The organism is Streptomyces caatingaensis, from assembly GCF_001187435.1.
GTDB classification, from domain to species: domain Bacteria; phylum Actinomycetota; class Actinomycetes; order Streptomycetales; family Streptomycetaceae; genus Streptomyces; species Streptomyces caatingaensis.
The window spans coordinates 115344-170914 of record NZ_LFXA01000011.1 but is presented as its reverse complement, the minus strand read 5'-3'; the positions used below and the strand labels follow the sequence as shown (position 1 = coordinate 170914).

53 protein-coding genes and 1 pseudogene (2 of these 54 cut by a window edge) are annotated in these 55571 nt (G+C 73.4%); 14 read left to right on the top strand and 40 right to left on the bottom strand.

The genetic code is table 11. The features are described from left to right. Positions 1 to 235: the 5' end (the start) of a purple acid phosphatase family protein gene (locus AC230_RS18215; RefSeq protein ID WP_049717339.1), read on the bottom strand. Its footprint begins 1346 nt before the window's first position; only the first 235 of its 1581 coding nucleotides appear in the window; its start codon is at positions 233 to 235; its stop codon lies beyond the left edge, outside the window. A 130-nt stretch (positions 236 to 365) separates the two neighbouring features. On the opposite strand from AC230_RS18215, the gene AC230_RS18210 reads away from it, so the two are divergent. Both AC230_RS18210 and AC230_RS18205 read left to right on the top strand, forming a co-directional pair. Continuing rightward, complete coding sequence (locus AC230_RS18210) at positions 366 to 1418, top strand: 3-isopropylmalate dehydrogenase (protein WP_049717338.1); 1053 nt, start codon at positions 366 to 368, stop codon at positions 1416 to 1418. Positions 1419 to 1632: 214 nt separating this feature from the next. Continuing rightward, on the top strand, positions 1633 to 2718 hold the full coding sequence (locus tag AC230_RS18205) for a branched-chain amino acid aminotransferase (protein WP_049717337.1): 1086 nt from the start codon (positions 1633 to 1635) through the stop codon (positions 2716 to 2718). 657 nt (positions 2719 to 3375) lie between these two features. On the opposite strand, the gene cimA is transcribed toward AC230_RS18205, so the two are convergent. Both cimA and AC230_RS18195 read right to left on the bottom strand, forming a co-directional pair. Continuing rightward, on the bottom strand, positions 3376 to 4986 hold the full coding sequence (gene cimA / locus AC230_RS18200; protein ID WP_049717336.1) for a citramalate synthase: 1611 nt from the start codon (positions 4984 to 4986) through the stop codon (positions 3376 to 3378). Between the two features lie 282 nt (positions 4987 to 5268). Beyond that, positions 5269 to 6537, bottom strand: a complete 1269-nt coding sequence (locus tag AC230_RS18195; RefSeq protein ID WP_107082178.1) for an MFS transporter — start codon at positions 6535 to 6537, stop codon at positions 5269 to 5271. 211 nt (positions 6538 to 6748) lie between these two features. Between AC230_RS18195 and AC230_RS18190 the strand changes: the two genes are divergently transcribed. Further along, the gene (locus AC230_RS18190; protein ID WP_157868600.1) at positions 6749 to 6931 is read left to right on the top strand and encodes a hypothetical protein; all 183 of its coding nucleotides are present in this window, start codon (positions 6749 to 6751) and stop codon (positions 6929 to 6931) included. Between the two features lie 23 nt (positions 6932 to 6954). Here AC230_RS18190 and AC230_RS33070 read toward each other — a convergent pair whose 3' ends face one another. From AC230_RS33070 to AC230_RS18180, 3 genes are all read right to left on the bottom strand, one after another. Then, positions 6955 to 7092, bottom strand: coding sequence for a hypothetical protein (locus tag AC230_RS33070; RefSeq protein WP_198535556.1), 138 nt, complete (start codon positions 7090 to 7092; stop codon positions 6955 to 6957). Positions 7093 to 7292: 200 nt separating this feature from the next. Next, positions 7293 to 7520 (bottom strand): DUF397 domain-containing protein, encoded by a 228-nt coding sequence (locus tag AC230_RS18185; protein ID WP_049717333.1) that lies wholly within the window; start codon positions 7518 to 7520, stop codon positions 7293 to 7295. Then, positions 7501 to 8340 (bottom strand): helix-turn-helix domain-containing protein, encoded by an 840-nt coding sequence (locus AC230_RS18180; RefSeq protein ID WP_198535555.1) that lies wholly within the window; start codon positions 8338 to 8340, stop codon positions 7501 to 7503. Before AC230_RS18180 ends, AC230_RS18185 begins: the two co-directional genes overlap by 20 nt. Positions 8341 to 8548: 208 nt before the next feature. Between AC230_RS18180 and AC230_RS18175 the strand changes: the two genes are divergently transcribed. Then, on the top strand, positions 8549 to 9397 hold the full coding sequence (locus AC230_RS18175; RefSeq protein ID WP_049717331.1) for a DUF6415 family natural product biosynthesis protein: 849 nt from the start codon (positions 8549 to 8551) through the stop codon (positions 9395 to 9397). Positions 9398 to 9466: 69 nt separating this feature from the next. Here AC230_RS18175 and pruA read toward each other — a convergent pair whose 3' ends face one another. Both pruA and AC230_RS18165 read right to left on the bottom strand, forming a co-directional pair. Next, complete coding sequence (gene pruA, locus AC230_RS18170) at positions 9467 to 11098, bottom strand: L-glutamate gamma-semialdehyde dehydrogenase (RefSeq protein ID WP_049717330.1); 1632 nt, start codon at positions 11096 to 11098, stop codon at positions 9467 to 9469. Positions 11099 to 11205: 107 nt separating this feature from the next. After that, positions 11206 to 12132: a proline dehydrogenase family protein gene (locus tag AC230_RS18165; protein WP_049717329.1), complete on the bottom strand. Its 927-nt coding sequence runs from the start codon at positions 12130 to 12132 to the stop codon at positions 11206 to 11208. A 190-nt stretch (positions 12133 to 12322) separates the two neighbouring features. On the opposite strand from AC230_RS18165, the gene AC230_RS18160 reads away from it, so the two are divergent. Both AC230_RS18160 and AC230_RS18155 read left to right on the top strand, forming a co-directional pair. Continuing rightward, positions 12323 to 13528 carry a PucR family transcriptional regulator gene (locus tag AC230_RS18160; RefSeq protein ID WP_049717328.1) on the top strand — a complete coding sequence of 402 codons (1206 nt, stop codon included), beginning with the start codon at positions 12323 to 12325 and terminating at the stop codon, positions 13526 to 13528. A gap of 117 nt (positions 13529 to 13645) precedes the next feature. Beyond that, a complete protein-coding gene (locus AC230_RS18155) occupies positions 13646 to 14551 on the top strand; it encodes a serine hydrolase (protein ID WP_049717327.1) in 906 nt (301 codons plus the stop codon). A gap of 44 nt (positions 14552 to 14595) precedes the next feature. Here the strand turns inward: AC230_RS18155 and AC230_RS18150 are convergent, their stop codons facing one another. From AC230_RS18150 to AC230_RS18105, 11 genes and pseudogenes are all read right to left on the bottom strand, one after another. Beyond that, positions 14596 to 14790: a ferredoxin gene (locus AC230_RS18150; protein ID WP_049717326.1), complete on the bottom strand. Its 195-nt coding sequence runs from the start codon at positions 14788 to 14790 to the stop codon at positions 14596 to 14598. A gap of 20 nt (positions 14791 to 14810) precedes the next feature. Beyond that, the gene (locus tag AC230_RS18145; protein ID WP_049717325.1) at positions 14811 to 16019 is read right to left on the bottom strand and encodes a cytochrome P450; all 1209 of its coding nucleotides are present in this window, start codon (positions 16017 to 16019) and stop codon (positions 14811 to 14813) included. A 123-nt stretch (positions 16020 to 16142) separates the two neighbouring features. Continuing rightward, positions 16143 to 16571 (bottom strand): MarR family winged helix-turn-helix transcriptional regulator, encoded by a 429-nt coding sequence (locus AC230_RS34330; protein ID WP_049717324.1) that lies wholly within the window; start codon positions 16569 to 16571, stop codon positions 16143 to 16145. Further along, complete coding sequence (locus tag AC230_RS18135) at positions 16568 to 17935, bottom strand: MFS transporter (protein ID WP_049717323.1); 1368 nt, start codon at positions 17933 to 17935, stop codon at positions 16568 to 16570. The genes AC230_RS34330 and AC230_RS18135 overlap by 4 nt, the downstream gene beginning before the upstream one ends. A gap of 117 nt (positions 17936 to 18052) precedes the next feature. Next, positions 18053 to 19666, bottom strand: coding sequence for a phosphoglycerate dehydrogenase (serA, locus tag AC230_RS18130; RefSeq protein ID WP_049717322.1), 1614 nt, complete (start codon positions 19664 to 19666; stop codon positions 18053 to 18055). Positions 19667 to 19901: 235 nt separating this feature from the next. Next, complete coding sequence (gene ilvC, locus AC230_RS18125) at positions 19902 to 20903, bottom strand: ketol-acid reductoisomerase (RefSeq protein WP_049717321.1); 1002 nt, start codon at positions 20901 to 20903, stop codon at positions 19902 to 19904. Positions 20904 to 20990: 87 nt separating this feature from the next. Then, the gene (gene ilvN, locus AC230_RS18120; RefSeq protein ID WP_049717320.1) at positions 20991 to 21515 is read right to left on the bottom strand and encodes an acetolactate synthase small subunit; all 525 of its coding nucleotides are present in this window, start codon (positions 21513 to 21515) and stop codon (positions 20991 to 20993) included. Between the two features lie 15 nt (positions 21516 to 21530). Beyond that, complete coding sequence (locus AC230_RS18115) at positions 21531 to 23408, bottom strand: acetolactate synthase large subunit (protein WP_049717319.1); 1878 nt, start codon at positions 23406 to 23408, stop codon at positions 21531 to 21533. A gap of 245 nt (positions 23409 to 23653) precedes the next feature. After that, entirely contained in the window at positions 23654 to 26608 is a 2955-nt protein-coding gene (locus AC230_RS18110) for a putative bifunctional diguanylate cyclase/phosphodiesterase (protein ID WP_049717318.1), read from the bottom strand. Then, on the bottom strand, positions 26605 to 26730 hold the full coding sequence (locus tag AC230_RS34325) for a hypothetical protein (RefSeq protein ID WP_277816913.1): 126 nt from the start codon (positions 26728 to 26730) through the stop codon (positions 26605 to 26607). Before AC230_RS34325 ends, AC230_RS18110 begins: the two co-directional genes overlap by 4 nt. Positions 26731 to 26917: 187 nt before the next feature. Further along, positions 26918 to 27897: pseudogene (locus AC230_RS18105) on the bottom strand (2-hydroxyacid dehydrogenase). Between the two features lie 85 nt (positions 27898 to 27982). On the opposite strand from AC230_RS18105, the gene AC230_RS18100 reads away from it, so the two are divergent. Then, entirely contained in the window at positions 27983 to 28975 is a 993-nt protein-coding gene (locus AC230_RS18100; protein WP_078871352.1) for an aldo/keto reductase, read from the top strand. 282 nt (positions 28976 to 29257) lie between these two features. Here the strand turns inward: AC230_RS18100 and AC230_RS18095 are convergent, their stop codons facing one another. The 3 genes from AC230_RS18095 to AC230_RS18085 are packed head-to-tail and all read right to left on the bottom strand — an operon-like array spanning position 29258 to position 30806. Next, positions 29258 to 29857: a DUF4865 family protein gene (locus AC230_RS18095; RefSeq protein ID WP_049717316.1), complete on the bottom strand. Its 600-nt coding sequence runs from the start codon at positions 29855 to 29857 to the stop codon at positions 29258 to 29260. 2 nt (positions 29858 to 29859) lie between these two features. Next, positions 29860 to 30243: a cupin domain-containing protein gene (locus tag AC230_RS18090; protein ID WP_049717315.1), complete on the bottom strand. Its 384-nt coding sequence runs from the start codon at positions 30241 to 30243 to the stop codon at positions 29860 to 29862. Further along, the gene (locus AC230_RS18085; RefSeq protein WP_049717314.1) at positions 30240 to 30806 is read right to left on the bottom strand and encodes a TetR/AcrR family transcriptional regulator; all 567 of its coding nucleotides are present in this window, start codon (positions 30804 to 30806) and stop codon (positions 30240 to 30242) included. Before AC230_RS18085 ends, AC230_RS18090 begins: the two co-directional genes overlap by 4 nt. Positions 30807 to 30916: 110 nt before the next feature. On the opposite strand from AC230_RS18085, the gene AC230_RS33065 reads away from it, so the two are divergent. Further along, positions 30917 to 31081, top strand: a complete 165-nt coding sequence (locus AC230_RS33065) for a DUF6191 domain-containing protein (protein WP_198535554.1) — start codon at positions 30917 to 30919, stop codon at positions 31079 to 31081. Here the strand turns inward: AC230_RS33065 and AC230_RS32625 are convergent. Together AC230_RS32625 and AC230_RS18080 are read right to left on the bottom strand one after the other, a co-directional pair. After that, positions 31059 to 31232, bottom strand: a complete 174-nt coding sequence (locus tag AC230_RS32625; RefSeq protein WP_157868599.1) for a hypothetical protein — start codon at positions 31230 to 31232, stop codon at positions 31059 to 31061. The genes AC230_RS33065 and AC230_RS32625 overlap by 23 nt on opposite strands. Next, positions 31232 to 31621: a VOC family protein gene (locus AC230_RS18080; RefSeq protein ID WP_049717313.1), complete on the bottom strand. Its 390-nt coding sequence runs from the start codon at positions 31619 to 31621 to the stop codon at positions 31232 to 31234. Before AC230_RS18080 ends, AC230_RS32625 begins: the two co-directional genes overlap by 1 nt. A gap of 132 nt (positions 31622 to 31753) precedes the next feature. On the opposite strand from AC230_RS18080, the gene AC230_RS18075 reads away from it, so the two are divergent. Continuing rightward, complete coding sequence (locus AC230_RS18075; RefSeq protein WP_078871351.1) at positions 31754 to 32689, top strand: LysR family transcriptional regulator; 936 nt, start codon at positions 31754 to 31756, stop codon at positions 32687 to 32689. 83 nt (positions 32690 to 32772) lie between these two features. On the opposite strand, the gene AC230_RS18070 is transcribed toward AC230_RS18075, so the two are convergent. Then, on the bottom strand, positions 32773 to 33648 hold the full coding sequence (locus AC230_RS18070) for a LysR family transcriptional regulator (RefSeq protein WP_053161255.1): 876 nt from the start codon (positions 33646 to 33648) through the stop codon (positions 32773 to 32775). Positions 33649 to 33725: 77 nt separating this feature from the next. Here AC230_RS18070 and AC230_RS18065 point away from each other — a divergent pair, with 77 nt between their 5' ends. Continuing rightward, a complete protein-coding gene (locus AC230_RS18065; RefSeq protein WP_049717310.1) occupies positions 33726 to 34430 on the top strand; it encodes a CTP synthase C-terminal region-related (seleno)protein in 705 nt (234 codons plus the stop codon). Here AC230_RS18065 and AC230_RS18060 read toward each other — a convergent pair. From AC230_RS18060 to AC230_RS18005, 12 genes are all read right to left on the bottom strand, one after another. After that, positions 34427 to 36598, bottom strand: coding sequence for an MMPL family transporter (locus AC230_RS18060; protein ID WP_049717483.1), 2172 nt, complete (start codon positions 36596 to 36598; stop codon positions 34427 to 34429). The two genes, AC230_RS18065 and AC230_RS18060, sit on opposite strands and share 4 nt — an antisense overlap. A gap of 184 nt (positions 36599 to 36782) precedes the next feature. After that, on the bottom strand, positions 36783 to 37373 hold the full coding sequence (locus tag AC230_RS18055; RefSeq protein ID WP_107082173.1) for an AMIN-like domain-containing (lipo)protein: 591 nt from the start codon (positions 37371 to 37373) through the stop codon (positions 36783 to 36785). A gap of 217 nt (positions 37374 to 37590) precedes the next feature. Continuing rightward, complete coding sequence (gene gatB / locus AC230_RS18050; RefSeq protein ID WP_049717308.1) at positions 37591 to 39099, bottom strand: Asp-tRNA(Asn)/Glu-tRNA(Gln) amidotransferase subunit GatB; 1509 nt, start codon at positions 39097 to 39099, stop codon at positions 37591 to 37593. A 25-nt stretch (positions 39100 to 39124) separates the two neighbouring features. Then, a complete protein-coding gene (locus AC230_RS18045) occupies positions 39125 to 39379 on the bottom strand; it encodes a hypothetical protein (protein ID WP_049717307.1) in 255 nt (84 codons plus the stop codon). Beyond that, positions 39376 to 40878 (bottom strand): Asp-tRNA(Asn)/Glu-tRNA(Gln) amidotransferase subunit GatA, encoded by a 1503-nt coding sequence (gatA, locus tag AC230_RS18040; protein WP_049717306.1) that lies wholly within the window; start codon positions 40876 to 40878, stop codon positions 39376 to 39378. Before gatA ends, AC230_RS18045 begins: the two co-directional genes overlap by 4 nt. A 7-nt stretch (positions 40879 to 40885) precedes the next feature. Next, the gene (gene gatC, locus AC230_RS18035) at positions 40886 to 41182 is read right to left on the bottom strand and encodes an Asp-tRNA(Asn)/Glu-tRNA(Gln) amidotransferase subunit GatC (RefSeq protein WP_049717305.1); all 297 of its coding nucleotides are present in this window, start codon (positions 41180 to 41182) and stop codon (positions 40886 to 40888) included. Positions 41183 to 41326: 144 nt separating this feature from the next. After that, complete coding sequence (locus tag AC230_RS18030) at positions 41327 to 43429, bottom strand: putative bifunctional diguanylate cyclase/phosphodiesterase (protein WP_049717304.1); 2103 nt, start codon at positions 43427 to 43429, stop codon at positions 41327 to 41329. A gap of 198 nt (positions 43430 to 43627) precedes the next feature. Further along, positions 43628 to 45853 (bottom strand): NAD-dependent DNA ligase LigA, encoded by a 2226-nt coding sequence (gene ligA / locus AC230_RS18025; RefSeq protein ID WP_049717482.1) that lies wholly within the window; start codon positions 45851 to 45853, stop codon positions 43628 to 43630. Between the two features lie 32 nt (positions 45854 to 45885). Next, on the bottom strand, positions 45886 to 46899 hold the full coding sequence (locus AC230_RS18020) for a methionine synthase (protein ID WP_049717303.1): 1014 nt from the start codon (positions 46897 to 46899) through the stop codon (positions 45886 to 45888). 45 nt (positions 46900 to 46944) lie between these two features. Next, the gene (locus tag AC230_RS18015; RefSeq protein WP_078871349.1) at positions 46945 to 48345 is read right to left on the bottom strand and encodes an MFS transporter; all 1401 of its coding nucleotides are present in this window, start codon (positions 48343 to 48345) and stop codon (positions 46945 to 46947) included. Positions 48346 to 48515: 170 nt separating this feature from the next. Then, a complete protein-coding gene (locus tag AC230_RS18010) occupies positions 48516 to 48959 on the bottom strand; it encodes a MarR family winged helix-turn-helix transcriptional regulator (protein ID WP_049717302.1) in 444 nt (147 codons plus the stop codon). 38 nt (positions 48960 to 48997) lie between these two features. Beyond that, complete coding sequence (locus AC230_RS18005) at positions 48998 to 49687, bottom strand: SDR family oxidoreductase (protein WP_049717301.1); 690 nt, start codon at positions 49685 to 49687, stop codon at positions 48998 to 49000. 332 nt (positions 49688 to 50019) lie between these two features. Between AC230_RS18005 and AC230_RS18000 the strand changes: the two genes are divergently transcribed. Both AC230_RS18000 and AC230_RS17995 read left to right on the top strand, forming a co-directional pair. After that, positions 50020 to 50697 (top strand): response regulator, encoded by a 678-nt coding sequence (locus tag AC230_RS18000; RefSeq protein ID WP_338399810.1) that lies wholly within the window; start codon positions 50020 to 50022, stop codon positions 50695 to 50697. Further along, entirely contained in the window at positions 50688 to 51791 is a 1104-nt protein-coding gene (locus AC230_RS17995; protein WP_049717299.1) for a sensor histidine kinase, read from the top strand. Before AC230_RS18000 ends, AC230_RS17995 begins: the two co-directional genes overlap by 10 nt. Here AC230_RS17995 and AC230_RS17990 read toward each other — a convergent pair. Next, positions 51748 to 52785, bottom strand: coding sequence for a GlxA family transcriptional regulator (locus tag AC230_RS17990; protein WP_049717298.1), 1038 nt, complete (start codon positions 52783 to 52785; stop codon positions 51748 to 51750). The genes AC230_RS17995 and AC230_RS17990 overlap by 44 nt on opposite strands. Before the next feature lie 52 nt (positions 52786 to 52837). Here AC230_RS17990 and AC230_RS17985 point away from each other — a divergent pair, with 52 nt between their 5' ends. After that, entirely contained in the window at positions 52838 to 53242 is a 405-nt protein-coding gene (locus tag AC230_RS17985) for a cupin domain-containing protein (protein WP_049717297.1), read from the top strand. A 161-nt stretch (positions 53243 to 53403) separates the two neighbouring features. Beyond that, positions 53404 to 53961, top strand: coding sequence for a hypothetical protein (locus AC230_RS17980; RefSeq protein WP_157868598.1), 558 nt, complete (start codon positions 53404 to 53406; stop codon positions 53959 to 53961). Positions 53962 to 54009: 48 nt separating this feature from the next. On the opposite strand, the gene mnmA is transcribed toward AC230_RS17980, so the two are convergent. After that, complete coding sequence (gene mnmA, locus AC230_RS17975; RefSeq protein WP_049717295.1) at positions 54010 to 55167, bottom strand: tRNA 2-thiouridine(34) synthase MnmA; 1158 nt, start codon at positions 55165 to 55167, stop codon at positions 54010 to 54012. Positions 55168 to 55223: 56 nt separating this feature from the next. Next, a protein-coding gene (locus AC230_RS17970; protein ID WP_049717294.1) for a cysteine desulfurase family protein crosses the window boundary here: on the bottom strand, positions 55224 to 55571 show its end. The gene runs 822 nt beyond the window's last position; the window shows 348 of its 1170 coding nt (coding positions 823-1170); the start codon falls outside the window, past its right edge; it ends in the stop codon at positions 55224 to 55226.

Sequence of the window (55571 nt, the reverse complement as noted above, 5' to 3'; positions counted from 1 at the left end):
GCGCGCCGCTGACGCGGCCGGACGCCGGGGCGGTGACCAGCGTGGGACCGGCGGCGTACGCGGCGGCGCCCGGCCCGCCGCCGAGGAGCCCCGCGCCCGCGACCGCCCCCGCGCCGGCCATGCCGGCGCGCAGCACGCCACGGCGGGTGAGCCTGCTCCTGAGGTACTCGTGCTGCTCGGGCATGGTCATGCGCTCGGCGAGACGTTCGGGGATGCCTACCCGTGGTGTGTCCATGTCGCGAAACGTGCCAGGTATCGGCGGCCTCGTCACCTACTTCGGGTGAACTCTGCCTGACCGGCTGGCAATTTGTCCGCATGGTGGACGCGGTGTGTCATCCAGCGGGACGGCGGAGTACGGTCCCGTCATGTCCCGCAGCACGCGCAGCATGCGCCTCGCAGTGATCCCCGGTGACGGCATCGGCCCGGAGGTGGTGGCCCAGGGCCTCCGCGTCCTGACGGCGGTCCTCCCGTCCGACGTGAAGCTGGAGACCCGGGAGTACGACCTCGGCGCCCGGCGCTGGCACGCCACCGGCGAGACGCTGCCGGACGCGGAGCTGGCGTCTCTCAAGGAGCACGACGCGATCCTGCTCGGCGCCGTCGGCGACCCTTCCGTCCCGTCGGGCGTGCTGGAGCGCGGGCTCCTGCTGAAGCTCCGCTTCGCCTTCGACCACTACGTGAACCTGCGCCCGTCGCGGCTCTTCCCCGGGACGGCCGGCCCGCTCGCCGGCACGCCCCGGATCGACTTCGTCGTCGTCCGCGAGGGCACCGAGGGTCCGTACACGGGCAACGGCGGATCGCTGCGCACCGGGACGCCCGCCGAGGTCGCGACCGAGGTCAGCGTCAACACGGCGTACGGCGTGGAGCGCGTGGTGCGCGACGCCTACGCCCGGGCGCAGGCGCGGCCGCGCAAGCGGCTCACCCTGGTGCACAAGGACAACGTCCTCGTGCACGCCGGCCGGCTGTGGAAGGACACCTTCGACCGCGTCGGCCGGGAGTTCCCGGCGGTCACGACCGACTACCTGCACGTGGACGCGGCGACGATCTTCATGGTCACCCGGCCCGAGCGGTTCGACGTGATCGTCACCGACAACCTCTTCGGCGACATCCTCACCGACCTCGCCGCCGCCGTCACCGGCGGCATCGGGCTCGCCGCGTCCGGCAACATCAACCCCGACGGCTCGTTCCCGTCGATGTTCGAGCCGGTCCACGGCTCCGCGCCGGACATCGCGGGCACCGGCACGGCCGACCCGACGGCCACCGTCCTCTCGGTGGCGCTCCTGCTGCGGCACCTCGGGTACGAGGCCGAGGCCGTACGCGTCGAGACGGCCGTCGCCGAGGACCTCGCGGCGCGGGACGGCGCCGCTCCCCGGACCACCGAGGAGACCGGGGCGGCGCTCGTCGCCCGAGTAACGGCCTGACCGGCCCGTTCGCCCTCGCGCGCGGTCCGGTTTCCCCCACGGCCACCGGACCGCGCGCATCTTCGGCGTTCGCAGGCGTTTCGTTGACACCCCTGTCCGAGCGATAATCGGACACGGGGCCGCGAAAACGATGCGACGAAGCCCGGACGTCCCGCACCCAGCCGGGGCGGCGTGAGCGCGGTCCGCAGCACCCTCAAGCGAAGGACACGCATCCATGACCACGCTCACGATCGAACTCAAGCCCTCCTCGCAGCCGCTGCCGGACGCCGAGCGGGAGCGCATTCTCGCCAACCCCGGCTTCGGCCGCCACTTCACCGACCACATGGTCACCATCAAGTGGTCCGAGGGCGTGGGCTGGCACGAGGCGCAGCTCGTCCCGTACGCGCCGCTCTCCCTCGACCCGGCGAACATGACCCTGCACTACGCGCAGGCCATCTTCGAGGGCCTCAAGGCGTACCGGCGGGCCGACGGCACGATCGCCACCTTCCGCCCCGAGGAGAACGCCAAGCGCTTCCAGGCGTCCGCGCGGCGGCTCGCGATGCCGGAGCTGCCCGTCGAGACCTTCATCGACGCGTGCGACGCGCTCGTGCGGCAGGACCGTTCCTGGGTGCCGTCCTCCGGCGAGGCCTCCCTGTACCTGCGGCCCTTCATGATCGCGACCGAGGTCGGGCTCGGGGTGCGCCCGTCCAACGAGTACCTCTTCGTCGTCATCGCCTCGCCCGCCGGGGCGTACTTCCCCGGCGGCGTCAAGCCCGTCTCCGTCTGGCTCTCCGAGGAGTACGTGCGCGCCGCGCCCGGCGGCACCGGCGCCGCCAAGTGCGCCGGGAACTACGCCGCTTCGCTGGTCGCGCAGGCGCAGGCGGCGGAGAAGGGCTGCGACCAGGTGGTCTGGCTCGACGCGGTCGAGCGGCGCTGGATCGAGGAAATGGGCGGCATGAACCTGTACTTCGTGTACGGGAACCGCATCGTGACCCCCGAACTGACCGGTTCGCTGCTCCCCGGCATCACCCGGGCCTCCCTGCTGCGCATCGCGGAGAACCTCGGCTACGAGGTCGCCGAGGGGCGCATCTCGGTCGACGACTGGAAGAACGGCAACGCGGACGGGTCGTTGACGGAGGTCTTCGCGTGCGGGACCGCCGCCGTCATCACGCCGGTCGGCTCCGTGAAGTCCACGCGCGCGGACTGGACCGTCGGGGACGGCCAGCCCGGCGAGGTCACGATGCGTCTGCGGAAGGCGCTGCTCGACATCCAGACCGGCGCGGTCGAGGACACCCACGGCTGGATGCACCAGCTGGCCTGACCAGGGTTCCGCCCTGGGCCCCTCACCCCGGGTCTGCGCCCGGACCCCGCAACCGCGCTCCGCGCGGTTGTCCTCAAGCTCCCCGGAGGGGGTACCCCCTCCGGGGAGCTTGAGGACGAGCGGCGGAGCCGCGATCAGGGAGGGTGCAGGGGGCGCAGCCCCCGCCACCGCGCGGAGCGCGGACCCGCCCCGGGGCGCAGCCCCGCCGACCGCGCGGCAGCGCGGCCCGAGCCCACGGGCGCAGCCCCGGCGAGGGGGCCAGGGGGCGAAGCCCCCGGTGGGGCGCAGGGGCGAAGCCCCGCACGACCGCGCGGCAGCGCGGCCCGAGCCCACGGGCGCAGCGCCGGAAAGAGGCCCGGAAGGCACAGCACCCCGTGCGGCCCCGGGGCGAAGCCCCGCCCACCCGCGGCAGCACGGCCCGAGCCCACGGGCGCAGCCCCGGCGAGGGGGCCAGGGGGCGAAGCCCCCGGTGGGGCGCAGGGGCGAAGCCCCGCACGACCGCGCGGCAGCGCGGCCCGAGCCCCGGGGCGCAGCCCCGCCCACCCACCGCGCGGAGCGCGGACCCGTCCCGGGGCGCAGCCCCGCCCACCGCGCGGCGGCGCGGGCCGGGTCGAGGGGCGGAGCCCCGGGAGAAACGGTGAACGGGCGGGGAGGGGATCAATCCGCCTGGGGCTCGACCCCCGCACGCCACAAGCCATACGCATACGCGTCGTCCAACGCCTGCCACGACGCCGCGATCACGTTCTCCGCGACCCCCACCGTCGACCACTCCCCCCGCTCGTCGCTCGTCGACACCAGCACCCGCGTGATCGACCCCGTCCCCAGACTCCCCTCCAGGATGCGGACCTTGTAGTCGGTCAGCTCCAGAGCCGCCAGCTCGGGGTAGATGCGCTCAAGGGCCACCCGCAACGCCCGGTCGAGCGCGTTGACCGGTCCGTTGCCCTCCGCCGTCGCGACGATCCGTTCCCCCTTCGCCCAGAGCTTCACGGTCGCCTCGTTGGCGTGCGTCCCGTCGGGGCGGTCCTCGACGATCGCGCGCCAGGACTCGACGCGGAAGTAGCGGAGGGGACGGCCGGTGACCTCGGCGCGGAGGAGGAGTTCGAAGGAGGCGTCGGCCGCCTCGTACGTATAGCCCTGCGCCTCCCGCTCCTTGACGCGCTCGACGACGCGCCCGACGAGCTCCCGGTCGCCGCCCAGGTCGATGCCGAGCTCGCGGCCCTTGAGCTCGACGGAGGCGCGGCCGGCCATGTCGGAGACGAGCATCCGCATCGTGTTGCCGACGCGTTCGGGGTCGATGTGCTGGTACAGGTCCGGATCGACCTTGATCGCGGAGGCGTGCAGCCCGGCCTTGTGGGCGAAGGCGGAGACCCCCACGTACGGCTGGTGCGTCGACGGCGTGAGGTTGACGACCTCGGCGATGGCGTGCGAGACGCGGGTCGCCTCGGCGAGCCTGCCGGGCGGCAGCACACGCCGGTCGTACTTGAGCTCCAGCGCGGCGACCACGGGGAAGAGGTTGGCGTTGCCGACGCGTTCGCCGTAGCCGTTGGCCGTGCACTGGACGTGGGTGGCCCCCGCGTCCACGGCGGCGAGGGTGTTGGCCACGGCACACCCCGTGTCGTCCTGGGCGTGGATGCCCAGCCGCGCCCCGGTCGCGGCGAGCACCTCGCCCACCACGGCGCCGACGTGGGCGGGCAGCATGCCGCCGTTGGTGTCGCAGAGGACGACGACGTCGGCCCCGGCCTCGTGCGCGGCCCGCACGACGCGGAGGGCGTACCCCGCGTTCGCCCGGTAGCCGTCGAAGAAGTGCTCGCAGTCGACGAACACCCGCCGCCCGTGCGCCCGCAGGTGGGCGACCGTGTCGCGGACCATCGCGAGGTTCTCCTCCAGCGTGGTCCGCAGGGCCAGTTCGACGTGCCGGTCGTGCGACTTGGCGACCAGCGTGACGACCGGGGCGCCGGAGTCGAGGAGCGCCGCCACCTGCGGATCGTCCTCGGCCCGCGTCCCCGCCCGGCGCGTGGCGCCGAACGCGACCAGCCGGGCGTGCCGGAAGGCGATCTCCTCCCCGGCCCGCCGGAAGAACTCCGTGTCGCGGGGGTTGGCCCCGGGCCAGCCGCCCTCGATGAACCCCACCCCGAAGTCGTCCAGGTGCCGGGCGATGGTCAGCTTGTCCGCGACGGTGAGGTTGATGCCCTCGCGCTGGGCGCCGTCGCGCAGCGTCGTGTCGAAGATGTGGAAGGCGTCGTCGGGGGCGTCCGTTGGGTCCGTCATGCTGTCTGACTCCTGTCGGGATCTCGGTCTCTCCGGAATGACCGGTTCCACCGCCCTCCATGGTCCCGCGCGCTCCGCCCCGGCGGCTGGTGGTCCGGGAAACGAAAAGACCCCTCGCGGGTGCGAAGGGTCTGCGCGCGGGTCTGGGGCGACGGTGGCCGCGCCGTACGGGGGTGGCGTACGGGCGGTCACTGCGGACCGGCGCGCCTGCTGCCAATCATCGTTACCAGCGAGGGCACGGGGGCAGTCTGGCACGCCTGTCCAGCCCGGGGGGCGTCCGTCTCAGGATGTGGGCACCGCGTCGTCCGCGGCCGGTTCCGGGGCCGCCCTCCTTCCCGTCCCCTTGAGGTCGATGTCCCGCGTCTCGCGCATGGTCAGGTAGACGACGAGCGAGACCGCCGCGCAGCCGGCCACGTACCAGGAGAAGCCCGACTCGATGCCCGAGTTCTTGAACCACAGCGCCACGTACTCGGCCGTCCCGCCGAAGGCCGCGTTCGCGAGCGCGTACGGCAGCGCGACGCCCAGCGAACGGACGCCCGTCGGGAACAGCTCCGCCTTCACACAGGCGTTGATCGACGTGTAGCCCGTGACGATGAGCAGCGCGAGCACGGACAGGCCCAACGCGGGCCAGAACGAACCCGCGTGCTTGAGCAGCGCCATGATCGGCACGGTCAGCAGCGTCGAGCCGGCGGCGAAGGTGATCAGCAGCGGGCGGCGGCCGATCCGGTCGGAGAGGGCGCCCGCGAGCGGCTGGAGGGCCGCGAAGACGATCAGGGCGAAGAAGCTGACCAGCGTCGCGGTCTGCTTGGACAGACCGGCGCTGTTGGAGAGGTACTTCGTCAGGTAGGTCGTGTACGTGTAGTACGCCACCGTGCCGCCCATCGTCAGCGCGACGACGAGGAACGCCTCGCGCCGGTGCCGCAGCAGGGCCCGGATCGTGCCGCGGTCGGCCGCCGCGGCGTCGCTCTCCTCGTACGCCTCCGTCTCCAGCATGTTGCGCCGCAGGTAGAAGATCACGGCCGCGCCGAGCGCGCCCACGACGAACGGGATCCGCCATCCCCACGCGTGCAACTGGTCCTTGGAGAGCGTGTGCTGGAGCGTGATCAGCAGGCCGAGCCCGAGGATCTGGCCGGCGGTCATCGACACGTACTGGAAGCTGGACGCGAACCCCCGGCGGCCCGGGGCGGACGCCTCGGTGAGGTACGTGGCGCTGGCCGCGTACTCACCGCCCACCGACAGCCCCTGGAGCAGCCGGGCCACCAGCAGCACGGCGACTCCGCCGTAGCCGGCGACGCCGTAGGTCGGCGCGACGGCGATCAGCACGGCCGAGGCCGACATCAGCGTGACCGTCAGCGTGAGCGCCGCCTTGCGCCCGCGCCGGTCACCGACCCTGCCGAGCAGCCAGCCGCCCACCGGGCGCATGAAGAAGCCGACGGCGAAGATGCCGGCCGTGTTCATGAGTTTGGCGGTGTCGTTGCCGTCGGGGAAGAAGGAGCCGGCGAAGTACGTGGCGAAACTGGCGTAGACGAACCAGTCGAACCACTCGACCATGTTGCCGGCCGAGCCGATCCAGATCTTCTTCCAGTGCTGTGCGGTGTGTGGTTGTGCCTGTCCCATGAACCGACACGGTGGCCGAGGGCCGGGATCCGGACAAGGCCCCGGGCGGCAACGATCCGCGAACACCGGTGCGAGTGCCGGCCCTCCCCCGGCCGCGCTACCTTGCTCCCTCCGTACCGATGGAGGTGGTCGTGTGCTCCCGACAATGGCCGAGCATGGGTGCCCCCGCGATTTCCAGGTGACGACCGTCAACCAGAGCGGCGTCCTGCAGAGCGAGAAGTGCGACTGCTGCGGCTACCGGATCACCTACGGTCCGGCTCCCACGCCGAGCGCGGACACGGGTGCGGCACGTGCCGCGTACACCCGCAGACCCACGGTCAACGCCTGACGCGGGGCCGGCCCCGGGGCAGCTCAGTGCCCCGTCACACCCCCGTTGTCCCGCCGGTCCAGCGCCCGCTGCACCGCCGCGGCCGCATTCACCCGTTCCGCCTCCCGCTCCGCACCACGCGTCGCACGGCGGACCTTGCGGACAGCACTCGTCTCGGCCATGAGTCGTCCCCTCTGGATGGAAGAGTCCTACGAGGAAATGCGATCAGCCGGAAACCAGGCGGGAGCCCAGCGTGCGGCAGGGGTCACCTGCCCTCGGGCACGGGGCCACGACCGCCGTCGCTCGATGGAGCGGAACGATCGGCTGCTTCCACGCTAAGCGAGGAGCGGCGCGATGTCTGCCCGATTACTCGGGCTTCCTACTATCTGAGACGGCCCTGGGCGGAGAGGGCGCCGCCGTCCGTGGCGGACACGAAAGCGGCCCACGTCGCGCGGGGAACGATGACGGGGGCCCGGTCGGGGGCCTTGGAGTCGCGTATGGGCAGGGTGTGCGGGAATTGCTCCGCGATTTCCAGGCAGCCGGAACTGCTCTGGCTGTAGGAGCTCTTGCGCCAGGTAGCTATGGCCAGGTCAAGTGTAGTGGTGCTCACTGTACGTCTCCCTAACTACCCTGCGAATCAACGTCCTTGATGCTTCCGGGTCGAGCACCCTGGTCAGAAGCTGATCATAGATGCCGGTGTAGCCGGCCACGGCCTCCTGCTTCGTGACGAGGAGTCCTCGGACGCCGGACGACGCGTACACGACCGTCCTTCCGGTGGGAAGGTCCAGGATTGAGAACTCGCCCATGACCTGCACGAGGTCGGCGTTGCCCTCGAACGGTGCGATCCTCACCTCGATCCCCGGCCTCTGGGACGAGGCGATCAGGCCGAGGAGTTGGTCTCGCATGATCGACCGGCTGCCAATCACCGCGTAGAGGGCGGCTTCGGTGAGCACCGCCGAGAACGCGGGCGGATCCGGACGCTTGAGGATCTCGTGCCGACGCGCTCGATGCCTGAGCTTGTCCTCCGCGTCCCCGCCCAGGAAAGGGATGTTCTTCTCGATGATCGCCCGTTCGTACTCGGGACTCTGGAGCAGGGCAGGGATCACGCCGTTGGCGTGGCGGATCCGGACCGCTCTCGACTCATATCCGAAGACCCTCTGAACCAACTTCGCGTCGGGATTGTCATCGAGTTCGTCGCGCAAATTCCAGATGCGGCCACCGGCTTCCATCGCGTCATCGATACGACGGGCGACATCCCGGCGGGGCACATGCTTGCCCGCCTCGAAGTGGGCGATCGCCGTGTTCGACAGGGCGACCTTCTTGCCCAGGTGGGCCTGGGTCCATCCCTTGGCCACGCGATGATCGCGGATGGCGAGCCCGAGCTCGGCCAGGCGCGCCTGGTACGGGTCAACGGGCCCAGGATCAACCATAGTTGCATCCCCCACTTGACTCAGTGGATCACTCAACTCCTCGATGAGGCTGAGCATAGGGGCCTGGCCCGATACTGGAGACCGTAACCGGGACGCACAACACCGGCCGTCCGACGCTGCGTTCGAATCCCCTGGGTGATGCCCGCCGTGCAGCGGCCCACACCTGCGTTCCGGAGAAATCATCGCCGCTCCTAGGAGAACGACCGCCATGCCCGTCTGGCCCGGTACCGCCATGACCGACCCCGGACACCCCCCGGCCGCCCGCCCGGAAGCGGCGGCCGAGGCGGAGGTCGAGCGGGTCACCGCCGTGATCCTGACCGCGACCGCACCGCCGACCGCTGAGGTCATGGAGTCGGCCACGGCGGCACTCCGCCGGTTCATCGGCGACTGGGCCCCGTGGGTCAAGGTCACCGCGCGGACGTCGCTGCCCGTGGACGACCCCCGCCGGGTGGCCGCCGAGAAGGCGGCCGACGAGGCCACCTACCGGGCGAGGTGCACCGGCCCGGGGCACGGGCTGGAGTCCGCGTACACGTACTGCCGGAGCCTGGCGCTCATCACGCGCGAACTGCGCGGTCACCGGCAGAAGTTGGGACTGGTCCACGTCCGTGAGGAGAACGCGGCGGGCGCGCTCGCGCTGATCTGCCGCCGGGACGACGTCCTGATGGTGTCCCCGTCGTACGACGGCAGGCCCGGGGCCAACTTCCGCCTGCCGGGCGGGCCGGCGCGGCGGGGCGAACCGGCCTGGGAGGCGATGGTCAGAACCGTGCGGGAGGAGACGGGTCTCGCCGTCCGCCCGGCGCGGCTCCTCGCGGCGGACTGGGCGCCGGCCGGAATGAGCTTCGTCTACGCGGCCGTCCCGCTCGACGGCGGCGGGCTCAAGGTGACGCTCCCCCGCGAGCCGGAGCTGACCGGCTACGCCTGGATCCCGGCCGGGGGGCTCGGTGAGCACTGCGCGCCGCACCAGGCGCGCCGCGTGCGGGCCGCCCTGGAGGCGGCGCGCAGCGGCACGCTGGCCGAACTCCGGCGCGGGGAACCGGCGTACGCGGTCGCCGCGTAGCGGATACGCCGCCGCCCCGGCGCGGGACCGGGGCGGCGGCGTACCGGACGGCGTACCGGAGGGCGAAGGTCAGCCCATGTGCGGGTAGCGGTAGTCGGTCGGCGGGACGAGCGTCTCCTTGATGGAGCGGGTGGAGACCCAGCGCATCAGGTTGGACGCGGCGCCGGCCTTGTCGTTCGTACCGGAGGCGCGGCCGCCGCCGAAGGGCTGCTGGCCGACGACGGCGCCGGTCGACTTGTCGTTGATGTAGAAGTTGCCGGCGGCGAAGCGGAGCTTCTCCATCGCGTGGGCGGCGGCGGCGCGGTCGTTGGCGATGACCGAGCCGGTCAGGGCGTACGCCGAGACGGACTCCATCTGCTCCAGCATGGCGTCGAAGTCCTCGTCCTCGTAGACGTGGACGGCGAGGATCGGGCCGAAGTACTCGGTCGTGAAGACCTCGTTGGCCGGGTCGGTGCACTCGATGACGGTCGGGCGGACGAAGTAGCCGACCGAGTCGTCGTAGGTGCCGCCGGCGACGATCGTGCAGGACGGGTCGGCCTTGGCGCGGTCGATCGCGGCCTTGTTCTTGGCGAAGGCGCGCTCGTCGATGACGGCGCCGATGAAGTTGGAGAGGTCGGTGACGTCGCCCATGGCGATGCCGTCGACCTCGGCCGCGAACTCCTCCTTGAAGCCGTCCTCCCAGATGGAGCGGGGGATGTAGGCGCGGGAGGAGGCCGAGCACTTCTGGCCCTGGAACTCGAACGAGCCCCGGGTGAGCGCGGTCTTGAGGACGGCGCGGTCGGCGCTCGGGTGGGCGACGACGAAGTCCTTGCCGCCGGTCTCGCCGACGAGGCGCGGGTAGGACCGGTACTTCTCGATGTTGTTGCCGACCGTCTTCCAGAGGTACTGGAAGGTCTTGGTCGAGCCGGTGAAGTGGATGCCGGCGAGCTCGGGGTGGTTGAGGGCCACCTCGGAGACGGCGACGCCGTCGCCGGTCACCAGGTTGATGACGCCCTTGGGCAGGCCGGCCTCCTCCAGGAGGCGCATGAGCAGCACGGCGGAGTGCGTCTGCGTCGGGGACGGCTTCCAGACGACGACGTTGCCCATGAGGGCGGGGGCGGTCGGCAGGTTGCCGGCGATGGCCGTGAAGTTGAACGGCGTGATCGCGTAGACGAAGCCCTCCAGCGGGCGGTGGTCGCTGCGGTTCCACACGCCGGCGGAGTTGGCGACCGGCTGCTCGGCGAGGATCTGGCGCGCGAAGTGGACGTTGAAGCGCCAGAAGTCGACGAGCTCGCAGGGGGTGTCGATCTCGGCCTGCTGGGCGGTCTTCGACTGGCCGAGCATGGTGGAGGCGGCCATGGTCTCGCGCCAGGGGCCGGCCAGCAGCTCGGCGGCGCGCAGGATGATCGCGGCGCGGTCGTCGAAGGACATCGCGCGCCAGGCCGGGGCGGCGGCGAGGGCGGCGTCGATCGCGTCCTGGGCGTCCTGGTGGGTGGCGTTGCGGAAGGTGCCGAGGACCGCGGCGTGGTGATGCGGCTGGACGACGGTGAACGGCTCGCCGCCGCCCATCCGCCGCTCGCCGTTGATGGTCATCGGCAGGTCGATCGGGTTGCCCGCCAGCTCCTTGAGCTTGGCCTCCAGCCGGGCGCGCTCCGGCGACCCGGGGGCGTAGCTGTGGACCGGCTCGTTGACCGGGGCGGGGACCTGGGTGACGGCGTCCATGGCCTTGTCTCCTTAGTCGGGTTGTCGGGGTCGGGGTGACGGCGGCCCGTCGGCCGCGGGTCGCGTGGCGCGGCCGCCCGCGCGTGGCGGCCGGCCGCGCGCCGGGTCTAGCCGCGCGTCGCCAGCGAGCGCAGGAAGAACGTGAGGTTCGCCGGGCGCTCGGCGAGCCGCCGCATGAAGTAGCCGTACCAGTCGGTGCCGTACGGGATGTACACCCGCATGCGGTGACCCTCGGCGACGAGCCGCTGCTGCTCGGCCTCACGGATGCCGTACAGCATCTGGAACTCGTACGCGTCCAGTGTGCGCCCGTGGCGGCGGCCGAGTTCCTGGGCGATGGCGACCATCCGCGGGTCGTGCGATCCGATCATGGGGTAGCCCTTGCCCGCCATGAGGATCTTCAGGCAGCGCACATAGGCGAGGTCGACCTCGCGCTTGTCCTGGTACGCGACGGAGGCGGGCTCCTTGTAGGCGCCCTTGACCAGGCGGACCCGGGAGCCCTCGCCGGCCAGGGCGCGGCAGTCGTCCTCGGTGCGGAAGAGGTACGACTGGAGCACGGCACCGGTCTGCGGGAAGCGCTTCCGCAGCTCGGCGAGGATGGCGAGCGTGGAGTCGACGGTGGTGTGGTCCTCCATGTCGAGGGTCACGGTGGTGCCGGCCTCGGCGGCGGCCTCGACGACGGGGGTGACGTTGGCGAGGGCTATGTCGTGGCCGCCGGGGAGCGCCTGCCCGAAGGCGGACAGCTTCACCGACATCTCGGCGCGCCCGCCCAGGCCCTCGGCGCCCAGCGCCTTGGCGAGCGCGAGGTAGGCGTCGCGGGTGCGCAGCGCCTCGGAGCGGTCGGTGATGTCCTCGCCGAGGTGGTCGAGGGTGACCTCCAGGCCCTGCTGGTCCAGCTTCCGCACCGCGGCCATGGATTCGTCCAGGACCTCACCGGCAATGAAACGGTCAACCACCGGACGTGTGACCGGGGCGGCCGACACGATACGGCGGATGACGTCGCTGCGTGACGCGGCGAGCAGCACGGGACCCAGCACGGGGCACCTCCACGATGAACGGCCGACGCCACGACGGGAGACGGCATACGTAACTCATCGTGAAACCTAGAGAGGGCGTCCGCGCGCAGCCATCGACAGCTGTCACGCATCCGTGGCCGGGATCTCAGACAGATGTATGACAATGGGGGCCACGGCGACGGGGACGTACGGAAGTGAACGGGGGACGCCCATGCGGGGCGAGTATCAGCAGCTCGTGGACGAGATCTCGGCGATCTTCGGGGTTCCCGCGACGCTGGAGGACCGGGATTTCGGCCTGATCGCGTTCGGGGCGCACGGGGGCGAGGACGACCTGGAACTGACCATGGACCCGGTGCGGACGCGGTCGATCCTGCAACGCCGGTCGACGGCCGCGGTGCGGGCGTGGTTCGAGGGGTTCGGGATCGCGCGGGCGGTGGCGCCGCTGCGGATCCCGCCGGACCCGGCGGCGGGGGTGTTCAAGGGGCGGATCTGTCTGCCGGTGCGGCACCGGGGCGTGGTGCACGGTTACGTCTGGCTGCTGGACGACGAGCAGCTGGCGGGTCTGGACGTACGGCCGGAGGCGGCGGATCCGCGGGTGGCGCAGGCGATGGAGACGGCGGCCCGGATCGGCGCCCTGCTGGCCGCCGAGGCGCGCGCGGGCGCCGAACTGGGCGAGCTGCTGCGGGACTTGCTGACCGCCCGGCCGGGCGGCCGGGACGCGGCGCGGGCCGCCCTGCGGGAGGGGCTGGGGCAGGCGGCGGACGGGCCGCTGGCCGTGGTGGCGGTGGCGCCCTGGCGGACGGACGAGGACGAGGGGGCGGGCGAGCAGCCGGGGTCGGCGTTCGCGGCGCGCTCGGGGGTGGCGGCGCTGTGCGCGGTGCCCGGCTGCCTGCCGGACGGCTCGGCGGCGCTGGCCGCGCTGGTGCGGCTGCGGGCGCTGACCGCGCCGGCCCCGGCGCGCGCGGCGGCGGACCGGCTGCTGCACTCGCCCCGGGCCGGCGGACCGGCCTCGGCCGGGATGGGCACGCCGCGGCGGGGGCTGGCGGAGCTGACGGACGCGTGGGCCGAGGCGCTGTCCGCCGCGCGGGCGGCGGCCGCGGAGCGCCGGCTGGGTCCGCTGGCCGAGTGGGGCGGGCTGGGCCCGTACCGGGTGCTGACCGGGCTGCCGCAGGACCGGGCGGCCGACCCGGCGGTACGGCCGCTGCTGGAACGGCCGCACGCCGAACTCGCGCGCACCGCCGAGATGTACCTGGACTGCGCGGGCCAGGCGGGCCGCGCCGCCGCGGTCCTCGGCATCCACCGGCAGACGCTCTACTACCGGCTGTCCCGGGTGGAACAGCTGACGGGCCTCGACCTGGACAACGGCGAGGACCGGCTGCTGCTGCACATGACCTTGAAGGCGTCACGGCTGGGGTGACGGCGGTGTGGCGAACACGGCACCACATTCGTGCAACTATGCGATTCCTGTGTGAGTCCTGGGGTTCGAGATCACCCATGGTGACTCGTCACGACCCAGCACAGGGGGGAACCACCCATGACTCACCACCCGATACCCCGCCGCGCCCTGACCGCCGCGGTGGCCGTGGGGGCGCTCGCCGCGCCGCTCGCCATGGCTGAGCCGGCCGCGGCCGCCGGCCCCGGGGTCGTCTGCACGTCCGCGAAGAAGGGCCTCGCGGAGAAGCTGACCAAGGACATCACGGCGGCGCTGCGCGGCCGGGCGGGGAAGACCGGCGTCGCGTTCAGCGACCCGGCGACGAAGACGACGTGCACGTACGACGCGGACCGGCGCTTCGACTCCGCGAGCGTCTTCAAACCGATCGTGCTCGGGACGCTGCTGTGGGACGCGGAGCGGCACAAGCGGTCGCTGACCTCCCGGGAGAAGACCCTCGCCAAGAAGATGATCACGGAGTCGGACAACGACTCCACGACGGCGCTGCGCAACCAGCTCACCACGGCGAAGATCACCCGGTTCGTCGAGGCGGCCGGGATGACGCGGACCGTCCCGAACCAGACCTGGGGCACGACCCAGATCACGGCCCGCGACGAACAGAAGCTCCTCGCCCTGTTCACCGGCCGCAACAAGCTGCTGAACGACACGTCCCGCGCCTACGCGCTGGACTTGATGAACAAGGTCGTCGCCTCGCAGCGCTGGGGCACCCCGGCCGGCGCCCCCAAGGGCACCAGGGTCCACGTCAAGAACGGCTGGCTGCAGCGCAGCAAGGACGGGCTGTGGCGGGTGCACAGCATCGGCGCCTTCACCACGGGCGGGCGTACGTACACGCTGTCCGTGCTCACCCACGGCAACCGCACCTGGCAGGGCGGCATCGACGCCATCCAGGCGGTGGCGCGGGCGGTCCACCGGGACGTCAACCCGGCGGTGCGGGGCGGCGTCATCGCCCCGCCGGCCCACCCGCAGGAGGTCATGCCGCCGCAGGCGTGACGGCGCCCGGGGGAGGGTGCCGTACGGCGCCCTCCCCCAGGGGGCTACTCCTCCGCGAAGGTGATCGCCTGCACCGGACAGGCCCGTACCGCCTCCTTGACCATCGGGTCGCCGCGCCCGTCCTCGCTGCCCGGCCGGACGAGGCCGAACCCGTCGTCGTCCGAGTCGAACACGGCCGGTGCGGTGAGGGCGCACTGGCCCGAGCCGATGCAGAGATCCGAATCGATGCTGACACGCATGGTCGTACTCCGTTCCGTGGTCACCAGGTGACCGGGAGGGCGAACAGTCCTTGGACGGTGCCGCCGGGCTTGGCGCGCACCTCATCCGGGGCAACGGCGAGCCGCAGCGTGGGGATACGGGCAAACAGGGACGAGAAGGCGATTTCCAGCTCGGCGCGGGCCAGGTTCTGGCCCAGGCACTGGTGGACGCCGTAGCCGAAGGCCACATGATGCCGCGCGGAGCGGCGGACGTCGAGGGCGCCGGGGTCCTCGTAGACGGCCGGGTCGCGGTTGGCGGACGGGGTGGCGAACACCAGCCCCTCCCCCGCCCGGACGGTCACCCCGCCCACCTCGACGTCCTCGGTGGCCACCCGCACCATCCCGTCGGCGATGGACAGCAGGCGCAGCAACTCCTCGACGGCGCCGGGCATCAGCGCGGGGTCCGCGCGCAGGGCGGCCAGCTGGCCGGGGTGCCGGAGCAGGGCGTAGGTCCCGAGGGAGATCATGTTGGCCGTGGTCTCGTGCCCGGCGATGAGCAGCAGCAGCGCCATCATCACCAGTTCCTCGCGGTCGACGCGGCCGTCGGCCAACTGCTCGTTGACCAGCCCGTCGAGGAGCCCCCCGCCCGGGGTGCCGCGCTTGTCCTCCAGCAACCGGCGCAGGTACGCCCGGAGTTCCTCGCGGGCGGCGTTCGCCTCGTCCGCATCCTCGGCCAGGAGCAGCGTCCGCGAGCAGCGTTCGAAGAACTCGTGGTCGGCGTAGGGCACTCCGAGCAGTGCGCAGATGACCATGGAGGGGAGGGGCAGGGCGTAGGCGGCGACGAGGTCGGCCCCCGGGCCGGCGGCGAGCATGCGGTCGAGGAGGGTGCCGACCGTGCGCTCGATGTCCGGCCGCAGGGCGGCGATCCTCTTCAGCCCGAAGCCCGGAATGAGCATCCTGCGCTGCTCGTTGTGGCGGGGGTCGTCGGTGCCGAGCAGGGGCAGGTCCACCGATCGCTGGTCCCGGTTGCGCGGCAGCAGCACGGGGAAGTCGGCGCGCTGCCGGTCGGCCGAGATCCTCGGATCGGTGAGCAGGGCCCTGGTCTCCGCGTGCCCGGTGACGAGCCAGACCTCGCGGCCGTCGAAGAGCCGCATCCGGTTGAGCGGGGCGTCCTCGCCCGGGGTGGGGTAGGCGGGGGGCGGGGCGTAGGGACAGTGGCGGCTCTGGGGCCAGGTGAGGGTGGGGGCCGGTTTGTGCGCGGTTTCGGTCATGGCGACCTCCGGGCGGCGGACTGGTATCCTCAGGCAACCATTAGACCGGAATCCAGCGGTCCCGTCCATGCACCTGGCCTCCGCCGGCCGCCGGGGGGTTCGCCCCAGCCCCTCCCACAACCCTCACCCCTCCCTCGCGAGCGAGGCCAACCGCGCCGCAAGCCGCTCCAGCTCCGCCAACTCGCCCTCTCCAAGGGCGAGAAGAGCAGGCGGCGGCGCGCTCAGGATCGCCTCGGCCCGCTCGGCCGCCCCCCTCCCCTCCTCCGTCACGGAGACGATCTTCGACCGCCGGTCCACCGGATTCTCGGAGCGGACGACGAGGCCCCGACGGGCCAGGTCGTCCACGACGAGCGTCGTGTACGGCCGGTCCGTGGCGAGCGCATCCGCCAGCTCCCGCAGCGTCAACGGCCCCTTGGCGATCCTCCGCAGCGCCTTCACCCGGAAGAAGCTCATGCCGAGCGCGTCGACGACCTCCTTGCGGCGCTCGTTGCCGCCGAGGACGATCTCGCGCAGGCTGCTCCACGCCCGCCGCGCCGCCTCGTCCTTCGTCACACCGTCACCGCCCTGGTCCTCTCACAGCCGTCGCAGTCGAGGCGGGCCGCCGCCCGTTCGGCGGTCCGTGCCGCCCAGCGGCCGGTGGTGATCGTACCGAGGGCGAGGACGGCCAGCCCGCAGCCGGTGATGATCCACCAGCCCACGGCCCCGACGTGCGCGCCCACGACCGCGACCCCGAGGGACGTGCCGACCTGCCGGCTGGTGGAGGCCAGGGCGGCGGCCACGCCGGCGCGGGAGCGCGGCAGGCCGGAGACGGCCGTGTTCGTGATGGGCGCGTTGACGAGGCCGAAGCCCGCCCCGAAGAGCACGAACGCCACGAACAGCAGCGCGTCGGACGACGCGGCCCCGCAGGCCGCGAAGAGCACGCCGCTGCCCGTCAGCAGCACCCCGGCCGCCACGAGCGGCAGCCGCGGCCCGCGGCTGCCCACCAGCCGTCCGGACACCGGCGCGAGCACCAGGCACAGGAGCGCCATCGGCAACAGGTGCACCCCTGCCGAGAGGGCCGAAAGCCCGCGCGCCTCCTGGAGGTCGAGCATGGTGAGGAAGAGGAAGCCGGACAGCGCCGCGAAGGCGCACACCGCCGTGACCGTCGCCCCGGCCAGCGGCGCGCTGCGGAACAGCCGCGGCTCGACGAGCGGTTCGGCCCGCCGGGTCTCGACGACGAGCAGCGCCACGAGGGCGGCCGCCGCGACGGCGAAGAGCACCGGCGCGCCCTCGATGATCCCGTACGTGAGCGAGCCGAGCAGCACGATCATCAGCACCTGCCCGGCCGGGTCGAAGCGGCGCGGCCGCGGCGCCCGGGACTCGGGGACGAACCGCAGGGTCAGCGCCAACGCCACCAGCCCGACCGGCACGTTGATCCAGAAGACCGAGCGCCAGCCCACCGACCCCACCAGGGCGCCGCCGACGATCGGCCCGGCGGCCATGCTGAGGCCCACGACCCCGCCCCAGACGCCGATGGCCCGGGCCCTCTCCCGCGGATCGGTGAAGATGTTGGTGACGATCGACATCGCCACGGGGTTGAGCATGGAGCCGCCGACGGCCTGCACCGCCCGGAAGGCGATCAGCCAGCCGAGCCCCGGCGCCAGGCTGCACAGCGTCGAGCCGGCGGTGAAGAGCACCAGGCCGGTCACGAAGACCCGGCGGCGGCCGAAGCGGTCGGCCATCGAGCCGGACAGCATCAACAGCGAGGCCAGCACGACGACATACGCGTCGATCGTCCACTGGAGCCCGGAGACCGAGGCGTGCAGGCTCGTGCGCAGCGAGGGCAGGGCGACGTTGAGGATCGTGTTGTCCAGGCTGACCAGCAACAGCGCCGAGCAGCAGATGCCGAGGACGAGCCAGCGGCGGTCGGGCGTCATGCCAACCTCCCGGAGGGACGGACAGTTGGAGAAACAAAATCATTGGAAGCGTACAACTAATCGCGGGCGCGAAAAAGGCCCGGCTCCAAGAGCCGGGCCTTTCCGCGAACGGACCGCTCAGTCCGTGAGGTTGACGGCACGCGCCGACGCCGCGCCGATCTCCTCCGCGATCTCGGTCAGCACGGCCGGCGGGATCGACTCGTCCACGGTCAGCGCGACCAGCGCCTCGCCGCCCTCGACCGCCCGCGAGACCTGCATGCCCGCGATGTTGATCCCCGCCTCGCCGAGGATGCGGCCCAGCGCGCCGACGACGCCGGGGCGGTCGACGTAGCGCAGGAAGGCCATGTGGTCGGCGAGGGCCAGGTCGACGCCGTTCTCACCGACGGCGACGATCTTCTGGAGGTGCTTGGGGCCGGCGAGCGTACCCGAGATGGAGACCTCGTCGCCGCCCGCGAGCGTGCCGCGCACGGTGACGACGTTGCGGTGCTCCGAGGACTCGGAGCCGGTGGTGAGCCGCACCTCCACACCGCGCTCCTGGGCGAAGAGCGGGGCGTTCACATAGGAGACCGTCTCGTCCACGATGTCCTCGAAGACGCCCTTGAGGGCGGACAGTTCGAGCACCTTGACGTCGTGCTGGGTCAGCTCGCCGTACACCTCGACGTCGAGGCGGACGGCGACCTCGCCGGCCAGCGCCGTGAAGATCCGGCCCAGCTTCTCGGCCAGCGGCAGCGCCGGCTTGACGTCCTCCGCGATCACGCCGCCCTGGACGTTGACCGCGTCCGGCACCAGCTCGCCGGCGAGCGCCAGGCGCACCGACTTGGCGACGGCGATGCCGGCCTTCTCCTGCGCCTCGCCCGTCGAGGCGCCCAGGTGCGGGGTGGCCACGACGTTGTCGAACTCGAAGAGCGGGGAGTCCGTGCAGGGCTCGGTCGCGTAGACGTCGAGGCCGGCGCCGGCCACCCGGCCCTCCTTGAGGGCCGCGGCGAGCGCCGTCTCGTCCACGATGCCGCCGCGGGCGGCGTTGACGATGCGGACGGAGGGCTTCACCTTGTGCAGCGCCTCGTCGCCGATGAGACCGATCGTCTCGGGGGTCTTGGGGAGGTGGACGGTGATGAAGTCGGCCGTCTCCAGCAGTTCGTCGAGGGAGAGGAGCTTGACGCCCATCTGCGCGGCGCGCGCGGGCTGCACATACGGGTCGTAGGCGACGACCTTCATGCCGAACGCCGACATCCGCTGGGCGACGAGCACGCCGATGCGGCCCAGGCCCACGACGCCGAGGGTCTTCTCGGAGAGCTCCACGCCGGTGTACTTCGAGCGCTTCCACTCGCCGTTCTTCAGCGCGGAGTTGGCCTGCGGGATGTTGCGCGCGGTGGCGATGAGCAGGCCGCAGGCGAGCTCGGCGGCGGTGACGATGTTGGACGTCGGGGCGTTGACGACCATGACGCCGGCCTTGGTGGCGGCGGCGACGTCCACGTTGTCGAGGCCGACGCCGGCGCGGGCGACGACCCGCAGCCGCTTGGCGGCGGCGACCGCCTCCGCGTCGACGCGGGTGGCGGAACGCACCAGGATCGCGTCCACGTCGGCGACGGCGGACAGCAGCTCGGCGCGGTCCGCGCCGTTGCAGTGCCGGATCTCGAAGTCCGGGCCCAGCGCGTCGACGGTGGCGGGCGAGAGCTCTTCGGCGATGAGTACGACGGGCTTGCGGGGCGAAGCAGTCGAAGCAGTGCTCACGGGGTCCTCAGTCCTCACTGGTCCTTGGTGACGGCCGTCCCGACGGCCGCAGGCGGTGAAGGGGCGCAGCCGCGTGGAGACGCACGACGCTGTGAGCCTGACGCGCTTTGTTGCGGAGCAGTCTAGCCGCGGGCGGGGCGCTGTCCTGCGCCGTTTCGTCAGGCTCACCCCCACGGGGTGGGCCACGATGGACAAAGGGCCGCGGCGTGTACCGCGGCCCTTCCGCCCCTGCGGGTCACTCGTTGTCGTCGACCCAGCTCATCAGCTTGCGCAGCCGCTTGCCGGTGGTCTCCAGGAGGTGGTCCTGGTCGGCCTTCTTGTACTCGTTGTACTTCGGCAGGCCGGCCTTGTACTCCTTCATCCAGTTCTCGGCGAAGGTGCCGTCCTGGATCTCGCCGAGGACCTTCTTCATCTCGGCCTTGGTCTGCTCGGTGACGATGCGCGGGCCGGTGACGTAGTCGCCCCACTCGGCGGTCTCGGAGACGGACCAGCGCATCTTCTCCAGGCCGCCCTCGTACATCAGGTCCACGATCAGCTTGAGCTCGTGGAGGCACTCGAAGTACGCGATCTCCGGCTGGTAACCGGCCTCGACGAGGGTCTCGAAGCCGGCCTTGACCAGGGCGCTGGCGCCGCCGCAGAGCACGGCCTGCTCGCCGAAGAGGTCGGTCTCGGTCTCCTCGGTGAAGGTGGTCTTGATGACGCCGGCGCGGGTGCCGCCGATGGCCTTGGCGTAGGAGAGGGCGAGGGCGAAGGCGTTGCCGCTGGCGTCCTGCTCGACGGCCGCGATGCACGGGACGCCGCGGCCCTCCTCGTACTGGCGGCGCACCAGGTGGCCGGGGCCCTTGGGGGCGACCATGCAGACGTCCACGCCGGCCGGGGGCTTGATGAAGCCGAAGCGGATGTTGAAGCCGTGGCCGAAGAAGAGGGCGTCGCCGTCCTCGAGGTTGTCCTTGACGGCCTTCTCGTAGACCTCGGCCTGGATCGGGTCCGGGACGAGGATCATGATGACGTCCGCCTCGGCCGCGGCCTCGGCCGGGGTGACGACGCGCAGCCCCTGTTCCTCGGCCTTCCGCTTCGACGTCGATCCCTCGTGCAGGCCGACGCGGACGTCGACGCCGGAGTCGCGCAGCGACAGCGCGTGGGCGTGGCCCTGGCTGCCGTACCCGAGCACGGCGACCTTGCGGCGCTGGATGATGGACAGGTCGGCGTCGTTGTCGTAGAACAGCTCGGCAGCCACGTGCGTTGTCTCCTCGTGTACGGGTTGTGGGTCCCACCGTATGACGGGTGGGACGGGGTTGGTCGGTGGGTCCGGGTGTCCGGGCCGTCAGGCCGAGCGGTCCAGCGCGCGGAGGCTGCGGTCCGTGATGGAGCGGGCCCCGCGGCCGATGGCGATCGTGCCGGACTGCACCAGCTCCTTGATGCCGAACGGTTCGAGCATCTTGAGCATCGCGCCCAGCTTGTCGCCGCCCCCGGTGGCCTCGATGGTGATCGCCTCCGGCGAGACGTCGACCGCCTTGGCGCGGAAGAGCTTCACGATCTCCACGATCTGCGACCGCGTCTCGTTGTCGGCGCGCACCTTCACCAGCACCAGCTCGCGCTGGACGGCCGTGCTGTCCTCCAGCTCCACGATCTTCAGCACGTTCACGAGCTTGTTGAGCTGCTTGGTGACCTGCTCCAGCGGCAGCGACTCGACGTTGACGACGATCGTGATGCGCGAGATGTCGGGGTGCTCGGTGACGCCGACGGCGAGGGAGTCGATGTTGAAGCCCCGGCGGGAGAACAGGGCGGCGATCCGCGCCAGGATGCCGGGCGTGTTCTCCACGAGGACGGAGAGCGTGTGCTTGGTCATGAACGGTTCTCCCGGTCAGTCGTCGACGACGTCGTCGAAGTCGGGGCGGACCCCGCGGGCGGCGAGGATCTCGTCGTTGGAGGTGCCGGCGGCCACCATCGGCCAGACCATGGCGTCCTGGTGGACGATGAAGTCCACCACCACCGGGCGGTCGTCGATGGCGTTCGCCCGCTCGATGACGGCGTCCAGCTCGGCGGGGTCCTCGCAGCGGAGCCCCACGCAGCCCATCGCCTCGGCGAGTTTGACGAAGTCGGGGATGCGGGTGCCGGAGCAGGGCTCCTTGCCGTTGGCCTCGGGGCCGGAGTGCAGGACGGTGTTGGAGTAGCGCTCGTTGTAGAAGAGGGTCTGCCACTGGCGGACCATGCCCAGGGCGCCGTTGTTGATGACGGCCACCTTGACGGGGATGTTGTTGAGCGCGCAGGTGACCAGCTCCTGGTTGGTCATCTGGAAGCAGCCGTCGCCGTCGATCGCCCACACCGTGCGGTCGGGAACGCCGACCTTGGCGCCCATGGCGGCGGGGACGGCGTAGCCCATGGTGCCCGCGCCGCCGGAGTTGAGCCAGGTGCCCGGCTTCTCGTAGTCGATGAAGTGGGCGGCCCACATCTGGTGCTGGCCGACGCCGGCGGCGAACACCGTGCCCTCAGGGGCGAGTTCGCCGATGCGCTTGATGACCTGCTGGGGGGCGAGGCTGCCGTCCTCGGGCTGGTCGTAGCCGAGCGGGTAGGTGCGCCGCCAGCGGTCGATGTCCGCCCACCAGGCCCGGTATCCCCGCTCGGGGGTCTCGCCGCCCTGGCCGGCGCTGTGCTCGGCCTGGACGGCGACGATCAGGTCGGCGAGGACCTCCCGGGCGTCGCCGACGATCGGCACGTCCGCCGCGCGGTTCTTGCCGATCTCGGCCGGGTCGATGTCGGCGTGGACGACCTTGGCGTGCGGGGCGAAGGAGTCCAGCCGCCCGGTGACGCGGTCGTCGAAGCGGGCGCCGAGCGCCACGATGAGGTCGGCCTTCTGCAGCGCGGTGACGGCGGCGACCGACCCGTGCATGCCGGGCATGCCGATGTGCTGCGGATGCCCGTCGGGGAAGGCGCCCAGCGCCATCAGGGTGGTGGTGACGGGCGCGCCGGTCAGCTCGGCGAAGACCTTGAGCTCGGCGGTGGCGCGGGCCTTGAGGACCCCGCCGCCGACGTAGAGCACCGGCCGCCGGGCCTGGGTGATCAGCTTGGCGGCCTCGCGGATCTGCTTGGCGTGCGGCTTGGTGACGGGCCGGTAGCCGGGCAGGTCGGTGTGCGGCGGCCAGACGAAGGTGGTCCGCGCCTGGAGGGCGTCCTTGGCGATGTCGACCAGCACCGGCCCGGGGCGGCCGGTGGAGGCGACGTGGAACGCCTCGGCGATCGTCCGCGGGATCTCCGCGGCGTCCGTGACCAGCCAGTTGTGCTTGGTGATCGGCATGGTGATGCCGCAGATGTCCGCCTCCTGGAAGGCGTCCGTGCCGATCGACTTGGAGGACACCTGACCGGTGATCGCCACCAGCGGGACGGAGTCCATGTGGGCGTCCGCGATGGGCGTCACCAGGTTCGTGGCGCCGGGGCCGGAGGTGGCCATGCAGACGCCGACGCGGCCGGTGGCCTGGGCGTAGCCGGTGGCGGCGTGCCCCGCGCCCTGCTCGTGGCGGACGAGGACGTGGCGGACCTTCGAGGAGTCCAGCATCGGGTCGTAGGCCGGGAGGATCGCCCCGCCCGGAATGCCGAACACGGTGTCGGCCCCGACCTCCTCCAGCGAGCGGATGAGCGACTGCGCGCCCGTGACGTCCCGCTCCACGACGGCGGGCTGCTGCTGCGCCGCGCCGCCACGGCTGCGCGGCTGCGGATGATGGGACCCGGTGGCCTGCTCGGTCATCGACATTCTCTTCTCGGAGACTCGACTGGTGTCTGGGGGGAGGGTGTTGCGGGGTTTCGCGGAGTTCGCGGTGGTTTCGGGTGTCAGTGCAACAAAAAACCCCTCGTGCCATGAGGCAAGCGAGGGGAGCGCGCCGGTGCGATCAGCAGGCGGTGGGTGGACGGCCTGCTTCAGCCGACGCGCTGTCCAAGTACGAGAATTCGGGTGCGCATGGGACCGACCCTCTCCCCGTGGCGGGCGAGGTGTCAAGTGGGTGGGACGGGCGTCTCATTATTTGAGCGCAATGGAGCATGTGCGAGCGCCCCCGCGCCCCCCGCACTCCCGCCGCGCGCCCCCGCCGAGAGGATCATCTCGACGGGCAGCGGCCCTCCGACGAGCACCCGCTTCCCGCCACCTCCCAGCGGGGGCAGGGGGCCGCGCGCGCCGTCGCCCTCCGGGCCGTCGCCGGGCACCGGGAAGGCGCCGCGGCCGAGCGCGTGGCGCAGCCGGTGCTCGTCCAACGGCCCGGAGAACGCCAGGCCCTGGGCGTGGGTGCAGCCCATGGCGCGCAGCGCGCGGGCCTGTTCGGCGTCGTCCACGCCCTCCGCGACGGAGAGCACACCGAGGTCGCCGGCGATCCTCAGCAGCCCCGAGGTGATCTTGTGGAGGCGGGCGGACTCGGCCACGCCGTCGACCAGTTCGCGGTCGAGCCGGAGGACGTCGACGGGCAGCCGGCGCAGCGCGGTCATCGCCGCGTAGCCGCTGCCGAAGCCGTCGAGGGCCACCCGGGCGCCGAACCGGCGCAGCGAGAGGAGGCGGCGCTCCAGCTCGTCCAGCGGGACGCGGGGGTCGCCGCCGGTCAGCTCCAGGACGAGGCCGCCCGACGGTACGCCGTGCCGCAGGAGCAGCGTCTCCAGGTGCTTGGGCGGCAGGGAGGCGTCCATCAGCCGGGCCGCGGAGATCCGGACGTAGACCGGGACGCAGTGGCCGGCCCGGCGGCGCTGGGCGGCCTGCTCGACGGCCTTCTCCAGGGTCCAGCGGCCGAGTTCGGCGGTGCGGGTGCTCTCCTCGTCGCGGTCGAGGTCGGCGACGCGCAGGAACTCGGCCGGGGTGAACAGGATGCCCTGCGGCGAACGCCAGCGCGGCTGCGCGGCGACCGCGGTGATGCGGCCGGTGGCCAGCTCCACGACGGGCTGGTGGAGCAGGGCGAACTCGCCGTCGTGCAGGGCGGTGCGCAGCCGGGTGGCGAGCTCGGCGCGGCGCACCACGTCGGCCTGCATCTGGGGCGCGTAGAGCTCCACGCGGCCCTTTCCGGCCTGCTTGGCGCGGTACATGGCGAGGTCGGCGTTGCGCATGAGGGTGCCGGGGGTGATGCCGGGCTCGGCGAAGGCGACGCCGATGCTGGCGGCGACGCGGACCTCGGTGCCTCCTTCCACGACGTAGGGCTGGGAGAGGGTGGCCCGCAGCCGGTCGGCGATCTCCAGGATGCGGTACTCGCGGGCGGCGGGGTCGCGGGTGCCGTCGCCGATGATGAGCGCGGCGAACTCGTCGCCGCCGAACCGGGCCGTGCTGTCCCCGGCGCGGACGGACTCCTGGAGCCGGCGGGCGGCCTGGACGAGGAGCTCGTCGCCGGCCTGGTGGCCCACGGTGTCGTTGACGGCCTTGAAGCCGTCGAGGTCGATGAAGAGCACGGCGGTGCCGGAGTCGGTCATTCTCCGGCCGGTGAGCGCCTGTTGGACGCGCTTGGTGAACAGGGCGCGGTTGGGCAGGTCGGTGAGCGGGTCGTGCTCGGCGGTGTGCTGCAACTGGGCCTGGAGGCGGACGCGTTCGGTGACGTCACGGCTGTTGAAGATGAGGCCGCCGTGGTGCCGGTTGACGGTGGACTCGACGTTGAGCCACTCGCCGTCGCCGGAGCGGAAGCGGCACTCGATGCGGGTGCTGGGCTCGTCGGCGGGCGGCGCGGCCAGGAAGCGCCGCACCTCGTGGACGACGCGGCCCAGGTCCTCGGGGTGGATGAGGGAGGCCAGCTCGGAGCCGACGAGCTCCTCGGCCTCGCGCCCGTAGACCCCGGCGGCGGCGGGGCTGACGTAGCGCAGTATCCCGGTGGGCGCGGCGATCATGATGACGTCGCTGGAGCCCTGGACCAGGGAGCGGAAGTGGTTCTCCTGCTGGGCCAGTTCCTGGGTGAGGGAGATGTTGTCGAGGAGCATGATGCCCTGGCGGACGACGAGGGCCAGGACGACCGTGCAGCCGGTGAACAGGACGACGCGGTCGACGTGGTGGCCGTCCAGGACGTTGTAGAGGATGCCCAGGGTGCAGACGGCGGCGGCGAGGTAGGGCGTGAGGGCGGCGAGCGAGCCGGCGATCGGCCGGACCGGCTGCTGGGCGGGGCCGGCCGGGGCGGGCGTGCCGTGCTGCTCGCGGGCGACCCAGGGGGCGTACGCCATGAGCATGTAGCCCGCGAACCAGCCGGCGTCGAGGATCTGGCCCGAGCGGTAGTTCTCGCGCAGCAGGGGCGAGGTGAACAGGGCGTCGCACAGCACCGTCAGGGCGAGCGCGGCGATCGCGGTGTTGACGGCGGAGCGGTTGGCGGAGGAGCGGCGGAAGTGCAGCGCCAGCACCATGGAGACCAGCACGATGTCCAGCAGCGGATACGCCAGGGAGAGGGCGGCGTGGGCCACCGTCTCCCCGGCGAAGTGCGCGGTGTGGGCGAGGGCGAGGCTCCAGGAGAGGGTGAGCAGCGAGCCGCCGATGAGCCAGGCGTCGAGCGCCAGGCACACCCAGCCGGCCCGGGTGACCGGGCGGCGGGCGAGGACGAGCAGGCCGATGATGGCCGGCGGCGCGAAGAGCAGGAAGCAGAAGTCGGCGGCGGAGGTGGCCGGGACGCGGGCGCCGAGGACGACCTCGTACCAGCCCCAGACGGCGTTGCCGAAGCCGGCCATGCCGGAGGAGACGGCGAACAGCAGCCAGGCGGGGCGGAAGCGGGTCGTGCGGGTGCGCGCGTACCAGAAGCAGGAGACCGCGGCGAGCACCGCGGCCCCGCTGAGCCCGAAGTCGCCCATGGTGGTGGCGAGCTCGGGCGAGCCCCAGCCGAAGGCGGCCCCCGTCGCGTACCCCCCGCACACGACGGCGAGCAGGAGCTGGGACAGCACGCCCGACGCCCCGGCGGGCCCCCCGGCCTGGGCGGGCCGCCGGGGCAGGGCCGCTCCCTGGGCGGTCACCGCTCCGCCGCCCCGGGCAGGGCCCGGAACGCCTCCGGCGCGGCCGCCCGAGGGAGCCGCGGGAGCAGGGTCGCCGTGGAGTGGATGAGCCGCGTCGGGTTGATCGTCCATTGGCCGTGCATCGCCCGTCGCCCCCCTTGAGTTCCGGTGCCTCGCTGCGGCCGTACGGTGCCCGGCGCAGCCCCCGGTCCGGACGATACACCAGACCCGTCACACAGGGACATAGCTCATATACATAGCGTAACTAGCTACGGGATTATCGACACGCAGTGCAGTCGAACGGTCTCTGTACGTGGCTCGGAGGGGATTTCAGACGGCTGTGGCTACGACGTTTCGCAGAGGCTCGTCCAGTGCGAATCCGGCCAGTTGGCCGCGGAGCAGCGCCTTGGCCCGGGGCGGAAAGGCCGAAGACGGACCACCCACATGGGGGGTGACGAGGACACCGGGCGCGGTCCACAGGGGGTGCCCCGGGGGCAGCGGCTCGGGGTCGGTGACGTCCAGCGCGGCCCGCAGCCGGCCGCCCGACAGCTCGGCCAGGAGCGCGCCGGTGTCCACGATCGGGCCGCGCGCGATGTTGACCAGCAGGGCGCCGTCCTTCATCCGGGCCAGGTTGCGGGCGCCCAGCAGGCCGCGGGTCTCCTCGGTGAGCGGGGCGGCGACCACCACGACGTCCGCCCCGGGCAGCAGGCCGGGCAGGGCGGCGACCGGATGCACGGGACCGCGCGCGGTATGCCGCGGGGAGCGCGCGACGCGTACCACCCGCGCGCAGTCGAAGGGTTCGAGCCGGTCCTCGATGGCACTGCCGATCGATCCGTACCCCACACGATGAGCACCGACTTGTCGGCGAGCGCCGGGCGGAAGCCCTGCCGCCACTCCCCCGCGTCCTGCGCCCGCACGAAGCCGGGGATGTCCCGGAGCGAGGCGAGGATCAGCGCGAGCGCCAGCTCGGCGGTGCTCGCGTCGTGCAGCCCGCGGGCGTTGCACAGCACCGCGCCCGGCGGCAGCGAGGCCACGGCGGGCAGCAGGTGGTCGACGCCGGCCGTCAGCGCCTGCACCACGCGGACGTTGCGCATCAGCGGCAGCGGGCGGGTGCACACCTCGGCGGCGGCGAGGGTGCCGGTCACCGCGTAGGGGACGCAGTAGAAGGCGCACCGGGCGGGGTCGGTGGGGAACTCCCCGGTCCCGTCCCAGAAGGCGTACTCCAACTCCTCCGGCAGGCCGTCGATCTCCTCGGCCAGGAAGGGCAGCCAGGCGAGTGGCCTGCCGTTACCGCTGTGAACTGCGCTCATGCCCGGAGGCTAGGCGATGGGCGGCCGTCCGCAAAGGTTAAGTTGGGGTCGCGCCGATCAGGAGGGAAACGGGAGGGCACGGCCGGTGGAGCGCAGGACAATCGGTGCGACGGCCCTCGAAGTGGGCGCGGTCGGCCTCGGGTGCATGCCCATGCACTGGGCGTACACCGCCTCCCAGCAGAGCGGCGAGGGCGCCCTGCGCACCGTGCACGCGGCCCTCGACGCCGGCGCGAGCCTCCTCGACACGGCGGACATGTACGGACCGTTCACCAACGAGCTGCTGGTGGGGCGGGTGTTGCGGGAGCGGCGCGCGGAGGCGTTCGTCTCGACGAAGTGCGGGCTGCTCGTCGGCGACCAGCACATCGTCGCCAACGGCCGCCCCGGCTACGTCAAGCGGGCCTGCGACGCGTCCCTGCGCCGCCTCCAGACGGACGTCATAGACCTCTACCAGCTGCACCGGCCCGACCCCGAGGTGCCCGTCGAGGAGACCTGGGGCGCGATGGCCGACCTGGTCGCCGCGGGCAAGGTACGGGCCCTCGGCTGGTGCGCCATCGGCGTCCGCGCCCACCGCCGCTCCCGCGGCGGCCTCTTCGACGCGACGATCCGCCACCTCGAACGCGTCCAGCAGGTCTTCCCCGTCAGCTCCGTCCAGGCCGAACTCTCCCTCTGGTCACGCGAGGCGCTCGACGCGCTGGCGCCGTGGTGCGCCTCCCGGGGCGTCGGGCTGCTGGCGGCGATGCCCCTGGGGAACGGTTTCCTCAGTGGCACGCTGACCCCTGGCCAGGGCTTCGAGCCGGAGGACATCCGGGCCCGGCACCCCCGCTTCACGGCCGAGATGATGGCCGCCAACCAGCCCATCGTCGCCGGCCTCCGCCGAGTCGCCGCCCGGCACGGCGCGACTCCCGCCCAGGTGGCCCTGGCCTGGGTCCTCGCCCAGGGACGCCACGTCATACCCGTGCCGGGCACGAAGAAGGAACACTGGGCCAGGGAGAACGCGGGCGCGGCGGAAGTGGCCCTGTCGGAGGGGGACTTGGCGGAGCTGAACGCGCTGCCCGCGGCGCGGGGGTCGTGGGACTAGGGGTTTCTCCCCGCCCCGCCCTGATCCGTTTTTGCGGGGGGCGTGGGGGTGCGGCCCTGCGCGGGCGGGGTGGCGTGGGGGCGCGGGTGGCCCGCGCGTGGGGGCGCAGGGGCGCGTGGGCGCGCTGGGCTGGGCGCGGGGCGGGCGCCGCGGCGCACCATCCTGCCGCCCCCGCCCCCGGCGCCCCGCCCGGGTGCCCCAGGACGGGGCGCGCTCCAAGCGGCCGCCGCGGGGGGGGAGGGCGCAGCCCCCGGGAAACGGTGAAAGGGCGGGGTGGGGTGGCTACCAAGGGCGGGTGGTGGGGAGTTCGGGGAGGTGGGGGGAGGACAGGTGCAGCACCTCGTAGCGCTCCGTCGCCTCCTCCTCCGCCGGGACCTCCCGCTCCCAGAGGGCGAAGCGGAGCAGCTGCCAGTCACGCGGGTCGAAGGCCAGCGCGGCCGTGTGCAGGCCGGGACGGCCGGAGAGCGACTCCAGGTCGGCGAGTTCGCGGTCGAAGAGGGCGGTCAGGTCCCCCGGTTCGCCGAAGGGAATGGGGGTCAGGCGGCGCGAGGCGGCGCGCGGGGAGGCGTCCCGCGCGGCCCCGCGCGCCAGCGCGACCCCGGTCCAGTGCCGCACGGCCGGCCGGCCGAAATCGGCCACGATTCCCTGGAATCCGCCCCCGCCCACGAGGAAGCGGCTCATCTCCCCGATGTCCTGCCACAGGTAGAAGGGCGCGTACTGGTTGACCGGCGAACCGTCCACCCCCCGCTCGCGGATGACGTACGCCTTGAGGCCGAGCCCGGCCCGGTCGTCGAGGGCGTGCCCCCGGGTGGCGACCCGTTCGCGGATGACGCGCATGTCGTAGTCGGCGGGCAGGGTGATCTCGTACTGCTTCGCGTACACGGTCAGTGTTCCCTCAACTGGTCGGTGGCCGACGCGTACTCCGCGTCGGGGACGGGCGCGCCGCGCTCGTCCGCGGCGGCCTCCTGGACGGCGAGATGGGTCATGGGGACGTCGGGCCCGGCACCGTGCCAGTGCCACTCGTCAGCGCCGATGACGACGGTCGCGCCGGCGGGGACCGTCTCGACGGGCCGTCCGGCCCGCCCCACCAGGGCGACGCCCTCGGTGACGTGCAGGACCTGGCCCAGCGGATGCCGGTGCCAGACCGTGCGCGCCCGGGGCGCGAAGCGGACGGAGTCGACGCGCAGCCGCGAGGGCGCGCCGGGCGCCGCGAGCCGTACGACGGACACCGCGCCGGTGACCCACTCCGCGGGCGCCGGCGCCCTCATCGCGCGTGCTGCTGCCGCAGCAGCCCCAGCACGCCCTCGACGGCCCGGTGGAACGGCTCGGAGGAGTCCGCCGCGCGGGCCAGCACGTAGCCGCCCTGGAGGACGGCGACGACGGTGGACGCGGTCGCGTCCGGGTCGAGCGCGGCGGCGAACTCGCCCCGCTCGCGCCCCTCGGCGAGGAGCGCCGCGAGCCGGGCCCGCAGCCAGGCGAAGGTCTCGTCGACGGGTGCCCGCAGCGCGGGGTCGGCGACGACGTCGGGGTCCTGGGTCAGCCGGCCCACCGGGCAGCCCCTCAACACGTCGCGCTCGCGCAGCAGGTAGGCGGAGATCCGCTCCAGGACCGTACCGGGACCGGAGAACTGCTCCTCGGCCTTGGCCCGCATCTCCTCCGCCGTGCGCCGGATCGCGGCCAGGGCGAGGTCCGGCTTGCCGGTGAAGTGGTGGTACATGCTGCCCTGCCCGGCCCCGGCCCGCTGCTGGATGGCCTTGGGGCTGGTGCCGACGTACCCGCGCTCCCACAGCAGTTCGCGGGTGCTCTCGATGAGTCGCTCCGAAGTGCTCATGATCGCGAGCGTACATACCAGTAGGTACAGAAACAACCCGGGGAACCCTCCCACCTCCCCGGCTCGTTGCCCGGGGGCCGGAAGAACCGGCCGTACGAGGGGAGTTGACGATGTTCGACGCGTTGGAGGAGCTTTTCGCCCCCGGGCGCAAACACACCCGGGAGGAGCGCGACCGTCACGAGCTGTGCCTCGACGACGTCGGGGACGCCGACCCCGGCCGGGGGCCGGTCGACCTCGACTCGGGGCACGTCGTCATCCGTCCCCGGCGGGCCTGAGGCGGACGGGGCGGGCCGCACCGGCCAGTTGGTGGCCGACGGCGTCGCGGGAGAACCCGACGGCGCGGAAGTGGCGGACCAGGAAGCCGGGCGGGGACGGCTCCGCGACGGAGGATCCGCCGGCCCCGGAGGCCGGGCGCTCGCCGGGCATCAGGCGTCCTGCGGGTACCAGCGCAGCTCCACGGTGTTGCCGTCGGGGTCGCGCACGTAGAGGGAGACCGCGGTGCCCCGGGCTCCGAAGCGCTCGCCCGGGCCGTCCACCACCGTGAAGACCCCGGAATCGACGACCTGCTGCCAGTCGAGCGGCTCCACCACCAGGCAGATGTGGTCGACGTTGGCCCCTTCCGGCCGTCCGTCGCGGGCCTCGACGAGATCGACGATGGTGGTGGGGCTCACCCGCACCGACGGGAAGGGCGCCTCGCCGGCCCGCCACTCCTCCACCCGCACCGGCTCCAGCCCCAGCGGGCCGGTGTAGAAGGCGAGCGAGCGCTCGATGTCGGCGACGTTCAGGACGAGATGGTCGAAGGCGATCACGCGCATGGGTGTCTCCGCGGGGTCGGGGCGCCGGGGCGCCGGTGGTGGTACGGCGGGGCCGGGCGGTGGCCGTTCACCGACCGCCGCGCCCCGCCGTCGACTTCAGCATCGCCCGGCGCCCGTCCATCAGTCCAAGACATGTTTGTCATCGCATCCATCGTGATCCACGATGGATCAGTGGACCTCCAGCAGATGCGCTACGTCCTCGCGGTGGCGGAGACCGCGAACTTCACCCGCGCCGCCGAGCGGTGCCATGTCGTCCAGTCCGCGCTCAGCCACCAAGTGGCCCGGCTGGAGCAGGAATTGGGCGCCCAGCTGTTCGAGCGGACCAGCCGCCGGGTGCGGCTGACCGCCGCCGGGGAGGCGTTCCTGCCCGCCGCCCGCCAGGCCCTGGAGGCGGCGGAGCGGGCCCGGGCCGAGGTGGCGGCGGCCACCGGCGAGATCCGGGGCCGGCTGGCCGTCGGATCGATCCCCACCCTGACGGCCGTCGACCTCCCGGCGGTGCTCCAGGACTACCGCCGGCGCTACCCCCGGGTGCGGATCAGCCTCCGGGCCGTCTCCAGCGAGCGGATGGTCGAGCAGGTCCGCGACGGCGGACTGGACGCGGGCTTCCTCGGCGTACCGCCGGGCTTCCGCCCGCAGGGCGTCCGCGACCGCGCACTCGCCCACGGACGGCACGTCGCCGTCGTCGGCCCGGACCACCCGCTGGCACGCGAACGCGAGGTGGACCTCCGCCGGATAGCCGACGAGACCTTCGTGGACTTCGCCGAGGGCAGCGCCGCCCGCGCCCAGTCGGACGAGGCCTTCGCCGCGGCCGGGCTGCGCCGCGAAGTCGCCTTCGAGGTGTCCGGCGTCGAGCTCATGTCCCGGATGGTCCGCCACGGACTGGGCATCGCCCTGCTCCCCGCGGCGTTCGCCGCCGACCTGCACGGCCTGCGGAGCGTACCGGTCACGGACGGGCCAGAGCGGGTGGAGCGCCTGATCTGGAGCCGCTTCACCCCCTCCCCCGCCGCCTCCGCCTTTCTCGCGCTGCTGGACGGCCGGGACGGGGGCGGCTCCGCCCCGCGCCGGTAGCGGTCGAGCGATTCGGGCGTGCGGAGGAGCGGGACGACCGGGCCGTCACCCCCGGAGCGCCCGTGATCCACGGGCCGACGGCCCTACGGCCGGGCCCCGGCCCGGACGATGTGGTCCAGCACCGCCGGCGGGTCACCCGCCCCCGCGTACAGCGCCTCCACCCGGTGCACCAGCCGCGGCGCGGCGACCGGCACCGCGGCCACCCCGTCGCGCCCCTCCGCAGCCCCGGTCGGCAGCACCGCCAGACCCCGCCCCGCCGCCACCAGGGCGAGCAGCCCGCGCACGTCCGTCCCCTCGTAGCGCAGCCGCCCCCGGTACGCCCCGGGGCCGCACACCGCGCGCAGCCGGTCCAGGGGAACGGCCGAGCCGGGAGCGTCGATCCACTGCGCGTCGGCGAGGTCGGACAGGCTCAGACCCGGGCGGGGGGCCAGCGGATGCCCGGCGGGCAGGGCCACGCACAGCGGGGACTCGGCGACGACCGCGGCGGTCAGCGGGCCGGTCTCGGGGAGGGGCAGCGGGTCGCTGGGGGCCGTCATGCCGTCGGTCAGGCCGAGGTCGAGGCCGCCGGACGAGACGGCGGCGGGGATCGCCGCGCGGTCCAGCACCCGTATGTCGAGCCGCAACCCCGGCCGTCCGGGCGGGAGTCGGACGAGGGCGTCCACCGCCAGCGGCGAGACCCCGACGACCAGCCGGGACGGCCGTACCGCACCGGCCCGGGCGACGTCCGCCCGCGCCGCCTCCATGCGCAGCAGCAGCGGAGCGGCGTGTCCGAGCAGCCGCTCCCCCGCCTCCGTGGGCTCCACCGGGCGGCGCCCCAGCAGGACCGTCCCCAGGTCGGACTCCAGCGCGGCGATGTGCTGGGAGACGGCCGACTGCGTGTACCCCAGCTCACGCGCCGCCGCCGAGAACGACCCGAGGCGCGCCACGGCGACGAAGGTCCTGAGCAGGTGGGGATCCATGCCCATCAGTATCGCTGATGGAGGGTGCAGAGATCATCGTTGGCGCTGAACTCGGGCGCCGGGCAAGGATGGTGGGCATGACCACACCACCCCGTATCGCCCTCGTCGGCGACCGCTCCCCCGCCGTCCGCGCGCACACCCGCGTCCCCGGCCTGCTCCAGTCGCTCGCCGAGCGCGACGGGCTGCTCCTGGACGCCTACTGGATCCCGACCGAGGACGCCGAAGTGCCGGGCGCGCTCGGCGGGTTCGACGCCGTCTGGCTGCTGCCGGGCAGTCCGTACCGCAGCGAGGCGGGCGCGGTCGCGGCCGTCCGGGCCGCCCGTGAGCGGGGGATCCCGTTCCTGGGGACGTGTGCCGGGTTCCAGCACACGCTGCTGGAGTTCGCCCGCTCGGTGTGCGGCCTGCGCGACGCGGCGCACGCCGAGAACGACCCGGCCGCGGAGAACGCCCTGATCGTGCCCCTCGCCTGCTCCCTCGTGGGGCACGAGGGGGCCGTCACCGTCGAGGACGGGTCGCTGGCGCAGCGGGTCCTGGGGGCGGAGCGGTCCGTCGAGCGGTACCACTGCTCGTACGCCCTCGACCCGGCCTTCATCGGCCGGCTGGCGGCGCACGGACTGCGGTTCAGCGGCCTGGACGAGGCGGGCGAGGCGCGGGTCGTGGAGCTGCCGGGGCACCCGTTCTTCCTGGCGACGCTGTTCCAGCCGGAGTTGGCCGGCGACGGTACGCGGGCGCATCCGGTCGTCCGCGCGCTGGCGGAGGCCGCCGTGGAGCACGCGCGCTAGACGGGGACCGCGTCGGGGGTGCGGTCCGGCTCGCGCTCCTCCGCCGGTTCGATGCTGAGGCGCGGGAGGCGGCGCTCCAGCCAGCCCGGGAGCCACCAGTTGGCGCCGCCGAGCAGGTGCATCAGCGCGGGGACGAGGAGGGTGCGCAGGACGAACGCGTCGAGGGCGACCGCCGCGGCCAGGCCGATGCCGAACATCGCGATGACCCGGTCGCCGCTGAGGACGAAGGCGAGGAAGACCGAAATCATGATGACGGCCGCCGAGTTGATCACCCGGCTGGTCTCGGCCAGGCCGACGCGGACGGCGCGGCGGTTGTCGCGGGTGGCGAGCCACTCCTCGTACATCCGGCTCACCAGGAAGACCTGGTAGTCCATGGAGAGTCCGAAGAGGACGGAGATCATGACGACGGGGAGGAAGGGTTCTATCGGCCCCGCGCGGCCGAGGCCGAGGAGTTCGCTGCCCCAGCCCCACTGGAAGACGGCGACGATCAGCCCGAACGAGGCGGCGACGGCGGCGATGTTCATGGCCGCGGCCTTCAGCGGCACGCCGACGCTGCGGAAGGCCAGCAGCAGGAGCAGACAGCCCAGGCCCACCACCGTGCCGACGAACAGCGGCAGTCTGCCGAGGACGACGCGGGCGAAGTCGTCGTAGCCGGCGGTCGGCCCGCCGACGAGGACCCGCGGGCCGGAGCCGGGCAGCACCTGCGAGCGCAGCCGGTCGACGAGGTCGCTGGTGGCGCGGGACTGCGGGGAGGTGGCGGGGACGACGGCGATGACGCCGGTGGAGCCACCGCCGTTGACCTGCGGGCGGCCGACGGAGGCGACGCCGTCGGTGTGGCGGAGCCGGTCGGGGAGCCGGTCGAAGGCCAGGCGGTCGGCGGCGCCGTCCAGTTCGGCGACCAGGAGCAGCGGGCCGTTGACGCCGGGGCCGAAGCCGCGGCCGAGCATGTCGTACGCCTGCCGGGTCGTCGAGGAGGCCCGGTTCGTGCCCTGGTCGGAGGTGCCGAGGCGGAGCGAGAGCGCGGGCAGGGCGAGGACGAGCATCACGGCGGCGGCCGCCGCGCCGAGCGCCTTGGGGTGGCGCTCGACGAAGGCCGACCAGCGGGCGGCGAGGCCGGTGGGGGTCTCCGGCCGGGGGCCCTCGTGCGCCAGGCGGCGCCGTTCGCGGCGGCCGAGCGCGCGGTGGCCGATGAGGCCGAGGAGCGCGGGGAGCAGGGTGACGGACGCGGCGACCGTGAGGCAGACGGTGAGCGAGGCGGCGACGGCGACGCCGGTCAGGAAGTCCAGCCCGAGGACGAGCATGCCGAGCAGCGCCACGCAGACGGTGCCGCCCGCGAAGACGACGGCCCGGCCGGTCGTGGCCACGGCCCGTTCGGCGGCGAGCGGGACGGGCAGGCCCTGCCGCAGGCCCTTGCGGTGCCGGGTGACGATGAACAGGGCGTAGTCGATGCCCACGCCGAGGCCGATGAGGGTGCCCAGCATCGGCGCGAAGCCGGCGACCGTCATGACGTGGCCGAGCAGGACCGTCCCCATGGCCGCGGTCCCGACGCCGACCAGGGCCGTGGCGATGGGCAGCAGGCTCGCGGCGAGCGACCCGAAGACGACGAAGAGGACGACGGCGGCGACGGCGACGCCGACGATCTCGCTGAGGTGGCTGTTCGCGCCCTCGGTCACGGCGATCGAGCTGCCGCCGAGCGCGATGTCGAGGCCGTCGCCGGCGGGGGCGCGGGCGGTGTCGACGACCTTGCGGACGAGGCCGGCGTCGGGGTCGCCGGCGGTCTCCGTGAAGGTGAGGGTCGCGTAGGCGGTGCGGCCGTCTCGGCTGATCGCGCCGTCGCCGGCCCCGGCCCTGTAGGGGTCGCCGACGGCGGTGACGCCGGGCAGGGCGGCGATCTCGCGGAGGGCGGCGGTCATGCGCTGCTCGACGGCGGGGGTGCGGACGGTGCCGTCGTCCGTGTGCCAGACGATCGTGTCGTCGCCGCCGCGGGCCGGGAAGTCGCGCTCCAGCAGGGCGGCGGCGCGGCCGGATTCGGTGCCCGGGAGCCGGTAGTCGTCGGAGTAGGCGGAGCCGGCGAGGAACGCGGCGAGGGTGGTGCCCGCGAGGACGACGAGCCAGACGACGATGACGGCGAGGCGGCGGCGCAGGCACCACCGGGCGAGTGAGGTCATGTGGCGTGGTTCCCGGGTGTCGTTGACGCGCGCGTCGATCACGCGGGGGGAGCGTGCGCGGGCCTTTTAGCGCTCCACTCTGACAGCGGGAGGAGATCTTTTGTCCCTTTTGTGGCGGAGGCCACAGGGTGGTGAGGCGTGAGGGGAAATGCCCCGCCCCGCCTCCGCCTCCGGGGGGGCCGCATCAGCGGAACGTGTGCCACGTGTGCGCCACGTCGACCACCACATGGTTCCCCATCTGGAACGCCCGGAACGGCAACCGCGACCGCACGCCCAGCCCCACCAGCGTCTCCCCCTCGAAGCTGCCCCCGAAGCGCGCGTCCCGGAAGGTCCGGTAGCCCGTGAGGTCCACGCCCGGCAGCGGATGCCCCGGCCGGGCCGGATAGCGCGGGCCGCCCGTCTCGGGGTCGTGGCTCGGGGCCGCGACGCGGATCTCCAGGATCGCGCCGCCGGACACCGGCACCACGTCCCCGGAACCGTCCTGATACAGCCTCCGCACATACCCCACCCGGTACCCGATCGGGTGACCGTCGGTGGTGTGCACGTCGAAGACCATGCGGTCGAAGCAGCGGTGGCGCCCGGCCCGGACGTCCGTCAGCGGGTGGTACTCGGAGTCGGTGCGGACCTTGGTGCGGCTGCCCCAGCCGATCCGGCAGCTCGCGCCCGGGGCCTCCCCGGCGCCCTTGGACGTCTCCGACGCGACCGCCCCCGTGGCCGCCACCAGCCCGGCGCCCGCCAGCATGAGCGTGGCCAGTGCGGTCCTCAACCGTCGCATTGCTACCCCCAGCCGTCGAGTACGGGCGCCCGGTCCGGCCCGTTCCAGGCGGGATCATGCCGGACCGTTCCACCAGGCGAGGAACCCGGCGAGCAATTCCGGCCAAGTGCGACTAATCACGCCATAGGACACCTGGCCCGGGGCGCCCGGCCGGGGGCACCCACGCGGAAAGGGCCGCCCCCACGGAGGGAACGGCCCTTGACCACAGCGGATGGCGTCAGCCCTCGACGCCCAGCTTCTCCAGGATCAGCTCGCGCACCCGCGCCGCGTCCGCCTGACCGCGCGTGGCCTTCATGACCGCGCCGACGAGCGCGCCCGCCGCCGCGACCTTGCCGGCGCGGATCTTGTCGGCGATCGCCGCGTTGGCCGCGATGGCCTCGTCCACCGCCGCGCCCAGCGCGCTGTCGTCCGAGACGACCTTCAGGCCGCGCTTCTCGACGACCGCGTCGGGGTCGCCCTCGCCCGCGAGCACGCCCTCGATGACCTGGCGGGCCAGCTTGTCGTTGAGCGCGCCCTCGGCGACGAGCGCCGCGACCCGGGCGACCTGCGCCGGGGTGATCGGCAGCGCCGAGAGCTCCGTACCGGACTCGTTGGCGCTGCGGGCCAGCTCACCCATCCACCACTTGCGGGCGGCGGCGGAGTCCGCGCCGGCCTCGGTGGTGGCGACGATCAGGTCGACCGCGCCCGCGTTGAGGATCGACTGCATGTCGTGCTCGGAGACGCCCCACTCCTCGCGCAGCCGGTTGCGGCGCACGCGCGGCAGCTCGGGCAGGGTCGCCCGCAGCTCCTCGACCCACTCCCGGGAGGGGGCCACCGGCACCAGGTCCGGCTCGGGGAAGTAGCGGTAGTCCTCGGCCTCCTCCTTGATGCGGCCGGAGGTCGTCGACCCGTCGTCCTCGTGGAAGTGGCGGGTCTCCTGGACGACCTTGCCGCCCGCGTTCAGCACGCCGGCGTGGCGGCTGATCTCGTAGCGCACGGCGCGCTCGACGGACCGCAGGGAGTTGACGTTCTTCGTCTCCGAGCGGGTGCCGAACGTCTCGGTGCCGTGCGGGCGCAGCGACAGGTTGACGTCGCAGCGCATCTGGCCCATCTCCATGCGGGCCTCGGAGACGCCGAGCGCCTTGATGAGCTCGCGCAGCTCGGCGACGTACGCCTTGGCGACCTCGGGGGCGCGCTCCCCGGCACCGGTGATCGGCTTGGTGACGATCTCGATGAGCGGGATGCCGGCGCGGTTGTAGTCGAGCAGGGAGTGGGACGCGCCGTGGATGCGGCCGGTGGCGCCGCCGACGTGCGTCGACTTGCCCGTGTCCTCCTCCATGTGGGCGCGCTCGATCTCCACGCGGAAGACCTCGCCGTCCTCCAGCTGTACGTCGAGGTAGCCGTCGAAGGCGATGGGCTCGTCGTACTGGGAGGTCTGGAAGTTCTTCGGCATGTCCGGATAGAAGTAGTTCTTCCGGGCGAAGCGGCACCACTCGGCGATCCGGCAGTTGAGCGCGAGGCCGATCTTGATCGCGGACTCGACGCCGACGGCGTTGACGACCGGCAGGGCGCCGGGCAGGCCGAGACAGGTGGGGCAGGTCTGCGAGTTGGCGTCGGCGCCCAGCTCCGTGGAGCACCCACAGAACATCTTGGTCTTGGTGCCGAGCTCGACGTGGACCTCCAGGCCCATGACGGGGTCGTAGGACGCCAACGCGTCCTCGTACGGCACCAGTTCAGTGACGGTCACGGAAAACTTACCTCTCAGTCCCGGCTCAGCCCGCGAGGACGTCGTCGCTGTTCATCCGGCGCAGCTCGCGGACGAGCAGGGCGACGCCGGTGACGATGGCGGCGGCCGAGACGACCGCGTCGACGAGCTGGAGGGTGTCCTGCTCGTGGCGCGCCTTCTTGGCCTGCTTGGCGATGCTCACCGCGCCGAACAGCGTGGTGCCGATGGACAGGTACGTGCCGGCCTTGGACTTCTTGAAGCCCTTGGCCTTCTTCAGGGCGCTGGTCTTCTCGGTGCTCACAGCGACGGTGCCTCCTCCAGCAGCGGGTGGCCCCAGCGGTCGTGGAACGCGGCCTCGACGGCGGCGCCGACCTTGTAGAGCCTGTCGTCCTTCATGGCCGGGGCGATGATCTGGAGCCCCACCGGGAGCCCGTCCTCCGGGGCGAGGCCGCACGGCAGCGACATGGCCGCGTTGCCCGCCAGGTTGGTCGGGATGGTGCACAGGTCCGCGAGGTACATCGCCATCGGGTCGTCGGCGCGCTCGCCGATCGCGAAGGCGGTGGTCGGCGTGGTCGGCGAGACCAGGACGTCGACCTGCTCGAAGGCCTTCTCGAAGTCCCGCGTGATGAGCGTGCGGACCTTCTGGGCGGAGCCGTAGTACGCGTCGTAGTAGCCGGAGCTGAGCGCGTACGTGCCGAGCATGACGCGGCGCTTGACCTCGGGGCCGAAGCCGGCCTCGCGGGTGAGCGCGGTGACGTCCTCGGCGGACCGGGTGCCGTCGTCGCCGGCGCGGCGGCCGTAGCGCAGGCCGTCGAAGCGGGCGAGGTTCGAGGAGCACTCGGACGGCGCGATCAGGTAGTAGGCGGCCAGCGCGAGGTCGAACGAGGGGCAGTCCACCTCGACGATCTCGGCGCCGAGCTCCTTGAGCAGCTCGACGGACTCGTCGAACCGCTGGAGGACGCCGGCCTGGTAGCCCTCGCCGCGGAACTGCTTGACGACGCCGACGCGCATGCCCTCGACGCTGCCGTTGCGGGCGGCCTCGACGACCGGCGGGACCGGGGCGTCGATGGACGTCGAGTCCAGCGGGTCGTGGCCGGCGATGACCTCGTGCAGCAGGGCCGCGTCCAGGACCGTACGGGCGCAGGGGCCGCCCTGGTCGAGGGAGGACGAGAACGCCACCATGCCGTAGCGGGAGACCGCGCCGTAGGTCGGCTTGACGCCGACCGTGCCGGTGACGGCGGCGGGCTGGCGGATGGAGCCGCCGGTGTCCGTGCCGATGGCGAGCGGGGCCTCGTACGAGGCGAGGGCCGCGCTGGAGCCGCCGCCGGAGCCGCCGGGGATCTTGGTGAGGTCCCAGGGGTTGCCGGTCGGGCCGTAGGCGCTGTTCTCGGTGGACGAGCCCATGGCGAACTCGTCCATGTTCGTCTTGCCGAGGATGACGACGTCCGCGTCCTTGAGGCGCTTGGTGAGCGTCGCGTCGTACGGCGGGATCCAGCCCTCGAGGATCTTGGAGCCGACGGTGGTCGGCACGCCCTCGGTGGTGAAGATGTCCTTCAGCGCGAGCGGGACGCCGGCCAGCGGGCCGAGCTTCTCGCCGCGGGCGCGCTTCTCGTCCACGGCGCGCGCCTGGGCGAGGGCGCCCTCGCGGTCGACGTGCAGGAAGGCGTGGACCTTCTCGTCGACGGCGTCGATGCGGGCCAGGTGGGCCTCGGTGACCTCGACGGCGGTGAGCTCGCCGGAGGCGATCTTCTCCGCGATCTCGGCGGCCGTGAGCTTGATGATGTTGATGTTGGCCGTCATGACGGTCCTAGTCCTCCCCCAGGATCTGCGGCACCTTGAAACGCTGCTGCTCCTGGGCCGGGGCGCCGGACAGCGCCTGCTGAGGGGTCAGCGACGGACGGACCTCGTCCGCGCGCATGACGTTGGTCAGCGGCAGCGGGTGGGAGGTCGGCGGGACGTCCTGTTCGGCGACCTCGGAGACGCGGGCGACCGCGCCGATGATGTCGTCGAGCTGGGTGGCGAAGTGGTCGAGCTCTTCGTCCTTCAGCTCCAGACGTGCCAGCCGGGCGAGGTGGGCGACCTCCTCGCGCGTGATGCCAGGCATGCAGCGATCCTCAGGGTGAGTGTGGTGGTTTCCGCCCAATCCTATGGCGCGGCACGGCCTGACCGCGAAACGGTTCGGCTTCCCCTTCGGGGGAGGGGGCCCCGGACCCCGCTCCCGGAGGGGGTGCCCCCGCCCTCGCCCCCGCTACGTCACCGGCTGGTCCGCCCCCGCCGGCGGGGCGTCGGCCGGGGCGGGAGCCGGCGCGGGCTCGGGCGCGCCCTCGCGCAGCCGCAGCCACGCCGTGGTCTCCTCGGGCGGCATCGCCGCCGCCACCAGCCACCCCTGTACCGCGTCGCACCCGAGATCCCGCAGCCGCTCCCACGTCTCGTCGTCCTCGACGCCCTCGGCGACGACGAGGAGGCCGAGCGAGTGGGCGAGGTCGAGCGTGCAGCGGACGATCTCAGCGTCCTCGTTGTCGATGGCCAGCCGGGCCACGAACGACCGGTCGATCTTGAGCTCGCTGACCGGCAGCCGCCGCAGGTGCACCAGGGACGAATAGCCCGTGCCGAAGTCGTCGAGGGACATCTTCACGCCGTGCCCGGTGAGCCCCGCGAGCGTGTCGGCGGCCCGCTGCGGGTCCTCCAGGAGGACGTGCTCGGTTATCTCGAGCTGGAGGGCGCCCGGCGGGACGCCGTGGCGGGCGAGGCGGGCGGCGACCGCCCCGGCGAAGCCGGGCGTGTGGACGTCGCGCGGCGAGACGTTGACGGCGACCGGCACCTCCAGCCCCATGGCCCGCCACCGCGCGACCTGCCCGAGGGCGGTCTCCAGCACGTACTCGGTGAGCCGGGGCATCAGCCCGGAGGACTCGGCGATGGCGATGAACTCGTCCGGCGAGACCCGGCCGCGCTCCGGGTGCACCCAGCGCACCAGCGCCTCCAGCCCCTCGACGTGCCCGTCGAAGCGGACCTTCGGCTGGTAGTGCAGCTCCACCTCGCCGGCGTCGAGGGCGCGCCGCAGGTCGCCCAGCAGGCCGAGCCGGTCGGGGGTGTTGCCGTCGCGCCGGGCCTCGTAGACCTCGACGCCGCTGCGGTCCCGCTTGGCCTGGTACATCGCCACGTCGGCGCGGCGCAGCAGCCCTTCGGCGTCGGTGGCGTGGTCGGGGTAGACGGCGACGCCGGCGCTGGCCTCCAGGACGAGGGTGAGCCCGTCGAGGTCGAGGGGCGAGCCGAGGGAGGCGACGAGGGCGCGGGCGACGCGCTGGGCGCTGGTGAGGGAGTCGGTGACGGGCAGCAGGACGGCGAACTCGTCGCCGCCGAGCCGGGCGGCCTCGGCGTCGCGCGGCAGCGCCTGCCGCAGCCGGGCGGCGAGCTGGAGGAGCAGCCGGTCCCCGGCGAGGTGGCCGAGCGTGTCGTTGACGGACCGGAAGCGGTCGAGGTCGATGAGGACGAGGGCGGCGCGCTCGCCGGTCTGTTCGGCCTCGTCGATGGCGGCCCAGGTGCGCTCCAGCAGGCACTGCCGGTTGGGGAGGCCGGTGAGGGGGTCGCGGAGCTGCTCCTCGGCGCGGGCGTGGGCGATCCAGAGGGTGGAGTCGAGGGCTATGAGCGGGACGGCGAAGAGCGGCAGCAGCAGCGGGGCGTGGTCGGCGACGACGGCGATGAGCGGGGCGATGCCGAGCAGGGCGCCGCCGACGAGGGCCTGGCGCAGCAGGGCGATGCGGGCGACGGCGCCGGTGAGCCGGGCGTGCGGCGGGGCGAGGTGACGCCACAGCAGGGCGCGGGTGACGGCGAGGTGGACGAAGGCGGCCAGGGCGATGCGCGGGAGGTCGCCGAGCTCCCAGCGGTCGGGCAGCCACGGCCGTTCGACGGAGGCGTGGACGCCCCAGGCGATGAGCGCGGAGCCGCCGGCGGCGACCCCGAGGACGTCCACCGCGCAGTGGAGTAACGCCTGGCGCCAGCGGTGCCGGCGGGCCGTGCCGACGAAGGTGACGACGGCGATGCTGATCAGGGCGGCGGGCAGCCAGCCGTAGAGCAGCAGGACGGCCAGGGTGAGGGCGGCGCCGGAGCCGGTGCCGCCCCACCAGCGGTCGCGGCCGAGGGCGACCAGGTGGGCGACGATGAGCGCGGTCAGCGTGGCCAGGGACCAGCCGACGGTCTGTCCGGGGAAGAGCGCGCGCCCCTCGGCGACCGCGTCGCGGATGCCGAGGGCGAGGACCAGCAGCGCCAGGGGCACGCAGACGACCGGGAGTGCGGGCGGGGGGTCCCGGCGCAGTCGCGATGCCGGTTCGGCGCTGTCGGTGGTGGGTTTCATGCCCGTCCCTCTCACAGCCGGCGGTGCCCGCGCCACGGCAGGCGCACATCAACAGTAGGCCGCAGAAGGCTACGACGGGCAGCGATCGGCAGCGGTTGCCCGAACGGGATCCGCCCCGCCCGGGCCGTCCTGTAAGCGCTGTAGGGGTAATGCCCGCTGGTCCGGCGGGCATTACCCGGATCCGGCGGGCGGGCGGCGTCAGCCCGCCGGGGTGACCTCCTGGGGAACGGCGGCCTCGCGGGCGGCCTCCGGCCCCTGGCCGAGCAGGACGGCGAAGCCGTCCTCCTCCAGCACGGGGACCTTCAGCTGCATCGCCTTGTCGTATTTGGAGCCGGGGTTGTCGCCGACGACCACGAAGTCGGTCTTCTTCGAGACCGATCCGGTCACCTTGGCGCCCCGCTGCTGGAGCGCCTCCTTGGCCGCGTCGCGCGTGTACGAGGAGAGGGTGCCGGTGACGACGACGGTGAGGCCGGCCAGCGGGCGCGGCCCCTCGTCGGCGGCGGTGGCCTCCTCCTCCATGCGGACGCCGGCGGCCTTCCACTTCTCGACGATCTCGCGGTGCCAGTCCTCGGCGAACCACTCCTTGACGGAGGCGGCGATGGTGCCGCCGATGCCCTCGACGGCGGCCAGCTCCTCCTCGCTCGCCTCGGCGATCCGCTCGACCGAGCGGAACTCGCGGGCCAGCTCGACCGCGGCGACCGGGCCCACGTGCCGGATGGACAGGCCGGTGAGCACCCGTGACAGGGGCCTCTCCTTGGCCTTCTCCAGCTCGCGCATCAGCCGCTTGGTGTTCTCCTTGGGCTCGGCCGGGAGGGTGCGCTTCTCCTCGCCCCGGCCGGTGGTCCTCGGCCGGCCGTAGAAGTAGGGCGCGAGGACGCGGTCGTCCTCCTTGGCGCCCTTGCGGGTGTCGCGGCGCCACATCTTGATGTCGCGCAGGTCCTCGACCTTCAGGTCGAAGAGGTCGGCCTCGGAGGTGAGGGCCCGGGGGCCCTCGTCGGGGCTGGTCAGGGCGCGGACGGTCTCCTCGCCGAGGGCCTCGATGTCCAGCGCCTTGCGGCCGGCGAGGTAGAAGATGCGCTCGCGCAGCTGCGCCGGGCAGGAGCGGGCGTTGGGGCAGCGGAGGTCGACGTCGCCCTCCTTCATCGGGCGCAGCGCGCTGCCGCACTCGGGGCACTCGGCGGGCATGACGAACTCCCGCTCGCCGCCGGCCCGCAGGTCGACGACGGGGCCGAGGATCTCGGGGATGACGTCACCGGCCTTGCGCAGCACGACGGTGTCGCCGATGAGGACGCCCTTGGCCTTGACGACCTCCTGGTTGTGCAGGGTGGCGAACTCGACCTCGGAACCGGCCACGGTGACGGGCTCGACCACCGCGTACGGCGTGACGCGGCCGGTGCGGCCGACGCCGACGCGGATGTCGAGGAGCTTGGTGTTGACCTCCTCCGGGGGGTACTTCCAGGCGATGGCCCAGCGGGGCGCGCGCGAGGTGGAGCCCAGGCGCCCCTGGAGGGGGACCTCGTCGAGCTTGACGACGACGCCGTCGATCTCGTGCTCCATGGAGTGCCGGATCTCCGGCTTGCCGTAGTGGGCGATGAACTTCCGCACCCCGGCCAGGGAGTCGACGACCTTCGCGTGGGCGGCGGTCGGCAGCCCCCACTCGCGCAGCAGCTCGTACGCCTGGGACTGGCGCTCGACGGCGAAGCCCTCGCGGGCGCCGACGCCGTGCACGACCATGTGCAGGGGGCGGGTGGCGGTGACGCGCGGGTACTTCTGGCGCAGCGAACCGGCCGCCGCGTTGCGCGGGTTGGCGAAGGGCGGCTTGCCGGCCGCCACGAGGCGGGCGTTGAGCTCCTCGAACTTCTCCATGGGGAAGTAGACCTCGCCGCGCACCTCGACCAGGGCCGGGATCCGGTCGCCCTTGAGGCGGTGCGGGATCTCGGAGATGGTGCGGATGTTGGGCGTGATGTCCTCGCCGGTGCGGCCGTCGCCGCGGGTGGCGGCGCGGGTGAGGCGGCCGTGCTCGTAGGTGAGGTTGACGGCGAGGCCGTCGACCTTGAGCTCGCAGAGGAAGTGGTAGCGGGAGCCCTCGCCGATGTCCTTGGCGATGCGGTCGGCCCAGGCGGCCAGCTCGTCGTCGGAGAAGGCGTTGTCCAGGGAGAGCATGCGCTCGCGGTGCTCGACGGAGGTGAACTCCGTCTCGTAGGAGCCGGCGACCTTCTGCGTCGGCGAGTCGGGCGTGCGCAGCTCCGGGTGCTCCTCCTCCAGGGCCTCCAGTTCGCGCATCAGCCGGTCGAACTCGGCGTCGCTGATCGTCGGGGCGTCCTTGACGTAGTACCGGAAGCGGTGCTCCTCGATCTGCTCGGCGAGGCGGGCGTGCCGCTCCCGCACCTCCGCCGTGGGTCCGCCGCCCTGTTCGACAGCCACCGTCTCTTCCTCCCGTTGCTCCATGGGCGCCGTCACTCCGGGTTGTCCGCGAGCGATCGTGCCGCCCGGACGCAGTGGGCGAGGACAGAACGGGCATATGCGGGCGAAGCACCCGCGAGCCCGCACGACGGGGTGACGACGACGGACTCCGCGAGAGTCGCCGGCGACAGCCCCAGCCTGCGCCACAGCGTCCTGACCCCCATGACGCTACCGGCAGGGTCGGACAACGGGCCGTCCACGCCGGGCACCACGCCCGCGAAGAGCGTCGTCCCCGCCTCGACGGCCTCGCCGAGCGCCTCGTCCTCACGCTCGGTGAGCAGGGAGAAATCGAACGAGACTCCGGTCGCGCCGGCCCTCCGCAGCAGCGCGAACGGCACGCCGGGGGCGCACGAGTGGACGACGAGGGCGCCGTCCGCCTCCCGCGCGACCGCGGCGAGCTCGCGCAGCGCGCCCTCGGCGACGGCCCGGTCCACCGCCCGGTGGGTGCGGTAGCCGCTGGCCGTACGGACCTGTCCGCGCAGCACGGCGGGCAGCGACGGTTCGTCGAGCTGGAGGACGAGGCGTGCGCCCGGCACCCGGCGCCGCAGCTCCGCGAGGTGGCCGCGCAGCCCCTCCGCGAGCGAGGCGGCCAGGTCGCGGCAGGCGCCGGGGTCGGCCAAGGCGGCCTCGCCGCCGCGCAGTTGGAGCGCCGCGGCGAGCGTCCACGGGCCGACGGCCGAGACCTTCAGCGCGCCCTCGTACCCCTGGGTGAACTCCTCCAGGGCGTCCAGGTCCTCGCGCAGCCACGCGTGCGCCCGCCGGGTGTCCCGGCCCGGCCGGTCGCCGATCCGCCAGCCGCTGGGCTCGACCTGGGCGAAGACGTCCACCAGCAGCCCGGCGGTCCGGCCGATCATGTCGGCGCCGGGTCCGCGGGCGGGCAGCTCCGGCAGGTACGGCAGGGTCTCCAGGGACCCCGTGACGATCCTGGCCGCCTCGCGGGCGTCCGTCCCGGGCATGGACCCCACGCCGGTGGCCGTCCCCGGGCACCGGCCGATGATCTCGTTCATCTCGCTCACCCCGGAAGGGTAACGAGGCCGGGGAGGCCGGCGGGCTCAGGCGGCCCGCAGCCCCCGCAGCGCGGCCAGGGCGCCGCCCCCGTAGGCCGCCGCGGCCACGGCGAGCACCACGCCCAGCGCCGTGTACCAGCCGCCGGCCCCCGCGACGACCGCGCTCATCACGGCGACGCCCACGAGGCTGCCGATCTGCCGGTTGGCGTTCAGGGAGGCACTCGCCATGGCGGAGTGCTCCGGCCCCGCGGCCTCCATCAGGGCGCCCGTCATCGCCGGGGAGGCGACGCCGATGCCGGTGTTGAGGACGCCGAGGACGACGGCGAGGACCCAGTACGGCGTGCCGGGCCCGACCGTGAGCGCCAGGACCGGCAGGCCCGCGGCGGCCAGGCCCAGCGAGCCGGCGAGGGCGGCGCGGTTGCCCAGCCGGCGTCCGTAGCGGGTGTAGAGGACGTTGCCCAGCGGCCAGACGAGCTGCGTCGGCAGCATCTCCAGCCCCGCCTCCATCGGGCTCGCGCCCCGCGCCTGCTGGAAGAAGAGGCCGAGGACGAACAGGAGGCCGTAGGCGGCGAAGTTGAAGAGGAAGCCGATCAGACTCGCCGCGCGGAAGCGGGAGTCGGCGAGCAGGGCCCCCGGCAGGATGCGGTCGGCGGCCCGCCGCTCGCGCAGGACGAACGCCGCCGCGCCCAGCACGGCCACGGCGAGCCCGCCCAGCACCCCGGCGTCCGTCCAGCCCCGCTCGGGGCCCTGGATCAGCCCGTAGCTGAGCCCGGCCAGCGCGAGCAGGCCCAGCGCGTGGCCGCCGGCGCCGAGCGCGCCGGGCCGGCCGGGGAGGTCCGCGACGACGCGGCGGGCGAGGACGAGTCCGGCGAGGCCGAACGGCAGGTTGATCAGAAAGATCGACCGCCAGCCGAACGCGTCGACCAGCACCCCGCCCAGCGCCGGGCCCAGCCCGCCCGCCGTGGAGACGATCGCCGACCACAGGCCGAGCACCCGGGCGCGCTCCCGCGCCCCGGGGAAGGCCGCGAGCAGCAGCGTCAGCGAGCTGGGCATGAACAGGGCGGCGCCCGCGCCCTGGAGCAGCCGCCCGGCCAGCAGCACACCGGCCGCCGGGGCCGCCGCGCACAGCAGCGACGCGGCCGTGAACAGCGCCAGCCCGGCCAGGTAGACGCGCCGCGCCCCGTACCGCGCGGCGAGCGAGCCGGCGAGCAGCAGCAGCGAGGCGAAGACGAGGATGTAGCCGCCGACGACCCAGGTGAGGCCGGACAGGGACAGGTGCAGCCCGGTCCGGAGGGACGGGCCCGCGACGTTCATGATCGTGGTGTCGAGCACGGCCATGACGAACCCGAGCGCCAGGGCGAGGAGTTGGAGCCCCTGGCGCGCCGGGAGGGCGGATTCCGGGGCCCCGGCGGGGGCGGCCGTGCGGGAGCGGGATGCGGTGATCATGGAGATAAACTTAAAGCTGTATCGATTACAGCGACAATGGTTACAGCTCGAACTTTACTTACTCCATACGGAAGCCCCCGGGCGCCGGGCACCCGGGGGCTCTCGGTTGCGGACAGGCCGCGGACGAGGTGGCGGACGAAGCGGTGGTCAGGTGGCGGACGAACCGGCCGCTACGCCCCGGTGGGCCCCTCCAGCGCGCGGAACAGCCGGTCCCGCAGCTCGTTCAGCTCCTCCTGCGAGAGGTGGTCGAGCGGGGAATCCTGCCCCATGCGCCGCAGCAGTTTCAGCCGCAACTCCCGCCCCGCCTCGGTCAGGACGAGCCGCTTCGCCCGCCGGTCCTGCGGGTGCGGCTCACGGACGACCAGACCGCGCTTCTCCAGCTTGTCCATGATGTAGGTGACGTTGGGCGGCTCGCAGCTGAGCACCGCGGCCAGCTCGCGCGCCGTCTTCGGATCGCCCAGCTCCTCCAGGGCCTTGGCCTGGGTCAGGGTGAGGTCGAACTCCGCGATCCGGGACCGCCGGTGGGCGTCCATCCGCTTGCCCAGCTCCACGACCAGGAGCCGTATGTCCCGGATCGAGGCCCCGGCCGTCGCGGTGTCCGCTGCGCTGTTCATGGCCTCAACCCTACGCCGCGCCCCGGCGCCCGGGCCGGTCAGCGCCCCGGCCGGACGGACACGTCGTTGATCTCCGCGTCCCGGGGCAGGTCGATCGCGAGCAGGATGGTGCTCGCCACGGAGCCCGGGTCGATCCACTGGCCGGCCTCGTACTCCTTGCCCTCCTGCCGGTGCACCTTCGCCTGCATCGCGGTGGCGGTGCGCCCCGGGTAGACGCTGGTCACCCGCACCCCGTTGGCGTGCTCCTCGCCGCGCAGCGAGTCGGCGAGCGCCTTGAGGCCGTGCTTGCTCGCGGCGTACGCGCTCCACTGCGGGTGCGCGGTGAGGCCGGCGCCGGAGTTGACGAAGACCACGTGGCCCTTGGAGACCCGCAGTTGGGGCAGGAGCAGCCGGGTCAGCTCGGCCGGCGCGACGAGGTTGACGGCGAGCTGGTGCGTCCACGTCCTCGGCGTCAGGTCGCCGACGGGGCCGAGGTCGACCACGCCGGCGATGTGCAGCAGCGAGTCGACGCGTTCGGGCAGGGCCTGGTGGCTCAGCGCCCAGGACAGCCGGTCGGGGTTGGAGAGGTCGCCGACGAGCGTGCGGGCCCCGGGGAAGCGCTCCGCCAGCTCCTTGGCCCGGCCCGCGTCCCGGGCGAAGAGGTACAGCTCGTCCCCGCGCGCGTGCAGCCGCTCGGCGACGACCGCGCCGATGCCCGATCCGGCACCAGTGATCACATGTGTTGCCATGGACCCCAGCTTGCCTCAAACGGGGACGGGTGTACGGCGTGTGGACCCGCATACGCCAGGGAGGCGAGCCGTCTGTACATCCCCCTCCGGTCGTACAGCGGACTCGCCCCCGGCGCGCCCCGCGCGCATCCCCCCGGCGCGCGCGGGCTCCCCCCGGTTCCCCCTCGGTTTCCCCCCGGATTCCCCCCGGTGATCCCCCGCGCCCCATCCTGCCCGGACGGAACCCCCCGGCGGCACCCGCCGACCGTCGGTTCCCGACCGCCGGTCGGCGGGGGTGTGGTCCGGACCAACCGGGCCGGTTGTTATATTTCCTCGCCAGAATCAGCGCAGGAGTGGTGATAGTGATCCGCGTCATGGTCGTTGACGACGAGAAGCTGCTGCGCGCCGGGATACGCAGCATCCTCGAGGCGGAACCGGACATCGAGGTCCCGGTCACGTGCGAGGGGCCGCAGGCCGTGGAGATGGCGGTCCGTCACCGCCCCGACGTCGTCCTGCTGGACATCCGCATGCCCGGCGCCGACGGGATCTCCGTCCTCTCCTCGCTGCTCGCCCTGCCCGACCCGCCGGTGGTGGCGATGCTGACCACCTTCGCCGCCGACGAGGAGATCGCCCCGGCCCTGCGCGCCGGCGCCTCCGGCTTCCTGGTCAAGGACACCGTCCCGGACGAACTCGCCAGCGCCGTCCGGGTCCTGGCGTCCGGCGGGACGATCCTCTCCCCCGCGGTCGCCGACAGCGTCGTCGGCGGGTACCTGCGCGCCCGCGGCGGGGGCCCGCCGGCCTCCCGGCTCGCCTCCCTCACCGACCGCGAGCGCGACGTGCTGGCGCTCCTCGCCCGGGGCCGCTCCAACGCGGAGATCGGCGCCGCCCTGCTGATGGGCACCGCGACCGCCAAGGACCACGTCAGCGCCATCCTCGCCAAGCTGGGCACCGCCAACCGCGTCCAGGCCGCGGTGCTGGCCCACCACTACGGCCTGGTCTCCCTCGACCCGGACACCGCCGCGTGCCCCTGAGACCCCCGCGCTCCCCCTTCGTACGGGACCTGGCCCTCGTCCCCGCCGCGGCCGCCGAGACCCTGGCCATGCGCCCGCTGGTGGGCCCCGCGGAGACGGCCCTGTACGCCGCCACCGTCGCCGCCCTCTTCCTGCGCCGCCGGTGGCCGCTCCCGGTCCTGGCGGCCGCCCTGCCCGTCACCTTCACCGGGCACCTGCTGCTCGCCCCGATGACGGCGCTGTACGAGACGGCCCGTTCGCTGCCCCGCCGCAGGACGGTGGCCGGCTGCGCCGCGGTCTTCTTCCTCGCCGCCCTGGGCCCCTGGCTCCCGCTGTCGGACGGCATCCTCTACGGGGCCGTCTCCTCCGCCCTGATGACGGCGGGCCCGACGGCCATGGGCCGCCTCAGCCGCGCCCGGCGCGAGCTCGCCCGGCACATCGGCGAGCTCTCCCGCGCCCACCGCCGCGAGGCCGAGCTCATCGCCGAACGCGCGGCCCTGACCGAACGCACCCGCCTGGCCCGGGAGATGCACGACGTCGTCTCCTACCGCGTCAGCCTCCTGACGGTCCAGGCCGGCGCCCTGGAACGCACGAGCCCCGACCCCCGGTCCCGCGAGACGGCGGGCGTCATCCGCGAACTGGGCGCCACGGCCCTGCGCGAACTCCGCGACCTGGTGGGCGTGCTGCGCACGGCCCCCTCCGACACCCCCCGCCTCACCGCCCTCCCCGCGCTCCTCTCCACCAGCGCCCTGGACACCACCCTCCACGCCGACCTCCCCGCCCTCACCTCGGTCAAGTGGCCCCCCGCGGTGGAGGAAGCCGCCTACCGCACCGTCCAGGAGTCCCTGACCAACGCCCGCAAACACGCCCCCGGCGCGCGGATCACGGTCTCGCTGAGCACCGCCGAACTCCCCGGCCGCACCGGCCTCTCCGTCACCGTCCACAACACGCCCTCCCCCAGCGCCCCGTCCCCCTCCCTCCCCTCCGGGGGCCACGGCCTCACGGGCCTCCGTGAACGCACCGAGTCCCTGGGCGGCACCTTCACGGCGGGCCCGGCGGAGGACGGGGGCTTCACGGTCCGGGCGGTCCTGCCGGGCGAGGCATCCGCCCGTTGAGCGCCGGCCGGTTCCCGTCCGGGTCCGGCGGCCCGAAGCGGCGGCGGTAGGCCGAGGGGGTCAGACCCGTCTCACGGCGCAGCAGGGCGCGGAGGTTGGCGGGGGTGCCGAGGCCGGTGCGGCGGGCTACGAGGGGGAGGCGGGATTCGCCTCGTTCGAGCATGCGGCAGGCCAGCGCGAGGCGTTCGCGGGTGAGCCAGGCCAGGGGGGTCGTGCCGAGCTGGGCGCGGAAGCGGCGGTGGAGGGTGGCGGGGCTGACGGCGGCGCGGGCCGCCAGGGCGGTCACCGTCAGCGGCTCGTCCAGGTGTTCCTGGGCCCAGGCCAGGACCGGGGCCAGCGATTCGTCCGGGGCGTCGGGGACGGGGCGTTCGATGAACTGCCGCTGGCCGCCGTCCCGGTGGGCCGCGAAGACCAGCCGCCGGCTGACCGCGTTGGCGGCGTCCGCGCCGTGGTCGCGGCGGACGATGTGCAGGCCGAGGTCGAGCGCGGCGGCGCTGCCGGCGGCGGTGAGGATGTCGCCGTCGTCCACGAACAGGACGTTCTCCTCCAGCCGGACGGCCGGGAAGCGGGTCCGGAAGGCGTCCGCCCACTGCCAGTGGGCCGTCGCCCGGCGGCCGTCGAGGACCCCCGCCTCGGCGAGGGTGAACGCGCCGCTGCAGAAGCCCACCAGCCGCGCGCCGCGCGCGTGCGCCCGGCGGACGGCGTCGAGGACGGCCGGGCGGCGGGGGACGCCGACGTCCGGGCGGTTGGGGACGATCAGGGTGTCGGCGGTCTCGGCGGCCGCCAGGTCCGCGACGCCGGTGAGGGTGAAGAAGCCGTCCCGCATCGGCGTCGCGGGCTCCGGCGAGCAGAGCCGGAAGTCGTAGAGCTCACGGCCGAGCTCGGCACGGCGGCGCAGGCCGAACACCTCGGTGGCGCAGCCGAGTTCGAAGGGGTTCGAGTTCTCGTCGACGAGGACGACGACGCGGTGCGGTTGCGGGGATCCTTGCGGCATCTGCGATTCCTAGCACTCACGCCCGCCGCGCGCCCAGGGCGAGGATCACGCCATGAGCAACGAACCCGTCTCCCTCGCCGCCGCCCTCGCCTCCTTCGACGCCCTCTGGAGCCCCCGCATCGTGAGCCGCGTCAACGACTACGACGTCCGCGTCTCCAAGGTCCGGGGCGAGCACGTCTGGCACGCGCACGACGACACGGACGAGTTCTTCCTCGTCCTGGACGGGGAGTTGACCATCGCCCTGCGCGGGGCGGACGGGGAGCGCACCGTCCGCCTGCCGCGGGGCTCGGCCTTCACCGTCCCCCGCGGCACCGAGCACAAGCCCTCCTCCGCCGCCGGCGCCTCGATCCTCCTCTTCGAGCCCGCCGGGACGCGGACGGTCGGGGACCGGCACGAGGAGGTTCCGGGTCATGTCGACGTGACGACGGGGCACGCGCTGGACGCCCGGGGCAATTAGGCGGTTTTCAGCCACCTTTCGTCCCGGTTGGGGACCGATTCTGTCGCGCTCACGTCACAGATCCCCCATGGATTTCGTCGCTTGTACGGGCGTTGTTAGCCTGCCGTGCGCTCGCTTGCCGAGTGCTCGAGCACACCGTTCAACGGGGGAGTTCCACAGCGATGAAAATGCGTCACGTCCGCGCGGCGGCGGTCTTCGGGATAGTCGTCGTCGCCCTGACCGGGGCCCGCGGGCACCACGGCGGCGGCTGCGGAGGGGGCGGATCCAGCCACCACGGCAGCGGTTCGGACTCCGGCTCCGGCTCCGGTTCGGGCTCCGCCTCGGGCGGTACGACGACGGGGACGTCCGGTACGACGGGCGACTCGGCCACCGGCGGCGGCAGCGGCGGCACGTCCGCCGGCGGCGTCCACGGCGGCGGCCGTCGCGACAGCGCGATGCGCGACCTCAAGATCCTCGCCTGTGACTACTCGGACCGCCTCGGCATCACCGCCAAGCTGAGCGCCACCAACAGCAGCACCACCCTCACCTACAACTACCGCCTCACGGTGCGCTTCACCGCCCCGGACGGCACGCGCACGACCCGCACCCCGTCCATCCTCGCCGTCGGCCCCGGCCGCACCGGCACGCAGGACGTCTCCACCCCGTACGTCCCCAAGCCGGGCGCCCCGGGCGGCAGCGGACGCTGCGAGGTCACGGACGTGGTCCGCACGACCGCCTGACCGCGGCCGTCCCCTGCGGCGCCCGGCTCCGGGCGCGGCGGCGGCCCCTCAGCCCCGCCGCGCGGCCGCCGCCCGCTCCGTCGTCGCGATCGTCGCCGACCCGACGACCCGCGTCCCGTCGTAGAGGACGATCGCCTGGCCGGGGGCCACGCCGCGGACGGGCTCGGTGAAGCGGACGTGGAGCTCGTCGCCGACGGGCTCGGCGGTGACCTCCGTCTCGCCGCCGTGGGCGCGGAGCTGGGCGGTGTAGGTGCCGGGGCCGGAGGGGGCGACGCCGCACCAGCGGGGCCTGATGGCGGTGAGGGCGGCGACGTCGAGGAGCTCGGCGGGGCCGACGGTGACGGTGTTGTTCACCGGGGAGATGTCGAGGACGTAGCGCGGCTTGCCGTCGGGCGCGGGGTGACCGATGCGGAGGCCCTTGCGCTGGCCGATGGTGTAGCCGTAGGCGCCCTCGTGGGTGCCGACCTTGGCACCGGTCTCGTCGACGATGTCGCCCTCCGCCCTGCCGAGGCGGGAGGCGAGGAAGCCGCGGGTGTCGCCGTCGGCGATGAAGCAGATGTCGTGGCTGTCGGGCTTCTTGGCGACGGCCAGCCCGCGGCGCTCCGCCTCGGCGCGGATCTCGTCCTTGGTGGTCACGGTGTCGCCGAGCGGGAACATCGCGTGGGCGAGCTGCCGCTCGTCCAGCACGCCGAGGACGTACGACTGGTCCTTCGCCATGTCGCCGGCGCGGTGCAGCTCGCGGGTGCCGTCCTCCTTGACCACGACCGTCGCGTAGTGGCCCGTGCACACGGCGTCGAAGCCGAGGGCGAGGGCCTTGTCCAGCAGCGCCGCGAACTTGATCTTCTCGTTGCAGCGGAGGCAGGGGTTGGGCGTGCGGCCCGCCTCGTACTCGGCGACGAAGTCCTCGACGACGTCCTCGCGGAAGCGCTCGGCCAGGTCCCAGCAGTAGAAGGGGATGCCGATGACGTCGGCGGCGCGGCGGGCGTCGCGCGAGTCCTCGAGGGTGCAGCAGCCGCGGGCGCCGGTGCGGAAGGACTGCGGGTTGGCGGAGAGCGCCAGGTGCACGCCGGTCACGTCGTGGCCGGCCTCGACCGCGCGGGCCGCCGCGACGGCGGAGTCGACGCCGCCGGACATGGCGGCGAGCACGCGGAGCCGGTGCCCCTCGCGGGGGGCGTGGAGATCGGGTGCACCCGGGAAATCAGTCATAGCCACTCCAGGGTACGGGGGCCCGCGCGCGGCCGGACAACGGGTTTCCGGGCCCGTCAGCTCAGGCCCGCGCCCCGCGCCCGCTTCACCACCGGGCCGATCGCCTCGATCACGGCGTCCACGTCCGCCTCCGTCGAGGTGTGCCCCAGGGAGAAGCGCAGCGTGCCGCGGGCCAGCTCCGGGTCCGTGCCGGTGGCGAGGACGACGTGGCTGGGCTGGGCGACCCCGGCCGTGCAGGCGGAGCCGGTGGAGCACTCGATGCCCTGGGCGTCCAGGAGGAGCAGCAGGGAGTCGCCCTCGCAGCCGGGGAAGGAGAAGTGGGCGTTGGCGGGCAGCCGGCCCGCCGGGTCCGGGTCGCCGCCGAGGACCGCGTCCGGCACGGCGGCGCGGACGCCCTCGATCAG

Bases quoted from the DNA above. Each gene is read 5' to 3' on its own strand.
- AC230_RS18090 (WP_049717315.1), bottom strand. From the start codon at position 30,243: ATGAGGGCGCCGGCGCCCGCGGAGTGGGTCACCGGCGCGGTGTCCGTC.
- AC230_RS18190 (WP_157868600.1), top strand. From the start codon at position 6,749: ATGGCCGAGCATGGGTGCCCCCGCGATTTCCAGGTGACGACCGTCAAC.
- AC230_RS18085 (WP_049717314.1), bottom strand. From the start codon at position 30,806: ATGAGCACTTCGGAGCGACTCATCGAGAGCACCCGCGAACTGCTGTGG.
- AC230_RS18115 (WP_049717319.1), bottom strand. From the start codon at position 23,408: ATGACCGAGCAGGCCACCGGGTCCCATCATCCGCAGCCGCGCAGCCGT.
- AC230_RS17980 (WP_157868598.1), top strand. From the start codon at position 53,404: ATGAAAATGCGTCACGTCCGCGCGGCGGCGGTCTTCGGGATAGTCGTC.
- pruA (WP_049717330.1), bottom strand. From the start codon at position 11,098: ATGGACGCCGTCACCCAGGTCCCCGCCCCGGTCAACGAGCCGGTCCAC.
- AC230_RS18075 (WP_078871351.1), top strand. From the start codon at position 31,754: ATGTTTGTCATCGCATCCATCGTGATCCACGATGGATCAGTGGACCTC.
- AC230_RS18030 (WP_049717304.1), bottom strand. From the start codon at position 43,429: ATGAAACCCACCACCGACAGCGCCGAACCGGCATCGCGACTGCGCCGG.
- AC230_RS18195 (WP_107082178.1), bottom strand. From the start codon at position 6,537: ATGGTCGAGTGGTTCGACTGGTTCGTCTACGCCAGTTTCGCCACGTAC.
- AC230_RS18160 (WP_049717328.1), top strand. From the start codon at position 12,323: ATGCGGGGCGAGTATCAGCAGCTCGTGGACGAGATCTCGGCGATCTTC.
- mnmA (WP_049717295.1), bottom strand. From the start codon at position 55,167: ATGACTGATTTCCCGGGTGCACCCGATCTCCACGCCCCCCGCGAGGGG.
- AC230_RS18145 (WP_049717325.1), bottom strand. From the start codon at position 16,019: ATGACCGAAACCGCGCACAAACCGGCCCCCACCCTCACCTGGCCCCAG.
- AC230_RS18060 (WP_049717483.1), bottom strand. From the start codon at position 36,598: ATGACCTCACTCGCCCGGTGGTGCCTGCGCCGCCGCCTCGCCGTCATC.
- AC230_RS33065 (WP_198535554.1), top strand. From the start codon at position 30,917: ATGTTCGACGCGTTGGAGGAGCTTTTCGCCCCCGGGCGCAAACACACC.
- AC230_RS18020 (WP_049717303.1), bottom strand. From the start codon at position 46,899: ATGAACGAGATCATCGGCCGGTGCCCGGGGACGGCCACCGGCGTGGGG.
- gatC (WP_049717305.1), bottom strand. From the start codon at position 41,182: ATGCCTGGCATCACGCGCGAGGAGGTCGCCCACCTCGCCCGGCTGGCA.
- AC230_RS18205 (WP_049717337.1), top strand. From the start codon at position 1,633: ATGACCACGCTCACGATCGAACTCAAGCCCTCCTCGCAGCCGCTGCCG.
- AC230_RS33070 (WP_198535556.1), bottom strand. From the start codon at position 7,092: ATGGCCGAGACGAGTGCTGTCCGCAAGGTCCGCCGTGCGACGCGTGGT.
- cimA (WP_049717336.1), bottom strand. From the start codon at position 4,986: ATGACGGACCCAACGGACGCCCCCGACGACGCCTTCCACATCTTCGAC.
- ilvN (WP_049717320.1), bottom strand. From the start codon at position 21,515: ATGACCAAGCACACGCTCTCCGTCCTCGTGGAGAACACGCCCGGCATC.
- AC230_RS18180 (WP_198535555.1), bottom strand. From the start codon at position 8,340: ATGGTTGATCCTGGGCCCGTTGACCCGTACCAGGCGCGCCTGGCCGAG.
- AC230_RS18065 (WP_049717310.1), top strand. From the start codon at position 33,726: ATGACCACACCACCCCGTATCGCCCTCGTCGGCGACCGCTCCCCCGCC.
- AC230_RS18055 (WP_107082173.1), bottom strand. From the start codon at position 37,373: ATGCGACGGTTGAGGACCGCACTGGCCACGCTCATGCTGGCGGGCGCC.
- AC230_RS18210 (WP_049717338.1), top strand. From the start codon at position 366: ATGTCCCGCAGCACGCGCAGCATGCGCCTCGCAGTGATCCCCGGTGAC.
- AC230_RS18010 (WP_049717302.1), bottom strand. From the start codon at position 48,959: ATGAACAGCGCAGCGGACACCGCGACGGCCGGGGCCTCGATCCGGGAC.
- gatA (WP_049717306.1), bottom strand. From the start codon at position 40,878: ATGACGGCCAACATCAACATCATCAAGCTCACGGCCGCCGAGATCGCG.
- AC230_RS18175 (WP_049717331.1), top strand. From the start codon at position 8,549: ATGCCCGTCTGGCCCGGTACCGCCATGACCGACCCCGGACACCCCCCG.
- AC230_RS18005 (WP_049717301.1), bottom strand. From the start codon at position 49,687: ATGGCAACACATGTGATCACTGGTGCCGGATCGGGCATCGGCGCGGTC.
- AC230_RS17990 (WP_049717298.1), bottom strand. From the start codon at position 52,785: ATGCCGCAAGGATCCCCGCAACCGCACCGCGTCGTCGTCCTCGTCGAC.
- AC230_RS18155 (WP_049717327.1), top strand. From the start codon at position 13,646: ATGACTCACCACCCGATACCCCGCCGCGCCCTGACCGCCGCGGTGGCC.
- AC230_RS18150 (WP_049717326.1), bottom strand. From the start codon at position 14,790: ATGCGTGTCAGCATCGATTCGGATCTCTGCATCGGCTCGGGCCAGTGC.
- AC230_RS18070 (WP_053161255.1), bottom strand. From the start codon at position 33,648: ATGGATCCCCACCTGCTCAGGACCTTCGTCGCCGTGGCGCGCCTCGGG.
- AC230_RS18015 (WP_078871349.1), bottom strand. From the start codon at position 48,345: ATGATCACCGCATCCCGCTCCCGCACGGCCGCCCCCGCCGGGGCCCCG.
- AC230_RS17985 (WP_049717297.1), top strand. From the start codon at position 52,838: ATGAGCAACGAACCCGTCTCCCTCGCCGCCGCCCTCGCCTCCTTCGAC.
- AC230_RS32625 (WP_157868599.1), bottom strand. From the start codon at position 31,232: ATGCCCGGCGAGCGCCCGGCCTCCGGGGCCGGCGGATCCTCCGTCGCG.
- AC230_RS18135 (WP_049717323.1), bottom strand. From the start codon at position 17,935: ATGACGCCCGACCGCCGCTGGCTCGTCCTCGGCATCTGCTGCTCGGCG.
- AC230_RS18080 (WP_049717313.1), bottom strand. From the start codon at position 31,621: ATGCGCGTGATCGCCTTCGACCATCTCGTCCTGAACGTCGCCGACATC.
- AC230_RS34325 (WP_277816913.1), bottom strand. From the start codon at position 26,730: ATGCACGGCCAATGGACGATCAACCCGACGCGGCTCATCCACTCCACG.